Here is a 57,671-nt window from a genome sequence, read left to right as displayed (position 1 = left end):
TTGGCTATCAGGTTGCCCGTGAGCTGGGGACGAGATATCAGGCTCGTTTGGTGCTCAGTGGTCGTTCTGCCCTGAATGCACAAGGTGAACAGCGCCTGGTGGCGTTACGGCAACAAGGGATTGAGGTGACTTACCTGCAAGGGGATGTGACCGATCCGGTACAAACCCGGCAGATGGTACGGCAGATCCTGCAAAAAGAAGGTCAACTGAACGGCGTTATTCATAGCGCGGGCATCATTCGTGACGCGTTGATTGTGAATAAAACGGAGACGGAATTCCTTGATGTTTTAGCCCCGAAAGTGGCGGGAACGCTGGCTCTTGACGAGGCAACCCAGGACTGCAATCTGGATTTTATGGTGCTGTTCTCTTCACTGAGCAGCGCTTTTGGTAATGCGGGTCAGGCGGATTATGCCGGCGCCAATGGGTTTATGGATGGGTTCGCCGTCCGGCGTAATCAGCAGGTCGCCGCCGGTCTGCGTCGGGGGAAAACCCTGGCGATAAACTGGCCGTTGTGGCGCGACGGCGGTATGGGGATTTCAGCCCCGGATGAAGTACTGCTCAGGCAGCAGACCGGGTTGATGCCGATGCCCACCGATGCGGGGATCCGGGCATTGATTCGGGGGCTGCACAGTCAGGAGTCCCAGCTTGGCGTGATATATGGCGACGCAGAAAAAATCCAGGCCAGGCTCTATGGCGGGCACGCGCAGTCGCATTCATCACCGGTGCATTCAGCGGCTATCGATAAGCCGACCACAGCCGGTAGCGCGGTTAAGGTTGGGCAGGTTTGCGCTGTGTTGGTCAGTATGGTCGCACAACTGCAAAAGCTTGATGAGAAAAAGATAGAGCTGGATATGGAGTTATCCAAATACGGTTTCAACTCTATCGATTTCACCGAATTCGCCGGCCGTCTCAATAAAACCTATGGGCTGGCACTGATGCCGACGGTTTTCTTTGAGCATTCAACCCTGAGGGCGATGGGAAACTATCTGGCGGGCACTTACCCTGACGCTTTTGCGGATAAAACCGCCGCATTCCCCATCACCGCCGGAGCCGTATCCGGTATGGCGGCGGTACGCCCGCCTCAGCTTACCGTCACCGGCACAACGAAAGTGGGTGAGGGCAGAAAAGCCGTTGGCCGATGGACGTCATCGCAAAGCCAGCCGTCGGCAGCAGCGATGATCGCGCCCTTTGACGACGCCGCGTCCGACCAGGCTGCATCAGGCGTTCCGTCTTCCCGCGGGATAACCGCCGGGGCGAGCGCGTTACCCACATCCGACGCGATAGCGATTATCGGGATGAGCGGCCGGTTTCCTCAATCCCGCAATCTGGACGAATTCTGGCAACAGTTAGAGGCGAATCGCGACTTGATCAGCCCGGTGCCGGCAGATCGCTGGAACTGGCGGGAATATTATGGCGATCCGCATGAAACCCCCGGCAAAACCAAAGTGAATTGCGGCGGCTTCATGCAGGATGTCGATTGTTTCGACCCGCTGTTTTTCGGGATTTCTCCGCGTGAGGCGCAATCACTGGACCCGCAATTCAGGGTTTTTCTGGAAACGGTATGGGCTACGATCGAGGATGCCGGTTATTGCGCCAGTGATTTATCGGGCAGCAATACCGGGGTTTTTGTCGGCGTATCAACGTCTGAGTATAAAGACGCCTGGCTGAAGTACTCTCACGATAAATTCGGGATCGGTGACCCGCCCTGGCTGTCTCACTTCGCGCTGGCAAACCGTGTTTCTTATGTATTGAACCTGCGCGGCCCCAGCGAGCCTATCGATACGGCGTGCTCCAGTTCACTGGTCGCCATTCACCGTGCGATAGAGGCGATTCGCTCCGGTAGCTGTGATCGGGCGATTGTGGGGGGCGTCAACATTATCGCCAACCCAGGGATCACGATTACCGCCGGGGAGGCCGGTATTCTGAGTGAGGACGGTCGCTGCAAAACATTTGATATCAGCGCCGATGGCTATGGTCGTGGTGAAGGGGTCGGAGCCATTATGCTCAAACCCCTCAGTCAGGCGAAAGCCGATGGCGATCGTATTCACGGCCTGATTCGCGGCAGTGCCGAGAATCATGGCGGTAAAGCCACCTCGCCGACGGCGCCGAATCCGCTGGCACAGCAAGAACTGCTGGTTCAGGCTTATCGTCGTAGCGGCATTGATCCCGAGACGGTCGGCTATATCGAAGCCCACGGTACGGGAACGAAACTGGGCGACCCGATTGAAATCAATGGGTTGAAAAAAGCGTTTGAAACCCTCTACCGGGAACAGAATAAGCCGATGCCCCAACAGGCATATTGTGGTCTGGGATCGGTGAAAACCAATATCGGGCATCTGGAAGCGGCCGCCGGCATTTCCGGTGTGCTGAAGATTCTGCTGATGTTCCGCCACCGGAAAATTCCCGGCAATGTGCACCTTAAGACGGCAAACCCCTATCTGGAGCTGGCCGGTAGCCCGTTCTATCTGGTCAGGGAGACACAAGCCTGGCCTGCCGGGGAAGATGCGGCCGGTCGGCCGGTGCCGAGACGCGCCGGTGTCAGTAGCTTTGGTATCGGTGGGGCGAATGCACATATTGTTCTCGAAGAGTATGCGCCGGAGTCTGACGTCGGCCATGCGTCGTCTGCGCTTCCGGCGGCTATTTCTGTCGCTCCGGCCGCACCGGTAGCAATTGTGCTGTCGGCCAAAAAGGCGGTGCGGCTGGATGACGTGGTGCAAGGCCTGGCCGCATTTCTGGATTCCGCCGCGTATGCAGACCAGCAGCCTAGCCTGACGGAGATCGCTTACACCCTGCAAGTGGGGCGCGAAGCGATGGAGGAACGCCTGGCCTTTGTCGTTCGTTCAGTGCAGGAGTTGAAACACACCCTGGCCGCCTACCTTGCCGGCGCAGACATGCCGCCAGGGGTCTATCGCGGCAGTGTTAAAGCCGGTAAAGAATCGTTGTCGATGCTGGCTGATGAAGAGACCTGGCAAGCGATGGTCGGAACATGGTTACAACAAGGCCGCTACGACAAACTACTCGATTTTTGGGTGAAAGGCGGACAGGTTGACTGGAAGCAATGGTATCCGGCCGCGGCAAAACCTCGCCGCCTCGGTTTGCCGACGTATCCGTTCGCACGCGATCGCTTCTGGCTGAAGATCAAGACGCCGGAGCGTGATCGACAAGACACGATGGTGCCCGCTGTCAAAACCAGTCCGCATCGTCTGCATCCGTTGGTGCATCGCAACACGTCGGATATTCATGGGCTCAGCTTTACCTCCTGGTTTGACGGTCATGAGTTTTTTCTGGCCGACCATCGGGTTAACGGGAAAAAGCTGTTGCCCGGCGTGGCTTATCTCGAAATGGCGCGTGCCGCCGTTGAGCAAGTTGTCGGTGCCGGGCTGCATCTGCAATTGACGCAGATTGTGTGGGTGCGTCCGTTCATTGCCGAACCTCCGCAGCCATCTGCGGTTGCCGATGGGATTTACCCGTTAACGGTTAAATTGTCGCCGCAGTCAACGAAGGTGATGCGGTTTGAAATCTGTTCTCTGACGGCGGATGGTCAAACCCAGACGCATTGTCAGGGAAATGTGCGTGTCATGGACCCGCTGTCGGATGACCGGGAAACACTCGACTTGTCTGTCGCGATGGCCGGGCATCAGGACGGCAGCATGGATAATTATGAGTGTTACCAGGCTTTTCGTCGGTTGGGGATCATCTACGGGCCAGGACATCAGGGCATTGAAAGGCTGTATCTGGCGAAAGGACGCGTTCTGGCGCGGCTGGTATTGCCTGAGGCGTACCATGACACACTGGACGAGTATGTCCTGCACCCTGGCCTGATGGATTCGGCATTACAGGCGACGCTGGGGTTGTCCCGCGAGCATCGGCTGGGATTGCCTTTTGATATGGAGTCGATAGATATATTGCATCGCTGCACACCCGCCATGTGGGCCAGTATTTCCTATGACGGTGGCGTGCAGCCGGATCCCCAGGCAAAAGTGCAAAGACTGACCATCACGTTGTACGACGATGCCGGCGTGTTGTGTGTTTCCCTGCGCGGCTTTAGCGCTCGCACGCCTGAGCCGACGCCGACGCCGGAGAAGGGGACGCTCCTGCTGGTACCGCAGTGGCGTCGTAAACCGGCTCCGGTCAATACCGTTGTTCCGCATTCATACGCGAGCCGCCAAATCTTATTGTGTGGTGACCCCGCTAGCGCCACCGAGCGTGGCCTGACGGGCGACGTCGTGTTACCGGGAATGAACCGGGACGATATCGCCCTGAGCTTTCATCAGAATGCGTTGGCGCTGTTTGCGCATGTAAAAACGATGTTAGCCGACCAGCCCAAACAGGCGATATTCCTGCAACTGGTGGTGGTGGGTGATTTCCCGGCTCGGTTACTGGCCGCACTCGGCGGGGTGTTAAAAACGGCATGTTTAGAGAATCCCCATGTTATCGGTCAATTGATTGAGCTGGATGAGTCGGTCAGCGCCGATATGGTGGGCGAGATGCTGCGTGAAAGTCGCCTTGTGCCGGACGAACGTCATATTCGCTATGGCCGTGAAGGGCGGCAAGTGCTGTTCTGGCAGGAAGTCGGCGTGATGACCAGTACGCTGGCGCACCCTACTGCCGACGCCTCGTCTGCGCTGCCCACGCTCCCCCGTATGCCGTGGAAAGAGCAGGGGGTTTATTTGATTACCGGCGGCGCCGGAGGGCTGGGGCTTGTTTTCGCCACGGAGATTGCGCGTCAGACCCGACATGCCCGGTTGATTTTAACCGGACGCTCCGCCATGAACGCCCGCATTCAGACATCGCTCAGCCGGTTGGCTGCGTTGGGCGCACAGGTCGATTACCACAGCCTTGATGTGTGTGATCGGCAAGGGGTTGACGCACTGATAGCGACCCTGACGGCGCAGTATGGGACGCTCAACGGCGTGCTGCATTGCGCCGGCGTGCTGCGTGACGGCTACATGCTGAAAAAGTCCGAGGCGGATTTTCAGGCGGTGTTGGCCCCCAAAGTGCAGGGAACCGTGAATCTGGATCAGGCTCTGGCACAGCATCCGCTGGATTTCTTTATTCTGTTTTCCTCAACGGCAGCAGGATTGGGTAATCCGGGGCAGGCCGACTATGTTACAGCCAATAGTTTCATGGATGCCTACGCCCACTATCGTCAACAACAGGTGGCTGCGCAGTTGCGGATGGGAAGAACCCTTGCGATCAATTGGCCACTCTGGCAAGAGGGCGGGATGCAGGTTGATGACGCGGTCGAAACCATGATGTACCAAAGTACCGGCATGGTGGCGATATCTACGGATGCCGGCCTGCAGGCTTTTTATCAGGCTCTTGAGCGGGAAGACAATCAGGTGTTGGTCATTGCCGGCGACGTTGAAAAATTACGCCGAACGCTCCGAGGGCGGCAGCAGGTACAAGATGAAAAGCGCAGTGACGAGGCGGTAGCAGCAGAACAGGCAAAAGGATTTGGCCCTATGACGGCAACCGGGATTGATAAGCAAGAGTTGGCAGGTGTAGTACAGCAACGTTTGATGCGAGAAGTATCGGCATTACTTGATGTCGACGCTACAGACATTGATGCGGATCTTGAGTTGACGGAATTGGGCTTTGACTCAATTCTGACCACTGGGTTTGCCAACAAGTTGAACCGTCAGTACGGGCTTGATGTGTTGCCGACGGTCTTTTTTGAATACCCGACCCTTTCAGCATTAAGTGGTTACCTGGCCGACACGTATCAGGCGGTGTTGGCGGCGAAATTCGCCGATGTCTTGCATCAGGCCGGCGCGCGTGACGCGTTTGTTCATCATGAGCGCGTTGACCCGTCTCAGGCGTATCATGCCGAACCCGTTATGACCCGTTTTCGGCCAGACGAGGCCACCGAGGCGCGCCATACCGAGACGGACAGGCAGGCGTTGCATGAGGTGATTGCGTCGTTGCTGGTGCAGGAAGTCTCCACGTTGTTGCATGTGGAGACGGCCGACATTGATATCGATAGCGAGCTGAATGAACTGGGCTTCGACTCGATTCTGACGACCGGGTTTGCCAATAAGCTAAACCGGCAATACACGCTGGAGCTGCTCCCGACCGTGTTTTTTGAATACCCGACCATTGCCGGGTTGACCCACTACCTGACCGAGCACTATCAGGACCACTTCAGTCGCTTGTTTGCCGCAAAAGTGATGCGGCAATCACCGCTATCCAGCCATCCGTCGGCAGATGACGCCGCACCACGGCATGACGTTCACACCTCGCAGGAAGATGCACGCCGCGGCGTGCAGGCCGCCGGTAACCTGCCCCGGCGTGATGAACACGACGCGATTGCGATTGTAGGAATGAGCGGTAGTTTCCCTATGGCTGCGGATCTTGAAACGTACTGGGAAAACCTGCTTCAGGGGAAAGACTGTATCAGCGAAGTGCCGCCGGCGCGTTGGAATTGGCGGGACTACCTGCAAGCGGTGCATGGCGCTGAAAATCGCGACAGTATTCGTTGGGGGGGATTTATCCAGGATATGGCGGAATTCGATCCGCTGTTTTTCGGCATTTCTCCTCGTGAAGCTGAACTAATGGATCCACAACAACGTTTGTTGATGACCCATGCCTGGAAAGTGATTGAAGACGCCGGTTATTCCGCGGCTTCTCTGTCCGGCAGCACGCTGGGTATTTACGTTGGAACGGGGAACACCGGTTATTCCGGTCTGATTGTTGATGCGAAGCTGCCGGCGGAAGGTTTCACCGCCACGGGAGTCGTGCCGTCTGTCGGGCCGAACCGCATGAGCTATTTTCTCAATGTCCACGGTCCAAGCGAGCCGATTGAAACAGCATGTTCATCCTCGTTGATCGCTATCCACCGTGGGGTATCGGCCCTGCGTCATGAAGGTTGCGACATGGTGATTGTCGGTGGGGTTAATACGCTGGTCACGCCGGATACGTTTGTCAGCTTCTGCAAAGCCGGCATGCTTGCTGCCGATGGCCGCTGTAAAACCTTCTCCAGCCAGGCGGACGGTTATGTCAGAGGCGAAGGGGTCGGGATGTTGTTGCTAAAACGCTTAGCGGCGGCAGAAGCGGACGGTGATCACATCTATGGTGTGATCCGCGGCAGTGCGCAGAATCACGGCGGTCGAGCCAGCTCGTTGACGGCGCCGAATCCGAAGGCTCAGGTGGCCTTGCTGGAAAGCGCCTACCGGAATGCCGGCATTGACCCCGGCAGCGTCAGTTATATCGAAGCCCACGGTACGGGAACGAAACTCGGTGATCCGATAGAAATCAATAGTCTGAAAGCCGCATTTAACGCCGGAAAAGCCACCTCGCCGCAGCAGGGAGACCACCACGTCGGCTGTGGTATCGGTTCGGTAAAAACCAATATCGGACATCTGGAAATGGCGGCGGGTATTGCCGGCGTGATTAAAGTGCTGCTGCAAATGAAGCACCAAACCCTGGTAAAGAGCCTGCACTGTGAGGCGCTGAACCCCTACATCGATTTCACCGGCACGCCGTTCTATATCGTTAGCGAAAATCGCCCCTGGCAAGCGCTGAAAAATGCGCAGGGCGAGCCGCTGCCGCGCCGGGCCGGCGTCAGTTCTTTTGGTTTCGGGGGCACCAACGCGCACGTGGTCATTGAAGAATATCGTGATACCCGCCCGGTATCGCAGGCGGTAGCGGATCGGTATGTGATTGTGTTGTCTGCCAAAGACGAGGTGCGTTTACGGTCGGTTGCCCGGAATCTCAGGCAGTATCTGGAGCGACATCAAGGCGATGCCGAACTGACGTTGACCAACCTGGCTTATACGCTGCAAGTCGGGCGCGATGCCATGGATGAACGTTTGGGATGGATCGTCACGTCATTCCACGACCTGATGGCGAAGATCGACGATTTTCTACAAGGTACCGCCAACCCTGACGACACATACCGGGGCCAACGCGGCGCGCATAAAAGCCTGATGGCCCAGTTCTCGGCGGACGAAGAGTTGCGCGAAGCCGTTGCCAAATGGGCCGAGCGCGGCAAGTACGCCAGGTTGTTGAATCTGTGGTGCCAGGGGCTGGCGTTCGACTGGTCGGTTCTGTATCGGGGGCTGCGCCCGCGCCGCCTCAGCCTGCCGACGTATCCCTTCGATCGTCAGACCTTCTGGCTGCCGGCGAGTCAGGAGAAAAACGGCGTTGTCAGGCACGTAGCTGAGAGCCGTGCCGCCCACCCGGTGCCGGACGTGTCGGCTGAGATGCCGCCGTCGTTATCGCAAGACGCAGGGGCTGAGAGCGACAGCGCTGGGGTTAATCTTGAAACCTATCTGAAACAGCTCATCAGTCGGCAGCTCAAAGTCGCCGAAGAGATGATTAGCCCGGATCGCGCGCTCGATGAACTGGGGATGGATTCCGTCGTCTCCGTCGCGTTGTTGAACACCATCCGGGAAACATTCCCTGATGTGTCTCGCTCGCTGTTTATGGAATACCACACCCTGGGGGACATTCAGCAGCATCTGCGTAGCCATCTCGGCGGGCGACGGATGATGCCGGGCCGCCCAACCGCGGCGGCAGAACGCGTGGTTCACGCCAACCCGGCGAGCGCCGATAGCGCGCCGGCCCAAGACGAACCGGGGCGGAATGTCAGTATTATCGGCATGGCCGGTATTTTCCCTCAGGCAGAGCAGATCGCCGAATTTTGGGAAAACCTGAATGCCGGCCGTACGACGCTTTCTGTGTTGAGCGACAAGCGCAAATATCTGATGGCGTTGCAGGCGCGAGACAGCGGCTACAGCCGTATTGGCGGTTATCTCGACGGGGTGGAGTATTTCGATCATAAGCTGTTCAAAATTCCGCACAAAGAGGCGCAAAAGCTGGATCCTCAGCTACGCAAATTGCTCGAAGTTATCTGGCAGGCGGTAGCGGATGCCGGGTATACCCTCAGTCAGTTCCGTGAAAAACGCACCGGACTGTTTGTCGCGACACGGGGACATTCCGGTTATCAGGATATTCCCGCCAGACTGGACCCGGCCCAGACGGCACAGTGGCGCTTTCAGGCAGAGCAGATATCCGCTTATGCCAACCGTATCTCCAATATCCTGAACCTGGCAGGGTTAAGCGAAATCGTTGAAACCGGCTGTGCCAGCTTTCTGGTGGCAATCCGGCACGCCATGTGCGCCATCAAGGAAGGCCGCTGCCAGCAGGCGATTGTCGCCACGGCGGAGTTGGGGCTCTCTCCTTTTGTGCAGAATCGTACGGATGATCAGGCTTTATATAGCTCTCATCCCGTCACGAAAAGTTTTGCCAATGACTCAGACGGTTATGTGAAAAGCGAAGTGATCGGCGCCATTATCCTGAAAGCAGAGGAGATGGCACTGGCGCAAGGCGATGCCATTTATGCCAATGTGAAGGCCGTCGGGGTCAGCCACGGCGGCAAAGCACCGCTGAAGTGGTACAGCCCGAATATCGAAGGGCAGAAATCAGCCATTGAGGCCGCGCTCAGCGAGGCCGGCATTGATCCGGCCACCGTGTCTTATATCGAACCGGAAGCCAACGGTTCCCAGTTGGGGGACGCGTCTGAATTGGTTGCTATTCAGGCGGTGTATGGTCCGTATTTGCAGGAGAAGCCGTCGTCGATTGCCATCGGGTCGCTGAAGCCGCTGACCGGGCACGCGGAAACGGCATCGACCTTTCCGGTACTGGTGAAAATGGTGTTGTCGATGTACTACCGCCGTCTGGCAAAAATCGACGGATTGGGAGAACTGAACGAAGGCATCACGCTGGCTGATGGGTTTGAGCTGATCAGAGAGGACCGCACCTGGGAGAAACAGGGCGATGTACCCCGGCGAGGCGCGATTCATTCCATGAGTATCGGCGGGGTGAATGCGCACCTGTTGCTGGAAGAGTTTGAGGTTAAGCCGCAGGCCATTCACGGCGAGGGGGGCTTTCAGCCGTCCGCCGGGCAGGCGAACCCACCTTTTGTTTCCTGTTTTCCGAAACCGATGACGCCGGGTTACATACCCTGGTGGGCGACTACCTGGATTTCTTGCCCCGCATCCAGGCCGATATTGCTGCGGGTCGGTGGCGGGCGCCCGCGCCGGCGGCGGAAACGCAACCTGCGCGTGAGGCGGCCTATCTGGCGCAACTCGAATACACCCTGCAACAGGGGCGGGAACACCGGGCGGTGCGGCTGGCGGTTTGCGCCGCAAACATGGCGCAGTTGCAAGCGCGTTTACAGCGCTGGCACGCCCATGCGGGCCATCCCCCCGAGATTGATGATAACCGACAGCCATCACCGGATATTGCCGGCGAATTGTCCGATTGCGGCAATGCCATACGGCAAGCGGTGATGGATTGGCTGGCGGGGCAGTCGGTGGATTGGATGACGTTGCGTCAGGCTGAAGGCCGGGGGAGAACGCGACAAAAACTCCATCTGCCGGCTAATCCATTGCGAAAGGTTTTTTGCTGGCATGAGGGTTTCGACGATATCAATACATTTGATGAAAGTAATGATGAAAGTAATGATGAAAGTCATTCAGTATCGACAGACGTGAAGCCGCGCTCTGTTGTGGCGTAAACATGGAGTGAGTACATATCCAAAATAATTCGAGTTGCGGGACAACCGGCTGGCGTGTTGAACAACGCAACGCGTTGGCCCTTTAGGGCGAGGCCCATTGATGGGCCGAGTCACGCAGCCAACACGCCGGCAACGTGAAGTATGACGGGTATAGTTATTTCTGGATGAAATAGAGGTGAATAATGAATGAGTTAGATGAAGCGTTGTCAGGCTATCTGGTTGCATTGGCCGCCAGGATACTGAAATGTGAACAAGCGAATATCGAGTGGGAAAGCGATATTGATGAATATGGTTTTGAGTCGATGGAAGTGAATCAATATTGTGCTGAGTTGAACACGTTTTTTTCTATCAAGTTAACGCCGGTGGTTTTTCTGGAAGTTAATTCGCTTCAGGGGTTGAGTGACTATTTGAAAAAGCATCATTTCAATAACCTTGAAACCGCTCTTCTCTGAGTCTGAATCCAAAAGGAAGATATTTATGGAAAAATATGACATCCAAAGCGAAACGCAACGGAAAGTGTTTGAAATGATGCCGTCCTTCTTTCTCTCTCAGGAAGAACAGGCAAATTTTCACTTTATGATGCATATGCGTCTGCTATTGAAATCCCCCGATTTTATGGATACGTTCGAACGTGATTTATTCGAGAAAAAATTGGCGGATTTACAGGCGGCGTATCCTGATTTGGCCGATACGGACTGTGCCGATACGTTTATTAAAATGAAGTCTTACGATTTTTCAGATATGGATCGCACGACTTTTCAGAAAATGATCAATGATGCCAGTACGCCGCCGATTATTGCCAAAGGCTTTCTCAATGATACGAAAGCCGTTCAGGAGTGGAGCCATGATTATTTGATTGAGCACTATAAAGATACGGAGATTATTGCCGTCGGCTATGATGAGAAGGGAAACAGTTTGAAAAAACTCAAACTGGAGAAAATACTCCGTTCTCAATTGGACAAAGATTCCAGAGTCAGTTATTACATTAACAACTCGGCGGAAATTTTTAATGACTACCCTGACCTGATTGATGAAGTGGGCGCGGGAAAAATTCTTGATCTGTTTCATGGTCACTCAGCGAATAGTTTTAGTCAGTTATTTGTGGGTAATTTGCGAACCTGGGGAACTAACTGGCATCAGGGGAATGATATTTCCTGTGCGTTGATGATAAGCGGGGTAAAACGTTGGTACTTTGTCGATCCCCGGTTGGGGTATATCTTGCGCCCATTCCTTGATGGGGCTAATGGAATGTCAGCGAAAATGGATGCGCGTCTGGATATCAACTTTCATAAAATTCACAACCCACTTTATGCTTATGCGCCCAAGTTTTATGTCGATTTGGAACCGGGCGATGTGCTCTTTTTCACCAAATACTGGCCTCATGCCGTCATCAATACGACGCCGCTGCAGATCATGGCGAATATGCGGATGACGGAAGTGAATCTGGAAACCATGACAAAAGGCAAAGATGTCCCCACGCTGATGCCGGTGTATGACAATATCCTGAATTCTGATCCATCCTTTATCAAATTCAAATTCGATATTTTCAATAGTCTGGGTAAAAAATCCAAAACTATCGGAGATGAGAACTATTTTTCTGCCTACAACACCACCAGTGATGTTCTGAGTAAGGAAGATTAATGATGAGCGAGTATCTGATAAATTCCGGAAACTTTAATATGATTATTTGTCCGGCGGATAAAGCCTACTATATTCTGAATGATGATCAGGTATCGGCAGAGACGATAAAGGAGTTTCTGGCAGGAGGCAAAGTCCAGTATAGTCGGCTTAAGCCTCTCTGGTTTCGCTATCGGGCGGATGAATCGTGGCAGGATTTTGATAAAAAAGAATACCGTTTAGGGCAGGAGCTTTCTGAAGCAGAACTGATCGACCGTTTTGTATTGAAGAAATTTAACTTTGGCAGTCTGGTCGCGGTCAGGGATTCTCAGGCCGGGACCGTCAAAGTATTTAAGCGGGACAAATTGCAATTGTCGGCGAATTAGCGAACTGTTCGTCTGAAGAGAAAAGGAATGTACGCCATCGTTTGATTCCCGGTCGCTGCACTCAGTACGAAACACCGTGTGCAGCGACCGGGTAACGGCGTCAGATAAGGCAATTGGAGGCTTGAACGTGACGAAGCAGAATAACGACAATAAAGAGGCTGCGGTATTAACGGTGATACAGGATGAGGTGGCTAATAACGCATCCTGGGCTAATGATCTTTTTTCGGTTTACGAAAAAGAAGCCGTGGCGATTATCGGCGTAGGCGGCTTTTTTCCCGGCTCTGATTCTATCGAAGATTTTTGCCGGAAGCTGGATCAACAAGAGTCGCTGTTTTCTCTCGTGCCGAAGAATCATTTTCCGGGGCCGGAGATGCAAACCCGGTATGGGGCATTTCTGAATGATATCGCCGGATTCGATCCTGAGCTGTTCAATATGGGGCCGATGGAAGCCGAATATATGGACCCCCGGACCCGCTTATTGTTGATGTCCGCCTGGCACACGCTGGAGGATGCCTGTTATTTGCCTCAGCAGTTACGGGAGGCGAAAGTCGATGTGTATATTGCTTCCGAAGGTGCTGCTTATACGCCTTTTCTCGCCAAAGCCGACCTGACCAGTTATTCCATCCTGGGCATGATGTCCTGGTCTTTGCCGAATTACCTCTCCCATGCTTTTCGTTTCAACGGTAAAAGCCTTTATATCGATACCGCCTGCTCCGGTGCGAGTGTTGCTTTGCATCAGGCGAAAGAGGCATTACTGCGCGGTGAAGCCGATTACGCGCTGGTGGGGGCGGCCAACCTTTTATTCGGCGATGCGCTGGCCGGTTCGTATTTAGGGCAAGAGTCTTTAGGGATTCTCGGCGGCGCGACGGCCTGTTTCCCTTTTCAGGCCAATGCGCAGGGCTTTTTGCCCGCCGAAGCCGCAGCGACCGTTTTGCTTAAACGCTTATCGCAGGCCATTGCCGATCAAGACAATATTCATGGGGTGATTTTAGGTTCGGATGTCAACCACACCGGAGGCTATGGCAGCCTGACGATGCCTTCAGCGGAATCGCAGGCGAAGGTGATGGTGAACGCATACCGCCAGGCCGGCATTGATGCGGATACCGTTACGTATGTCGAGGCTCACGGCGCGTCGTCGCTGCTGGCTGATGCCGAAGAAATTAAAGGGTTGAAACATGCCGATGCGCAACTCACGACGCAGGCGGAACCGTCAAAGAGAACCCCATGTAAAATCAGTACGCTCAAGCCTAATATGGGGCACGCTAACTCGGCTTCCGGGATGGTCGCGCTGGTTCGCGTACTGCATGCATTTAAAACGCGAAAGAAACCGGGGATTAAAGATTTTTCAGTCTGTAGCGACAAAATCAGGCTGGATGGCTCACGCTTTTATATCAATGACAGCACAGAAGAGTGGTCGCCCCTGCAGGATGAGCACGGCAGAGACATTCCCCGCCGGGCCGCGATGAATAACTTTGGCGCCGGAGGCGTCAATGCTCATTTGCTGCTGGAGGAATATCCCCGCGCCGCTGATGTTCCGGCACACGAGAATGCCGTTGACGAGGCAATGAAGCCGCAGGAGGGCGTCTATTTTCTGGCGCTGTCGGTCATGCATGAATGGCAGTGGATTCATTACGCTAAATCCATGCTGGCCTTTTTGCAGCAATCTCATGATATTCACCCCGCTGCGCTGGAATATTTCTATCTGACGGCAAGAAACAAGTTTGAGCGGCGGGTGGTGTTCCGTTACACCAGCATCGACAATTTACAGGAAAAACTGACTCAGTTTATTGCTGCAAATGGACAGAAATCGTACTACCTGAGAACCGGGCAACACGATGAAAATAAAGCCCTCGACATCTTTACCCGCCATAACCGATTGTCTGATTTGCTAAAAACGCTTAGCTGGGAAAATGACAAAAGTGTGCTGATGGAACTTTGGATCAGGGGTGTCGATGTCCCGCTGACCGAGTTCGCCGGGACAGCGGGTTTTAATAAGATCTCGTTGCCTCGCTATCCTTTCCACCTCGAGCCCTACTGGAGTCCCGCCGGGACCGCGGCATTATCGATGCCGGAGCCTCGTGAACAGCGGATGTGGCGAGAGATTCACCCGCTTGTGCAGCAAAACACGTCGGATTTCAGCATTCAGCGTTACCGCAGTTTTTTCAGCGGGCTCGAGTTCTTTCTGGCCGACCATATCGTTAAAGGGCAGAAGGTGTTGCCCGGGGTGGCCTATCTGGAATTGGCCAGAGCGGCGATAGCGGATGCGGCCGGCCATTCTCAGTCGGTGATGCTGAAAAATGTGAGTTGGTTGAGGCCGATGATCGTTCAGGAGGCAGGATTGCATGTGTCCGTCGACCTGCATCCTGAAGACAACGGTGATATCAGTTTTGAGATATACAGCGAGGAAACGCCTGCTGGCGGCACCGACCGCGTCACGCATTGCCGGGGCATGGCTCAGATGGCGGCGTCGCCTGATGGCGATGCGTCGCTTGCGACTCCGGCTACATCATCCATCGTCGATATCGCCGCGTTGCAGGCCCAGTGCACCGCCAGACATCTCGACAGCGCCGCGTGTTATCGCGCTTATAGCGCGATGGACATCCTGCATGGGCCGGCTTATCAAGGTGTGATATCGATTGATGAAGGCGCTAGTCAGGCTATTGCCAGAATTGTATTACCCGACTGTGTGGCGGATACCCGACATCAGTTTTTTTTGCATCCCAGTGTGATGGATTCAGCATTACAGATAGCGGCCGGCTTACTGGTGGATGCTGAACACCCTCAGTTTGCCTTGCCGTTTGCGTTGGAAAGTCTGGCGATGTCCCCTTGGGATACGGCGACGGCGTTGCCTGAGACTCTTTGGGTGTGGGCGCGTTTTACCCCCGGTTCATCGAAAACCGACCGAGTCAGAAAAATGGACTATGACTTATGCGATGAGCGCGGTTATGTCTGGGTCAGGCTCCGTGGTTTTTCATCCAGAGTGGTTGACGAGGCGACGAAAGGAACCGCGGCATCGACGATATCCGCCGATGCCGATACGCATTCAGTGATGCGGGCGGAGCCTGAAACCAATGAAACGACCGCCGCAGGGAAGGCGTTGGCGGACGCAGCCCCGACGACGAGTACAACGACAGGGGCGCTGCGAGACACGTTGATCCCGCTGATGCAAAAATCACTGGCAAGGCTACGTAAGCTGGAGCCGGGTAAGATCAGTCTTAATACTGAGCTGTCGCAGTTTGGTCTGGACTCGATTTTGCTGACGGAGTTTAGCAACCAGTTGAATCGCCAATATCATCTGTCGCTGACGCCAACGGTATTTTTTGAATACCCGACTTTGGGCGAGTTTGTTGATTATCTGGCGGCGACGCACCCGGCGGCATTCACAACGCTGCATCCGGAGCATCCATCACGTTTGCCGTCGGCGTTAACCACGGTATCAACGCCGACCAGGGCCGCAGAGCCGGCGGCGATAGATGAACGCACCTTAAACGCTGTCCCTGCTCAGCGTGACGTTCCCCAACGCGCAACATTCCGCTCCCCGGGGCGTGTAAATCCGGTTTTACCATCGCTACCGTCTGATAAAAACACATCCGCTATAAAAACAACCGCTCCTGCCAGTGAGCCGATAGCGATTGTCGGCATGAGCGGTCGTTTCCCGATGGCCCGGGATTTAGACGCCTTTTGGGACAATCTGGTCAGCGGAAAAGATTGTATTCAGGAGATCCCGAAACAGCGGTGGGACTGGCAGGCGTTGTATGGCGATCCGGTTCGCGAAGTCAATAAATCCAATGTGAAATGGGGAGGATTCATTGAGGGTGTTGATGAATTCGATCCGCTGTTTTTTGGGATTTCGCCGAAAGAAGCCGAGTTGATGGACCCTCAGCAACGGTTGCTGATGACTTACATATGGAGTGCCATTGAAGACGCCGGTTACAGTGCCGGTGAAATTTCCGGCACCGAGACGGCGATTTTCGTGGGAACCGGCATGAGCGGTTACGGCGCGCTGCTCAGTGAAGCCCGGCTGCCGATTGAAGGTTATTCCCTGACCGGGATCGTTCCGTCGGTCGGACCGAACCGAATGAGCTTTTTCCTGAATATCCACGGCCCCAGCGAGCCGATAGAAACGGCATGTTCGTCATCCCTGATTGCGATTCACCGGGCTGTTCAGTCCATCGCCGCCGGCGAATGTGAGCAAGCTATTGTCGGTGGCGTGAACACGCTGGTGACTCCCGATGGTTATATCAGCTTTAGCAAAGCCGGCATGTTGTGCCAGGACGGTCGTTGCAAAACCTTCTCCAGTGCGGCCAACGGGTATGTTCGCGGGGAAGGGGTCGGGATGCTCTTTCTTCGCAAGCTCAGTGTTGCAGAAGCCGCAGGCGATCACATTTATGGTGTGATCCGGGCCAGTGCTGAAAACCACGGCGGCCGAGCCAACTCATTAACCGCGCCGAATCCGAGAGCGCAAACGGCCTTGTTGAAGCGAGCCTACACCGACGCCGGGATCGATCCGCGCAGCGTCGGATACATTGAGGCCCACGGTACCGGGACGCCGCTTGGCGACCCGATAGAAATTGATGGGCTGAAAAGCGCGTTTCAGGATCTCTATCGTCACACGCCAGCCACGACGACGCTGGAAAACTCGCCGCAACATTGCGGTCTGGGATCGGTTAAGACGAATGTCGGCCACCTGGAGATGGCCGCCGGTATTGCCGGGGTCATTAAAGTCTTACTGCAGTTTCAGCATAAAACGCTGGTGAAAAGCCTGCATTCTGAACAACTTAATCCTTACATCCGGCTGGACGATTCCCCGTTTTATGTGGTGCAGGAGAACCGGCCCTGGGCCGCGCCTGTGGACAGCCAGGGGCAGGCGCTGCCTCGCCGGGCCGGCGTCAGTTCTTTCGGTTTTGGCGGTGCCAATGCGCACGTCGTGCTCGAGGAGTATACCGGAGGACAGAACGCGCCGGATGTCGGCCGGCAGGCAGGGAAACCGGAAGCCGTCATGGTCATACTGTCGGCAAAAAATGCGGATCGTCTGATGGCGGCAGCGGGAAATCTTTTGGCCCGGATTACGGCGGAAAATAAACCACAACCGGCACTGAGCGAACTGGCTTATACCCTGCAAGTCGGGCGGGACGCGATGGAACAGCGTCTGGGGATCCTTACCTCGTCTATTGATTTTCTGGCTGAAAAGCTGAGGGAATTTCTGGCGGGAGAAGACATCATTGATGATTTATTTCTCGGTAATATCAGGCAAAACAAAGAAATACTGGACATATTCGCAACCGATGAAGACATGATATCCACGCTTGATCAGTGGTTCCATAAACGTAAATACGCCAGAATTCTGGCGTTATGGGTCAAGGGAATGCCGGTTGACTGGTATCGGTTATACCCGCAATCGCGCCCAAAAAGAATCAGCCTGCCGACTTACCCGTTCGCCACCGACCGATACTGGATCGGCAATCCCCACCATGCCGCGATGACCGCGCCGCCTGATGCCACGATAGACGCTCCAGCCACGCCGCGAGCTCTCGCTGAGGTACCGGCCATCAACCGGGCTGATGAGTACTTCAGCTATGTTGCGCGGTGGGAATCGGATGAAAGCCCTCACGTCAGAACCGCGGCGACGGGCAGGGCGGATAACGTGCTGGTGGTCGGGAGCCGACAGGAAAACGAACTGGAAGATGCGTTAGTCGCTAAACTGGCCGGTCAGTCCGGGCGCCTGCTGCGTCTCTCGCTGAGCAGCCAGACCGGTCAAAGCCAGGCCGGTCAAAAAGTGTATCGGGTCGGGCCGGATCACTGGGGATGTGATATTGAGGATGCAAACGCGATCCACGATTGTCTGGATGAGATAGGCGCGGTACAGCAGGTCTTTTTTATTGCCGCCGCCGTCGGGCCGTCGCTGGCCGACGCGCAAGCGATCACGGATAGCCTGAAACAGAACGAGCTGCAACTGCTGCGTCTGGTGAAGTCGCTACAACAGCGGTCGGCAAAAGAGACCACGATAGACTTTACCGTGGTAACGCAGGATAACCATCCCTCTTCTTCCCGGGAAATTCGTTATCACGGTGCCGGAGTCAGCGGGCTGGCTTACTCGGTTGCGCAGGGGGACCACCGTTTCAGAGTCAGAAATCTGGATGTGTCCAGCCGCGATTTACAGACGCCGGAGCGGCGAGAAAAACTGATGCAGCAGATCGTCGGCGAGCGGATGAGCGAGCGGGGCGAACAGATTCGGTTGCTCAGTGGACGCCGCTACCGGCAGACCTTCTTTCGCCTGGACTCGCAGAGTTTCAGTAATGAGAATGGCGTCAAGCATGGCGGCGTCTACCTGATTCTGGGAGGCAGCGGCACTGTTGGCCGTGTGGTGAGCCGGCAGTTGCTGGAGCATTATCAGGCAACGGTTATCTGGCTGGGGCGCCAGCCGGCGTCCAGTCCCGCCGTTCAGAACGCGTTGGCGGCGGTGGCAACCGCCGGTATCCGGCCGGATTATGTTCAGGCAGATGCAACGGACCCCGCCTCTTTGCAGGCGGCGATGGCTCAGATCAAGCAGCAATATTCCCGCATTAACGGCGCAATATTCGCCGGTCTGGTCTTTGATGCCGAAAATGCCGTCAGCCAGACAACAGAAGAGACATTCTGGCGGATACTTCAGGTCAAGGCGTCGGGGAGTTTTAATTTCTACCAGGCGCTTCGGCACGAAGCACTGGATTTTCTGGTCTATTTCTCCTCCTGCCAGGCTTTCTCTTTCTCGGGTGCCGCGACGCTATCGGCTTATGCCGCAGGGATTACTTTCTCTGATACGTTGGTGCGGGCTTTACAGCATTACGCCGATTTTCCCGTAGGGATTATCAATTGGGGATTCTGGCAAGCTTCTCTTGCCGGGTTACCCGCCAGTCAAAGCATTTCTGCTCTGAGCGATGCAGAGGGTTTTGCCTGTTTTGAACGTTTTGTCACGTTGTTACAGCAAGGACGCCTGCAACAACTGGTGTGCCTGAATGCTTCTGCACCGGTACAGCAACTGATGAACCTGCATCCGCAGGAGTCCATTCTGTTGAGCCATCAACGCCAATCATCATCCACGCCATCTTCATCGGATAAACGCAGCAGGAGGCTGACCAATGCATAATATCTCTGACAATCAATGGGATGAAGAGGCCGACGCACTGCTGCAATCCCATCATCCTGATGCCATTAATCAGTGGTTGGTGAAACTGCTTTATGTACAGCTTGACGGGCTTGGCGTTTTTTCGGCGTCGCTGGATGCCGCGGATTTTTCTTCGCTTGCCGGCCGTATTGGGCTGGAACATCAGTTCCGCGCCTGGTGGGCGGAGTCAATGGCGCAGTTAGGCGAGGCGGGATATCTAACCCGGCAGGGCGAGGCGTTGATTCGCCGACAGCCGTCGGCGGAGTCGCCGGAGGCGGTATGGCAGGCGTGGGAGGCCTATCGTGACCGTTATCGTCATGATCTCGCCCGTATGACGCAGATGAACCTTGTCGAGAGCTGCCTGCGCCATTTGCCCCAGATTCTGACGGGGCAGGTGCAGGCAACGGAAGTGCTGTTCCCCAATGCCTCGATGGAGAAAGTCGAAGGGATTTATAAAAATAATCCGGTCTCTGATTTTTTTAATCGGGTGTTGACGGCTACGGTGAGCGACTACGTGCATGAAGTCTTGCAGTTTGATCATGATGCGTCGTTGCGCCTGGTTGAAATCGGTGCCGGTACCGGTGGAACCACGGCCATGGTTTTGCCCGAGCTGATGAAATATCGGCACAATATTCAGGAATATCTGTATACGGATCTCTCTCAGGCGTTTTTGATGCACGCCCGCCGTCACTATGGTCCGACGTGCCCGTTTCTTGGCTATGCATTGTGGGACATTGAACAACCGCTGGCGACACAGCCGATTGCGCAGGGATCGTTTGACGTGGCGATTGCGACGAATGTACTGCACGCCACCCAAGATATTCGGACCACGCTGCGGCATTGCAAAGCGGCCCTGCGCCGCGGGGGAATGGTGGTCATTAATGAGCTGAGCGATAAGTCTGTTTTTACTCATTTAACGTTCGGGTTACTCAAAGGATGGTGGTTACATCAGGACACGGCGTTACGCATCGTCGGTAGCCCGGCCATCGCGCCTGAAACCTGGCGGGAGATACTGGAAGAAGAAGGGTTCTTGGCGGTTGAGTTCCCGGCGCAACGTGCACATGCACTGGGGCAAACCGTTATTGTCGCCAGAAGCGACGGAATGATTCGCCAGCCAAGGCAACCCGCCGTGCAGCCGCAGCCGGCAGAGGCGTCGCCAGCGGTTGCGTTGGTTACGCGTTCATCGGCGGCGGCCACGCTCACGGCACCGATAACCGACGATCACGTCACCGACGAGCACATTGCAGAACATGTCCATAATGCCATCGTGTCTGCTTTGGCGCAGGAGGTTAATCTGTCGGCTGCGCAAATCGATGCGGACATCGCTTTTTCCGAATACGGAATCGATTCTATTTTAAGTGTCAACTTTGTAAATAAAATCAATGAAATACTCGGCATTCACCTGAATCCCGCCATCCTGTATGACTACAGCTCGGCCACCGCGTTGAGCCGCCATATCGTCCTTACTGCGCCGCGTGACGTGCTTTCTGTCGGTGCGCGCGAGACGCTGTCTGCCGCCCCGGCCCGCCAGGCGTATGACGCCGGGCGAGCCAATACGCATGATGAAACTGTACATGATGAAACTGCACATAATGAAACGACACATAATGAAACTGCACATAATGAAACTACGCGGGAATCTATCACGCGCCGTGTCATCAAGGCGTTAGCCCGTTCAGTTAATTTACCGCCTGAGCAGATTGATGAGCAGCGGGCGTTTTCCGATTTTGGTATTGATTCGATTCTTAGCGTTAACTTTATCAATCAGGTCAACCAATCGCTGGGGGTCACGCTAAATCCGGCGTTGCTCTATGATTATTCGACGGTCGAAACATTAAGTGCGCATATCGCGCTGACCTGTGCCGAGCAGAGCGTTATCCCGCAGGCGTCGTCTCCATCACGGCAACCCACGTCGCCACAGTGGCAAGCGCCACCCCAGCAGGAACCCACGCCGTCGCCGTCGGCGACCTCCCCGTCTGCGAACTCCCCGTCTGCCGCACAGCCGATGCCCCACCAGGATTCAGGGCTAACGCCAGAGAGACAACCGGCCGAGCCGGTGGCGATTGCCGTGATTGGACTGTCGGGGCAATTTCCCGGCGCCGAGAATACCCAGCGTTTCTGGGAGAACCTGATTGCCAACCGCTCAGGAATAGAAGAGTTACCTGAGGATTATCTGGATCAAGCCAGATATTTTGTCGAGACGAACAGCAGCGATACAGGCGCAAAAGACGCAACGCAGAGCGGAAAAACCTATTGCAAATGGGGCGGGATCGTCAAAGACCGATACTGTTTTGACGCGACCTTCTTCCGGATTACCGAGCAGGATGCGTTGTCGATGAGCCCGCATCAGCGCCTGATATTGCAGGAAAGCTGGAAAGCACTGGAAGACGCGGGCTATAACCCCAAAGCGCTGGCCGGTAGTCATACGGGCGTTTTTATCGGCGCTGAACCATCGAATTATCATCATGGCTCTTTTGTCGGGTCGTCTGAGGCGATTATTGCATCACGTGTGTCTTACTTTCTGGATATGAAAGGCCCGGCATTGGTGGTGAATACCGGTTGTTCCTCTTCTGCGGTGGCGATACATCTGGCGTGTGAAAGCCTGCGTCGTGGTGAAACCGATCTGGCGCTGGCCGGCGGTGTCTTCGCCGCATTGGATGCCGGCGCGTTGGCCAGTTTGTCCGGTATCGGCATGTTGTCTCACCGCGCAGAGTGCCCGGTTTTTGAGCAGATGGCCGACGGTATGCTGCTCTCGGAAGGGGTCGGGATCGTTGCATTGAAACGTCTGGATCAGGCCATCGCGCAGGGGGATCCTATCCACGGAGTGATTCGTGCTTCCGGTATCAATCAGGATGGGGCGAGTAACGGTATTACCGCGCCGAGCGGTACGGCTCAGCAACAATTACTGGAGCAGGTCTACCGGCAATATCACATCAATCCTGAAGAGATCAGTTACGTTGAAGCCCATGCCACCGGCGGTAAATTGGGCGATACCATTGAGGTCAATGCCCTGGCGCGAACATTTAAGGCGTTAACCGACAAACGACATTACTGTGCTTTGGGCAGCGTGAAATCGCATATCGGCCATACTTCGGCGGCATCCGGGGTGATCGGCCTCATCAAGATATTGTTGTCGATGCGTCATGGTCAGCTACCGGGTTTAAGGCATTATCAGCAGGCAAATCCGCTATTTGAGCTGCAGGATTCCGCTTTTTACATTCAAAACGCGACGTCGGCCTGGAAAAGCCATGCCGGCAGACCACGGCTGGCGGCCCTGAACTCTTTCGGTCACAGCGGCACCAATGCCCATTTGGTTATCGAAGAGTATTTACCGCAGCAGGTTGCGGTTGCTGAGCCCGCTACCGCCGGGTGGATCATTCCGTTATCGGCGAAAACGACGCAAAGTCTGCACGCTCAGATTCAGGCGCTGAGCCGCTATCTTGCAGACGCTGAGCGACCTGATGATGGCTTGTCCTTCATCCAGTCAATGGCCTATACGTTGCAGGTTGGACGGGAAGCGATGCCGGAACGCTTTTTCCTGATTGCGACGGACAAGCACGACTGCTGGCAGCAGTTACAGGCATTCTGCCGTCAGCCTGTCGCGCCGAGTCACGCTTTCGGTCAGGCTCCGGCGGCGGGGAAAAAACAACCGCCTCTGACTGCCGCTGCTTATCAACACCGTGGTCTGCATCAACTCTCCCGACCGGAACTGGAGGCGATTGGGCTCGCCTGGCTACAGGGTAAACCGGTTGACTGGCAAAGTTTCTATCCGCAGCCGCCAACGCGAATTCATCTGCCCGGTTATGTCTTTGCGAAAGACGTTTTTCGGGCGCAATTACCGGCATCAGCAACCCGCACGGCTGAAAACATCGCTGCTGACGGCAACCGCATTGGCGAAGGGCGTTATCCTATCGGTCGTGCCGGGTTTTTCGCGGAAAATCATCCGTGGAGTCAACCGTTTAACCACCATCATCGCATTTTGCGTAACCATCAGGCCTTCGGCCAATCGCTGTTGCCCGGACTGGCGTATATCGATCTGCTCTTTCAGTTTTTCCATCGGCAGGGGATGGATTACCGGCAACTGGAAATGCGGAACCTCACCATTCATTACCCTTTTACCATCGGTGATGACTATGGCGTGGAGGCACAAATCAGCTGCCAAAAGCAGGCGCAAGGATACTGGCAGTTGAAAGTGGAAGGCAGTGAAGTGTCGGATGAACACTCGCCGTCCGGAGTGAAGTTGTATATGAGTGCGGAAATGCACCCGGTTGCGGCGTCGGTATTTCATGAAACACTCGATCTTGACGCGCTGAAAAAGGCGGCGGTCAGTCAGCTCCGGTTACAGGATGCGTATGCGGAATTTGGTGGCGATGACATCCGCCACCGCGGGCCGATGGTCGGTGACGGCGTTATCTATCACCTGCCTTCGGCGAATCTGATTGATATTGCCGTTCCTGACGATGCGCTGTTTGGTGCGGAACAGTATCTGTTTCACCCGGTTTTGATTGACGGGAGCGCTATCGGGTCAGGGGATCTGTTTCTGGAACAAAACCACCAGCAAGATATCTTTTTACCGCTTTATTATGAGTCCTTCCGCGCATCAGAACCGTTGTCAGGGCGTTGTATTACCCGCGTCAGCCGTGACTCGCTCAAGCAAACCAGCCAACTCTCTTACCTGACCATGGAGTTTTTTAAGCCAGGCGGTGAAAAGATCGGCGAATTGAAAAATTTCACCTGTAAGCGCGTGCGCGATCCCGCGGCGATCAACGCATCGCGAACCCCGGCGGCGCCAACCCAGGCTGGTGAACCCATCGCGGCGTCCGTCAAACCGGTTGCGCCGATGAAACATGACGCCGGACCTGTGGCGTCAGCGGCTTCGGCTATCGCGGCGAGTGAGAATGCCTCGGCATTGGAACAGGCTGAGAATACGGTGAAAAAGATACTGGCCGAGACGCTGGCGAAAAGTACGACGGAAATCGAGAGCGATATCGGTTATTACGAGTTGGGGTTGGATTCGGCGGGGCTGTTGCAAATGGTGCAGTCACTGGAACAGTCGCTCAAGGTTAAGTTGAATCCGACGTTGCTGTTTGAATATGCCACGGTCGGCGCACTGGCGGAGTATTTGCTGGAGCGCTACCCGGACTCATTCGGTGCGCCTGCCGACGTCGCGACCGATATCGCCGTCGCCGCCGGGCAGGATGAGGCGCATCGGGTGGCATCGGAAACGTTATCGGATGCGGGTGGCGTGTCCGCCGGCGTTACTCAGGCCGGTACGGCGCAGATCAACGCCAGTCAGTCGGCTTCTCATGCCGCTTCGAGCAGCCAGACGGCATCGGAAAGCGAAGATATTGCCGTGATCGGCATGTCGGGCCGTTATCCCGGTGCGAAACAGATGGCGGAGTTTTGGGATAATCTCAAAGCCGGTAAAGATTGCGTCACCGAAATTCCGCATTCGAGATGGCAGAAAAGCGTACTGGATGGCATTACGTCGCCGTCAGGTCGGCCGATTCCTCAATGGGGCGGATTTATTGAGGATGTGGACTGTTTTGATGCCCAGTTTTTCCGGGTCTCCCCCAGAGAAGCACAGTGGCTTGATCCTCAGGAACGGTTATTTCTGGAAACCTGCTGGGCGGCAATCGAAGATGCGGGCTACACCCCGGAAACGCTGGTCGCAGAACAGGGACCGAGCAAGCGTCGCGATGTCGGGGTTTTTGTTGGGGTCATGCACAATGATTACGCCTTGATCGCATCTGAAATCGTCAATCGTGGTCAGATAGTGCCGCTGTCAATGAATTATGCCCCGATTGCTAACCGGGTATCGTACTTCTGCGGCTTTCATGGCCCTTCTTTTGCCGTAGATACGGTGTGTTCTTCCTCTCTGACCGCGTTGCATCTGGCTCTGGAAAGCGTGCACCGAGGAGAAAGTAAAGTTGCCTTAGCCGGCGGGGTAAACCTGTCGTTACATCCCTATAAGTATATGACTTATGGGCTGGCGGACATGTATTCCACGGATGGTCGTTGCCGAACGTTCGGCGACGGCGGCAATGGCTTTGTCTCCGGCGAAGGGGTCGGAGCGGTGTTGCTCAAACCGTTGTCGCAGGCGATCAAAGATCAGGACAATATTTATGCGGTGATCAAGGGCAGCGCCATCAACCACGTCGGGCAGGTGAGCGGAATTACGGTGCCAAGCCCGGTTGCGCAGGCCGATTTGATGTTGCGCTGTTACGAAAAAACCGGGATTGATCCACGCACCATCAGTTATATCGAAGCGCACGGCACCGGCACGGCATTGGGTGATCCGATCGAAGTTCAGGGTCTGGTGAAGGCCTTCAGGCAATACACGAAAGACAACCAGTTTTGCGCGATCGGGTCGGTCAAATCGAACATCGGCCATGCCGAGTCGGCGGCCGGCATCAGCGGGTTAAGTAAAGTTATTCTCCAGTTGCATCATAAGACGCTGGTTCCGTCGCTGTTGCATGCCGAGCAGGTTAACCCTTATCTGGAACTGGAGCATTCACCTTTCTATATCCAGCGTGAAACCCAGCACTGGGAGCAACCTACGGTCAATCACGACGGTGAACAGATCACCGTTCCGCGGCGGGCGGGGATCAGCTCGTTTGGCGCTACCGGATCGAATGCCCATGTGATCGTCGAAGAATTTCTGCCGCCGAACGTCAGGCAGGCGGGTAACCGCCAGCAACAGAATACGCCGCTGATTGTTCCGTTATCAGCGAAAACGGAAGAGCGGCTTCAGGAGATGGCCAGAAATCTGGCGCAGTTTCTGGCGATGCATCCGGATATTGACGGCATTCACCCTGCTGATCTGGCTTTCACGCTGCAAGTTGGACGGCGGACGCTGGAGGAACGGGTGGTTTTTGTCGTGCAGGATCTCAGCGAGTTGCAGAACAAACTGACTGCGTTTGCCGACGATGACGCCTTACCGGAGCGCTGCTGGCGAGGCGCCGGTAGCGGTGCTAAGGAAACCGGCCGGGATACCGGGTTTATGTCGGCTGAGGATAGCCGCACACTGCTTCAGCGCTGGGTGGAACAACGCGCTTTTCACAAAATAGCCCGATTCTGGGTGGAAGGCTTCCACGTGGACTGGTATTCGCTCTATTCGATAGAAACGCCGCGCCGCATCAGCCTGCCGGGTTATCCGTTCGCCCGGGAGCGGCATTGGCTTGAGGCGCCGGATGATCTGGGGCGGATCGGCCGGAATGCATCATCTGGCGAGACATCGCCCCAGGCGGTATCGACGCAGGAATCAGCACCGCAGGAAGAACGCGAAGCACTGATGCTGTTTACCGAATCCTGGCAGAAGATGCCCCATCCGGCCGCATCCTCGCAGGACCCTCGATTTAACACCGTGATCTGCTTTTTGTCGGAACCGGAAAACCAGCGTTTGCTGCAATCGCAGATGGCGGTGCTGGCGCCACAGACGGAGATTGTGTTTGTCTCCCGGCATCCGCTGGCGGATGGGGTGAACGGCGTTCAACTGTCGCCCGGCGAAACGGAGCAGGAAAATACCGAAAGTTATCAACGCTGTTTTGCACAACTGAAATCCGCCCGGATAGAACCTCGGCACAGTGCAATTTTATACTTATGGCCACTGGAGGATCGTCGTCATCTACAAGATGCCGCTGCGCTGCACGCGTTGTTGTCGTCGATGGTGGCGGCGAATATGGCACCGGCGCGCTTATTGCTGGCCGGTGTGAGCAATCACTCACTGGAGCGCGCTTACCTGGAATCATGGATCGGCATCGAACGTTCCCTGACGCCGGCCTTACCCGGCACGCAATGCGCGGTTGCCATCAGCGTTGCGCCAGCGGTGGGTACGGCGGGAGCGACAACGGCTGTTACCGTGCAACCGGCCTTCAGCGAGCACTATATCGCAATGCTTTATCAGGAGTTGACGGGGCAACATTTCGACAGTGTCTGCTATGAAGGCGCGGAGCGATATGTCCTGAAGGTGCAGCCCAGCCCGGTCTCGTTGACGCATGAAACGACGTCGCAAGCGGCGATTAAACAGGGAGGAACCTACCTGATCACCGGTGGATTCGGTGGCCTGGGGCTGATTTTCGCCCGGTATCTGGCACAGCACTATTGCGCCAGACTGATTCTGACCGGGCGTTCTGCGATGGATGCTGAGCGCCAGGCGCTGGCCGAGGAACTGACTCGCCTGGGCGGGCAGGTACATTATATTCAGGCCGATGTCTGCGATGTCGGCACGATGCGTTTTAATCTGGTGCAGGCCAGACACGTGATGGGCCCGATCCTCGGTGTTATCCACGCGGCAGGTTTGGAAGCCAGCGAGCCGGTATTCGAGAAATCCCGCCGGGCGTTTGATGCCATCCTCCGCCCGAAAGTCGACGGAACGCAATTATTAGACGAACTGCTGATGCAGGATCCGTTGGATTTTGTCTGTTATTTCTCCTCCAGTGCTGCGTTATTAGGGGACTTTGGTTCTTGTGACTACGCCATGGGGAACCGTTTCCAGATGGGGTATGGCAAGCACCGCATGGCGCAGGTTCGGCAGGGTACGCTGCGTGGTAAGACGCTGGTGATTAACTGGCCCTTCTGGAAAGAGGGAAAAATGGGCGTTCGTGACAGGGATAGCACCGAGTTTTATCTCAGGTCCAGCGGTCAGCGAGCGCTGGAAAGCGACGAAGGGGTGCGAGTCTTTGAGCAATTGCTGCGGCAAAGTGAAGGTCAGCATCTGGTGATAGCGGGAAAACCCAGCCGTGTCGCCCGCTTTCTGAAGTTGGCCGCGCCTTTGGCTGACGAACGCAACGAACATCATCCGGTAAGCGGCAAGGCGGATATCGCCAATCAAGCGGCTATTCGTGCCACGGGGCAAAAACACCCTCAGGAGATGGCGTCGCGCTCCGGAGCGCTCAGTGTATCGCTGCCCGCCGATGTCACAGACCGGCGGACTGCAGTGAGCCACATTCTGAAAACGCAGATTAGCCGGTTACTGGGCACGCCGGTTGAACGTATCGGGTTGAATAGCAGTTTTGCTGATTTTGGCTTTGATTCGATTACGCTGGCGTCATTTTCCCGCGAGTTGAGTCACTATTTTGACGTTGAAATCACACCGGCGGTGCTGTTCGGTCACGCCTCGGTTAAGCGGCTGACGGAATATTTTTGTCGTGAACACGCACAGGCGTTGGATGCGCTGTTTTCGCGTCAGGCGTTGGCGGAGGCGAAAGCGAAAGCGGAGGTGAAAGCAAGCCACGTATCCTCGGTGGCAGACCATGAGCCATTGACCGCCGGGCAGGAAGAGGCTAATCCGGCCTTGGGCCACGACAGCGGGAAGACAAACACAACGACCGTGTTTCACCCGCCGGCTGTGGCGACGGCGAGTACGGTTGCCGGCGACGTCATGGATGAGCCCATCGCCGTGATCGGGATGAGCGGGCGTTTTCCGCAGGCGGATAGTATTGATGACTTCTGGGATACGTTGATTCAGGGAGAAAGCTGTATCGGCGAGATGTCCGGCGCGCGCTGGGATTGGCCGTCTGTCAGCGATAACCCGTCGTCGGGATCGCCAGACGGTCAGGGCAAGCATAACACGCTGCCGCAGTGGGGCGCGTTCATGACGGATATTATGCAGTTCGACGCCGCATTCTTTGATATTGCGCCGAAAGAAGCGATGGAGATGGATCCCAGACAGCGTCTCTTCCTGCAGGAGGCCTGGCACACATTTGAAGATGCCGGCTATATGGGGCAACGCATTCAGGGAATGTCCTGTGGGGTGTATGTCGGGGCGGAAGAGAGTGATTACGGCGCCATTGTTGGCGATCAGGGGTCGATAAATGGCAATCAGAATGCGACCCTGGCCGCGCGTATTTCTTATGCGCTCGATCTGAAAGGCCCGAATATGGCCCTTACAGCCGCGTGTGCATCGGGGCTGGTGGCTGTTCATCAGGCTTGTCAGGCGCTGCGTCAGGGGGATTGCGAGATGGCACTGGCCGGGGGAATCAACCTGTTGATGACGCCGTGGGTGTATCAGAGTATGCATCGGACGGGAATGCTGTCTCCCGACGGCAAAGCCAGCGTGTTTGATCAACGCGCCAACGGGTTGGTGCCGGGGGAAGCCGTGGCCGTGGTGTTACTCAAACCCTTGTCAAAAGCCAAAGCCGATGGCGATCGAATCTATGGGTGTATCAAAGCCAGCGGGGTGAACTACGATGGAAAAACCAATGGCATTACGGCACCGAACCCGGTTCGCCAGGCTGAACTCCTGAAAAATATTTATGACCGATACCGAATCGACCCGGGGAATATTCAATATGTGATTTCCCACAGTACCGGTTCTCAATTGGGCGACCCGATCGAGGTTCAGGCGCTCGCCGATGCCTTTGCCGGACGATGCAGCGATTCGCATCGCTGCGTTTTAGGCTCGATTAAGCCCGTCATCGGCCATACCTTCGCTGCGTCCGGCGTTGTGAGTCTGATAGCGATGCTCAAGGCTATGGCGCATCAGACGATTCCGGCAACCCAGGGATTTGAGACGTGTAACCGCTACATTAAATTAGAGCGGACTCCCTTTACGATTCAGCAGCAGAATCAACCCTGGTTGCGTCAGGGCCGGCAACCGAGGGTCGGCGCCATCAGCGCGACGGGGATCAGCGGTACTAATGCGCACGCGGTGATTGAGGAATACATTGCCGATGACCCCGAATCGTTCACCGGAACGGAAAGCTATTCGCCGGGAGAGGGTGCCCGGCGTCCGTTGGGCACCGCCGCCCGTCCGGCGATTGTTCCGCTATCGGCGAAAACCACTACCGCCCTGCAAGCCTATGCCCAGGCCCTGGGGCAATTTTTGCAGCGTTATCCGGCAACGCGACTTGATCAACTGGCCTATAGCCTGCAAACCGGGCGAGAGGCGATGACCCAACGCGTGGCTTTTGTGGTCTCCGATATCACGGAGTTGCGCGAAAAATTAGCGCTGTTTATTACCGCAACGGCGTCTCCCGGCGTGTATTACCTTGGCGAATCACCAGGCGATGATGCCGAATGGGCAAGAGAGCATACATGGGATGATGGATACGCGGCGGCACAGCGTGTGCAGCGTCAGGAGTGGATCGCATCGGAACAATGGCAGGAATTGGCGCGAGCCTGGGTTAATAACGACGTCGAGGTGGATTGGTTTGATTTATATCGTGGGGCCCCATTGCCGCAACGGATCAGTCTGCCGGGTTACCCGTTTCAGGGCCGGCGTTACTGGGCCACGCCGGCCCTGACCCCGACTTCGCTAACCGCGCAGGCTCGGGCGGACGGCGCATCTGTGGTTAGTGGCGAGAAAAAGGGCGTGACGCCGGAGGATGGCGCGAGGCGTCAAGGCGATACCGTGCCGCGTGAGGGCATCGTCCGTCAGCTTCGCGCCTTACTGATGCAAACCCTCTATTTTGAAGAGAGCGAAATTGAGAACCATCAACCGTTTACCGAATTGGGACTCAACTCAATCAACGCGGTTGGCTTTATTGACGCGGTGAATCGGGCGTTTGCGTCCAGGCTGACGATCAAGGCCATTTTTGACCACCCCACGATTGAGGCACTGTCGTTGTATCTTGATGACCCGATGCCGTCTTCGGTGCCCGGCTCAAAGGATAATACCGTTGCATCGGTGCCGGTGAGCGCGGGTGACGCACTTGTCCAGAAAGCGGCGAATGATTCGCTCAGGGCATCGGGTGAAACCGTCGCGGCATCGCAGGGCCGGCCTGCGGTTAATGCGTGGTTGAAACACTATCCGGAGTGTATTCCGCTGAGCGCGCGATTGCGTCAGGTCGGGATTACCGATCAACCGAAGCCCGAAAGTGCCCAGTTCTGGATTCATCCGCTCACCGGCTCGACCGGGCTATATCTGAAGATCGCCGACAATCTGGGCGATGAATATGCCATCTGGGGTATTCAGTCGCGCGGATTCCTTACCCGGTTCCAGCCGCTGGAAAGCATCGAAAGCATGGCGCGTTACTATATTGAAATCATTCAGGCTGCCGATGCGACCGGGCCGTACGCGCTGGCCGGTTATTCGATGGGCGGCATTATCGCCTATGAAATGGCCAGACAACTGCAACTGGCCGGCTATCGGGTATCGAGCCTGATTCTGTTAGAGCCGCCGTTTCCACAGCCGGACAATCATCCTGTCTCGTCACCATTCTGTTACCGCGACGCGCTGCTGATGAGTGCAAACTTCTTCTTGCATTACAGCCTGAGCGACGTGCTGGCATCCGGTCGAGTCAGGTTTGAAAGCATCGCCTACACCGAACAAGAATTACTGTGTGTGGATGCCGATGAACAACTGGCGTGGCTGGCTGAAGGGTGCCTAAAAAAAGGGGTAACGCAGCCGCTAGCGGTAGTGAAGGACAAAATTGAAAACATGGCGCAGATCCTGACGCGTAACCGCGAAGCCATGGCGGCTTATTCAGTAAACGCGTTACCGAATGCCCATGAGATTGACCTGCACTATATCACCATCACGTCATCACTCGATGACGGGTCACACCGCCGGGACAGGTTATCGGCACTGGCTGAGAATAATCGTCACGTGTTGGGTGACGCGTTGACCCATGATGAAAGCCATTGCCAGCGCTGGCTGCGTTATTTGCCGGGCGCTCAGGTATTTCGCACCCACGCCAGAGATCATTTTCATCTGTTGTCTGAACGCGAGAGCGTTGACATGATTTCTGAGCATTGTCGGGAGATTTATCAGCGCGGAGCGGCAGGGAACACCACGGCGCATGAACCGCGTCGCCGGGCCGAACCGCAGCAGAGCGAGGGCCGGAATTCCATCGCGATTATCGGCATGTCCGGGCAATTTCCCGGGGCGAAAACCCCCGACGACTTTTGGCACCGGCTTGAACAAGGTCAATCCGCGTTTACCACGCCGCCGGATAGCCGCGGGTGGTCGATAGCCCCGGCGAGTGAGGGCGAGTATGCCGGTTATGGCGGTTTTCTCTCAGATATTGAACACTTCGACCCGCTGTTTTTTCAGATATCGCCACACGAAGCATCCATGCTGGATCCCTGTGAGCGTCTGTTTTTACAGGAGAGCTGGAAAGCCATTGAAGATGCGGGGATTGTTCCTGAATCGTTGTCTGGCAAGCGTTGGGGCGTGTTTTGCGGCAGTGCCGGCGACTATTCGCTGCGTTTTGCCGAGGGCGAGCATTTTGCGCCGAATATTACCTTGTCTCAGGTTCCGGGGCGCGTCTCTTACACGCTGAATCTGACGGGGCCTTGCCAGACGGTCGAAGCGGGGTGCGCATCATCTCTGTTGGCTGTCGCACAGGCTTGCGATCAACTGGTGCTGGGGCAGTGTGAGGTGGCGATTGCCGGCGGAGCGATGATTTATTCCACGCCGAATATGTTGCGCAGTGCCTCTCGCCTTGGGTTGTTGTCTTCGTCCGATCGTGGCGGTGCATTTTCGGCACAGGCCGACGGCATGATGCCCGGCGAGTCCGTAGGGGTGGTGGTGCTAAAGCCATTGCAGCTGGCGCTGGCGGATGGCGACAGAATTCATGGTGTGATCGAAGCCTGGGGCAGTAATCACAACGGTAAAACCAATGGGATCATGGCGCCGAGCGCCGGTGCACAGGAAGCGCTGCTCTCTGATGTCTACCAACGGTTTGATATCCAGCCGGAGAGTATTACGTTGGTCGAAGCACATGCTACCGGGATGCCGGCGGCGGATGCCGCAGAAGTCGAGGCTCTGACAAACGTCTTTCGGCCGCATCGCCGGGAAGCGCGTTCAGGTCAGCCTGCACGCTGTGCGTTAGGGAGTGTTGAGAATAACGTCGGCCATGCTTTCCACAGTGCGGGGATGAACCATCTATTCAAGGTGTTGTTAGCGCTCAGGCATCGGAAAATTCCCGGAACGCCAAATACGCAAGACCGGGCCTCTTTGTTGGCGCACGATCAGAGTGCCTTTTATATCAACCCGGAAACCGTTCCCTGGCATGTGGAGCCCGGTGAGAAACGCCGGGCGGCGATCAGCTCGTTAGGGGCGACGGGGATCAATGTGCATATGGTTGTCGCGCAGCCTCATGAACACGAGGGGCAGCGTCAGGGGGCGCCGGAAACAATAGCCGGGCCTGGATCGCCACAAACAGGCGCATCGTCGGAGCATGGCGGTCAACAGCCGGTATGTATTGTGTTGTCTGGAAAAAGCCTCGGCGCGTTGCAGCAACGCTGTCGGGATCTGCAACAGAGTGTGCAGACCGGACAAACGTTGAATTTGAAACAACTGGCGGCAAACTTGTTGTTGCGCCGGAGTCATTTCTCCTATCGGTGCGCCTGTGTCGTTTCTGACGTCAACGCGTTGCACACGTTTCTGGCGCGGGTGATCGCCGGTGCGGCATTGATACCGCAGGACAACGGCTATCAGGGGAAAGTCGGCACTGGCCGTCAGGCACCGGCTGAGGGGGATTTGTCCGCCGCTGAACGGGTCCGCCAGGCCGTTCTGGCGCCGGCAGATAGCGATAATTTGCTGGCGCTGGCGCGGCTGTACGTCAGCGGCGTTGATTTTTTCTCGCCGGACTTCAACGCTGATACCCGAATCGAGGTCGCATTTTCTCCGGCGGAAAAATTCCCGTTATCGTTGCCGGGGTATCCTTTCGACAAACGTTGGTGTTGGTCCGGCACCGTGCAGAGTAACCCGGTCGGCGACGCTCCAGATTATACGGCGAAGCAACCCGCGCAAGTACAACAGGTCGCGCAACGACTGACGGGGATTTTGGCGGAGCTCGCGGGTTTGTCCGTCACGGAAATTGATCTGGATGAACCGGCAGCCAGCTACGGTATCGATTCACTGTTGGGGCTGCGTTTGTTAAACAGGATCAATGCCGCTTTCGCGACTGAGTTTGATGCTTACCTGCTAACGAAAGAATCGCTTCGGTCTGTTGCGGTGGAGATTGCCGCGCATGTTGCGGATAGCCCGCGCCATGTCGCGCACGCGGCATCGTCTTCAGCCGATGCCGAGGTATCAGCGCTTGTCTCTGGCAACTCAATAGCAGGGAGACGCCCGGCGTTTATTCAGTCGGTTTCGCTGGCGTTACCGTTGGCGGCGACCCCAACTGACGATCCGACGCTGGGGCGCGCCGAGTTAAGCCGGTTATTACAACAAGGCATCGGCGTCTGGAAAGATGCAACCGGCCTGCATTTTGAGTTTTACCAGCAGGTTCACCGTGCCGAAGAGGTGCTCGATCGCGTGCAGCGGCCTGCGTGCTTGTGGTCGTGTTTAGCCGAAGGCGTTCGCTACTATCCGGTCAGCCATATTCAGGCATTTATTCTGCATGAGACCGAGGTGAAAAAGCGGTCGACCTTTAATATCGGTCAGGGATTCTGGATTGAAATGCCGGTCGATCTGCCGTTGTTGAATCAGGCGTTGAACGAGATGGTGCGCCACCATGCCATTCTGAGAACCGGCGCTGAATGGGTCGGGCAACACTGGGTGCAGGTCGTTCACGACGAGGTAATACGGCAATGCCGGGAAATCTGTTGGCCCCATCTCTCTGACAAAGCGGCGTTTGAGCAAACCGTCGCCGGTTTTCAGAAAACGACCAATATGAAGCTGTTTCAGGCAGACCGGATGCCGATGTTTGAACTGTATCTTGTTCATAACGGCGCAGACCTGGGCGTGGTTTACTTTGTTACGCACCATTTCCATGCCGATGGGTTTACGTTATTCCTGTTTTTGCAGGAGCTGTATCACCGCTATCACGCTTTGTGCAACGGTACGCATTTTTCGTGCTCCGCACCGACAGCCGAATATGCACATTTTGCCTTGAGCCAGTTCGGCGAACATCAGGAGACGGCGACCCGATATTGGTTGAGCCAATTACATGATAAGCGGACGTCTTTTACGCTGCGGGATCAGCAGATTCACCGCCCGGAGGCAGACAACGCGCAGCCGGAAAAAGCAGGGGCCTATGATCTGAATATCTCTGATGAGAGGCTTGAGCGGTTGCAATTATCGAATCGTCGCCAAAATACCACGCTCACACAGCTGGTTACCTGTGCTCTTGCCGCGTTGGTGTATCGCATCACCGGGAAAAATATGCCGATCCAAATGGCATATAACCTCAGAGACCGCTATGAATTTGAATCCGTTTACGGTGACTTCTCTTCATCGCTTCCGCTGGTGCTAACGCTTCAGCCGCATTTTAGCTTACGGCAAGTCTGGCGCATCTATGACGACGCCGTATTACGGCTACAGAAATATAAACACGTTGATTTTGTTGCGCTGCACCAACAGCTTGCTCCTGAAGGGCAAGATGCGCACGACCATACGTTGTTAGGTAGCCTGGCGGTTGACAGTAATGACCGCGATACCTTCGTTGAGGTGACGGCGTTCGCCCACAAATTGCTGCCGATGGTGCTGGAAGACCGGGAAGCTGTCGCGCCACTGTGGGTGGGGTTATTGAAAACGCACGGCAAATTAAGTCTGCCGTTTATATATGACCGCCGTTATTTTTCACCGGAGGTGATCTCAATACTTGCCGATCACGTATTGGTCTTATTGGACCTGATGGTGGAACAGCCGGATCTGACCATTGACGACATTCCCGTTCCGGAAATACTGCTGGAACGTTTGTCGCCGGAAGATATATCGACCTTGACGGTGTTGGATGTTTAACATCCGGAAGTCTTAGGGAACGACAAAGCCATTGATAACCGGTTTGCCGGTTATCAGTGAAAAACAACAAGGAGCTTCTATGCAGTTACGTACATTTAAACGAAAAGCCGCCGCCATCGCCGTTTTCTCTATGGCCTTGATGACATTTAATACGCACGCCGGCGAGCGGTTACCTAAACCTATGGGATTTAAGCAGGTACTGGTTTTTATGGGAACCGGCTCGCTCAATATTACGAATACTGAACCCTTCCCCGGCATATCCGGATGTCAGGGAACGTTATGCAGCAGTGATTATTTCTACACCCAGATTATGGGGCTGAATCAGAGTGAATTAGCACAAAAAAGAGAAGAGGCGATTGCTTATTTTAATCGGGAATTCGGTATTGATGTTGAGGCGCTGGTGGCGCAAAAACGTATTGAGCTGAAAACATATACCGGCAACCCGGATGGTCATTATCGGCTGTATTCGATGGCCGGGACTATCTTACCTTCCGAAGGTTGGATTGCCCGTGACGGCGGTTTCTATATTTCGGTACTGGATAGTAATGGCATTCCTCTGGCCGGCAATCATAGCGGTGAAACGGCAACACCGCTGAATCAGATGTATTACGGGAGCTATAACATTCTGGTGACCAGTGATTTCAATAAATCGCGAGAGATCATTATTAATTATGAGTCGAATGAGATGGCGGTAATATCTCCGGACCGTCTGCGAACGACGTTTAATACCAGAACGTACAGCAAACTCTGGGGCGAAGGGCAAAGTTACGTCAGTTATGAGTTTGAATTGCGTGGCGGTAATACCGTGTTGACCAATGGCCGTGAGGTGATGACTTTCAGTAAGTACCCGTCGACGACCGATTTTCCTGCTTATCCCCCCTTTGATATGAAAGGCGACGCTTTCTGAACAGGTTAAACGGGGAGAGCGCGATGATGACACATATTGGGCAAACGAGGCCGGCTGAACGCCGGGAAGGTCTTCCCCCTCAGGGGGGAGACCGCCGACAAGAACCGCGTGTTCAGGCCGAACAATTGGGCAGTGCGGCATTTCGTCAGGATTATGGGATTAAGTATGCCTATGTCAGTGGTGCCATGTATCAGGGGATTGCTTCCCGCGAACTGGTTGTCGCGATGGCCCGAGCCGGCATGATGAGCTTTTTCGGTTCAGGAGGGGTGAGTCTTCATGCGCTGGAAGAGGCGATTTTAGGGATTCAATCTGATTTGAGCGGGGAATCTTTCGGCATGAATATGCTGGCGGATTACGATTTCCCGGAAAAGGAAATGCAGCGGATTGAACTGTTTCTGACCCATGGCATTCGTTTTATCGAAGCGGCCGCTTATATCACGATGACGCCGGCATTAGTCCGTTATCGGTTGAGTGGGATTCATCGGGGAGAGGATCAGCGGTTAGTGATCCCCAATACGCTGATGGCGAAAGTGTCACGCCCCGAAGTTGCCGATATTTTTGCTCACCCGGCGCCGCCTGAGCTGGTCGCTCATTTATATCAGCAAGGGTTGATTAGTGCTCAGGAGGCTGAACTGGCGCCACGGGTGCCGATGGCGCAGGATATCTGCGTCGAATCGGATTCGGCAGGCCACACCGATCAGGGGAATGCGTATGTGCTGTTCCCGGCCATCGCCCGGCTTTGCCGGGAGATTTCGGCCCGACAGCACTATCCCCGGTCTATCAGAGTCGGCGCTGCGGGCGGTATCGGTACGCCGGAAGCCGTAATGGCGGCTTTTATGCTAGGTGCTGATTTTGTTGTCACCGGTTCGGTCAATCAATGTTCGGTTGAAGCGGCCACCAGCGATGAAGTGAAAGATCTCCTGCAACGTATCAATATTCAGGATACCGACTATGCGCCTGCCGGCGATATGTTTGAACAGGGCGCTAAAGTTCAGGTGCTAAAGCGCGGTGTATTTTTCCCTTTGCGAGCGAATCGGCTTTATCAGCTCTATCAACAATATGCTTCGTTAGAGGCCATTCCGCCGGAGGTTAAACGGCAGCTTGAAGACAAGTACTTTAAGCGCCCGTTATCCGATGTCTGGAACGATGTCAGGCAATATTATCAGGCTAATCGTTCTCAGATGCTGGCGCAAATCGAAGCGAATCCCAAGCGTAAAATGGCAGCCATCTTTCGCTGGTATTTTGCCTATAGCTCGCGGCTGGCGCTGGCCGGCGATCCGCAGAACAAAGTGGATTATCAGGTGCATTGCGGGCCGGCTTTAGGCGCGTTTAATCAGTGGGTGAAAGGCACGGTTTATGAAAGCTGGCGCGCTCGTCACGTCGATGAAATCGGGAAAATGTTGATGCAGGAAGCGGCTTCCCTGTTATCACGACAAATCGGCTCACTGGAAAACCACATGTAAAACCACACGTTATCTGCGTAGCAACGCGCGGCTAACGGCTCGACGGTCTGACGGCGATGGCCTGACAGAATAGTACAGCGGGGAAACTTATGAAGACAGTCTATACCTTTCCAGGGCAGGGATCGCAATATCGTACGATGGGCTATGACCTATTTGAGCACTATCCGGATCTGGTCGAACAGGCAAATCAGGTGCTGGGCTATGACATCGCCAACCTGTGTGTGAAAGATCCTAAGCGGGTGTTAAATCAGACGCAGTATACCCAACCGGCATTGTACACCGTGAATGCGCTGAGCTATTTAGAGCGTAAGGCACGTGGAATGACGCCGCCTGATTTTCTCGCCGGACACAGTCTGGGGGAATACAACGCGTTGTTTGCTGCCGGCGCTTTTGACTTTGTCACCGGGCTTCGGCTGGTGCAAAAACGTGGTCAGTTGATGAGCCAGGCCCCCAAGGGGGCTATGGTCGCATTGCTGGAGATTAATCTGGATGATATTGAGCGTATTCTGGCCGATAGCGGCTTTCAACATGTGGATATCGCCAATATTAACTCCCGGCGGCAGTGCATTATCTCGGGGAACTATGACGAAGTCTTGTCGCCAACGCTTGAGCAGCGTTTTCTGGATGCCGGAGCCCGTTTTGTCCAATTGAACGTCAGTGCGGCGTTCCATTCTCGCTGTATGGTGGATATTGAGCGGGAGTTCGCCGATTTCCTGTCTACATTCACTTTTCATCCTTTGGCTGTTCCTGTGATGTCGAATGTAACAGCCAGGGCTTATCCCGCGACGGGATATCAGACACTGTTGACCCGGCAAATTTCCAGCCCGGTTCGCTGGTATGAGTCTATCTCCTGGTTGCTGGCGCAAGGCTATGATGATTTCACGGAAGTGGGTCCTGGTGATGTATTGACGAAACTCCATCAGCGTATTGTCGAAGACCCGATGCCGATCGGTGAAACGCGTTCAGCCCCTGTCGTCTCGTCGGCCTCGATGCCGATTCAGAAGCCAGGCGGGCCGATAGCGGCAACACCGCACCCGTGCGTTTTCATGTATGCAGGCCAGGGCAGCCAGTATTACCAGATGGGGCGTGTTTTTTACCATAACGATGAGCACTTCCGGCAGACGATGGACAGCCTTTGTGACAAAGTCTATCAGCTGAGCGGTATCAATCTGCTGGAAAAACTCTACGGAGAAGGTCATTCCGGCGAGGCGTTTGATGATATTCGTTACACGCATCCGGCACTGTTTTGTCTGGGCTATAGCCTGACTCAGATGTTGATTGCCCGTGGTATCCAGCCCTCGGCGGTGGTCGGCCATAGCTTGGGTGAGTACATCGCCGCCGTTGTGGCCGGTATGCTGCGGCTGGATGATGCGCTTAAGCTGGTTGTTGAACAGGCCCGGTTGCTGGTTCAGTATGCGCCGGAGGGGGGACTGGTCGTGGTACTGGCTCCGACGCAGACGTTCTATAGCAACGCAGACATTTTTTCACGGTGTACGCTGGCTGGCGTGAATTTTGATAATAACTTCTTCATTTCCGGAGATAAAACAGCCATCACAGAAGCGAAACGGAAACTGTCTGATAAAGGCATCCTGTCTGTTGCGCTGCCGGTACGCTATGGCTTTCATTCGAATGAGATTGAAGCGATCAAACCGGAATATCAGCCACTACTGCGTCAGACACCGGTTTTTACTCCGACTCTTCCCCTTTATTCATCCGTGCTGGGGCGGGCTGTCGGTGAGTTATCACACGCTGATGCTCAGGCTTACTTATGGCAAATAATCAGAAGTAAAGTCGATTTTTCTGCTCTCGTCAGTTCAACCTTCACCGTAATGAAGGACCCCTTTTTTATTGATGTATCGGCTACGGGGAGCTTGTCCAATTTTCTGAAGTATTCGAAAGATATCGAATGTCGGCATGGCTATGTATTGAACCAGTTCGGTGACGGAATGAAATCGCTTGATTATCTGTTATCGCAATTGAATGCGTAACGGGGAGCTTGTTAAACAGGCAATTACGCAAAGATAGCTAATAAAATCTATTCAAAGGAGTGAACCATCATGTCAATTCAGGTTTATATGTTCCCTGGACAAGGATCTCAACGGCGAGGAATGGGGGAGGGGTTATTTAGACGATTTGCCGATTTAACCCGTATCGCCGACGATATTCTGGGTTATTCCATTGAAACACTCTGCCTTGATGATCCCGACGGCAATCTAAATCGGACGCAATATACCCAACCCGCAATCTATGTCGTTAATGCGCTGTCTTATTTTATGACGCTGGAGGAAACCGGTACACGTCCGGATTTCGTTTTAGGTCATAGTTTAGGGGAGTTTAATGCATTACTGGCCGCCGAGTGTTTTGATTTTGCCACCGGGTTGAAGCTGGTGAAAAGACGCGGCGAACTGATGGGGCAGGCCGACGGCGGCGGTATGGCTGCGGTACTGGGAGCAAGCGAAGCACAGATACGCGAGTTATTGCAAATCAAAAGATTGGAAAGTATTGATTTGGCTAATTTTAATACGCCATCGCAAATTGTGATCTCGGGGCCTCGTAGCGATATTATGAACGCCGTAGAGGCATTTGAAGAGAGTAATATCAGATGTGTTCCTTTAAATACCAGTGGGGCTTTTCACTCCCGATTGATGCAGGAGGCAATGGAGCAATTTGAAAAATACTTGCAGAGCTTTCAATTCTCGGCGTTGAAAATCCCGGTTATCGCCAATAAAACGGCGCGACCCTATCAAGACGAGACGCTATTAACTTGCCTTGCCCAACAAATTGCCAGCCCGGTACGTTGGACCGAAAGTATTCAATATCTGATGAGTCTGGGAACGGTGACGTTTACGGAACTGGGGCAGGGTAACGTTGTCGGTGGGCTGGTCGAAAAAATAAAGGCAGAGACGACAGAAGCCGAACTACAGGCCATTCGGTCACACCCTGAGGCCAATGATGTGAAGGGGGGGGCGGAATCGACAAACCGGTCGATGCATAGCAGAGCATTAGCGGCAGCCCGGAAGGTGGAACAATGGAATAGTCGATTCCGGATCGGGCAAAAGGTTTACTCCAGTATTTTGAACACCGAGGTGGAAACCCGCACAGACGCCGTTCTGCTGTTTCAGCATCGTGCGGCGATCTATCTGAAAGGTTACAACGGTTATTTCGAACTGGATGAACTGAAGCCGGTATAAAGTGGATAGGCCGGGCATGACGGCAACAAGGATTGAACGATGTTTTTTCAGGAAAATCAGTCTGGTGATTGGTTTGATACCGACGTTGAACTTTATCATTGTATGTTTGCCAGGGAGCACTATCACGATAGCTTGTTCCAACTGTATCAGATAGAGAACGCCGGGTATGTGAGTCGTGCGGTAGTCAAAAGGCGCGCCGAGTATTTGGCTGGCCGCTTCTGTGCCGTACAGGCGTTAAAAAAATGGGGAATTCATGTGCGGCATATCGGCCGGGGCGAGCATGGCGAGCCGCTCTGGCCGCAAGGCATGACAGGCTCGATTAGTCATTGCCATAACCGAGCGGTGGCGCTGGTTGGCCATGCTGCGGGGAGAATCGGTGTCGGCATTGATGTTGAAGATGAAATCAGCCATGAGGTGATTGGCAATGTACTGACTCAAACTCTTGATGAGCATGAAATTGACGTAATTTCTGTCAATCCGGCGTTGTATCAGGCGTGCTTTACCTTATTCTTTTCCCTCAAAGAAAGTTTTTTTAAGGCGGCTTACAGCCATGTCGGCCGCTATTTTGGTTTTGAGGCAATGTCAATATTCAAGATTGATTTTACCCATCAGAGCATGGATTTTGTCTTAAAAAAGACACTGAGCCCGCAGCTTGTCAAAGGTAAAATCTTACGCGGTTATTTTAGGGTATTGCCTGAGCAGCAATATGTAACCATTGTTGATTTAACCGACGGCCGCCCCGCAATATTCACCGAATGATGCACAATGCTTAGTCAAACACCGAAAAGAGAGTAAGCCGCTCAAGCGTATGCAGCGGCAACGTCTATTGTGATACGGGAGGCCTTCCCAATGCTTGCGGCATAGCGGCTTGTCTTCCCGTTGTGGGCGACCGTATACGAGAGGTGGGGGGCGAAAAGGTGAGAAAGCGGTTAGTCATGCAGTCTCGGGGCTTATAAGAAAAAATTGCATAAAGGGTCTTGCCATAGACCCAGAGTTAGTCCATAATGCCGTCCATCCTGTAAGGCAGGGTGCTAAAACGATTTGAAAACAAAGAGTTATGAGTCAAATTATCGTCTCTTAGCTTGCTGGAAATGAGTTTAGTGGTAGTTTTGAAGTAAGGCGCGTTGGCAGAGTGGCCATGCAGCGGATTGCAAATCCGTCCACCTCGGTTCGACTCCGGGACGCGCCTCCAAATTCTGAGCCCAGATGGTGGAATCGGTAGACACAAGGGATTTAAAATCCCTCGGCGTTCGCGCTGTGCGGGTTCAAGTCCCGCTCTGGGCACCATGTGTTAACGCCTTGTAATATAAGAAAATAATTAAAAGAACATGACCGCCACGAGGCGGTTTTTTTGTGCCTGAGAATCCCTTTTCCTAATCTGTTTTTATGCGCTAATAAGCAACATCCTCAGTGCTTAATATTTCTCCAAATCATGCGTATCATAAAATTCTATGCAAAGAACCGGCAGTATTATGGGCGCTTTAGATTACTGTGTAATGGTTGCCATTTTTATCTGTGGCATTGTTATGCTGGTAGAGTCTATCGCTTATGTTCGTCGCGGTGTTTATACAAAGACATTCAAGGGTACCAGCCGTTGTGAATATATACACAGAAGTGAAAGGCCTGGTGTTTACTGGTTTAATGTGGCGATGCATTTCAGCACCGGCATCGCGATGCTCTATTTGGTATTATGGATTTTACAGTCGTTTGCTCTATAGCGGTATTAACTGTTGGTGATTATATCGCGATTCGCAGGAGATAGGATCTTTGCTACCGGTGAAAGCAAAATGTACCCAAGACTTGAAAAGTCTGAAGAAAGTAGTATTAATAACGCCACTATCTCTTTGAAGAAGATCAGGATTGTCGGCGGAAAATTAACCGATGCTGGCAAGTGGTGCGTTGATAGCACACTTCTTGATGATTCTGTCGCTAAACCTGCCTTCATTGAGAAAGGGAATAATGCCTGGATTGCTGATATGGCCGTAACACAAGTGAGTAATGGTCGCGGGTTATTAGATATTGACGGTGATGTTGATGTGTATGACGTTGCCTGTATCCCCGGCAATCGGATCCAGGTCTCTGGGAGTGCCACCAAATTTGAATGCTCGCTAGATGATGTAAAAGGCGTTGAACGGGTGGTTATTACTTTTTAACGAGATGTTTAATATCCCGCCCTAAAATTCGGATATAAATAGAGGATGAAATGAGTACAGGAGCTTTTTTTTTACTAACTATTTTAGTTTTATCACCGATTTTTCTGTTTTTATGGATAAAAGAGATTAAGAAGAGAAAAATTTACAAGAAAGAAGTTGATGACTTAAAGATACAATCCCAAGAAGATAGTCGCCGAGCCTTAGCTCTAGTTCAAGCTTTAGAAGAAAAATCCCAAGAGTTGTCAGATATAACTAAAAGAGCTGAACCTCTTTGGCAATATCAAGATCTTCATGATGCTGTTATTAATTATGAGGATAAAATAAGAGCAGCCGATAGTTCGGCAAAGGATATAATTAACAATGCTATGTCAACAGCTGAAAAGATAATGTCTGATGCTAATCATCAAGCAGAGTTGACTATTAGCAATGCATCTGCTGAAGCCATTTCAATTACTAGAGATGCAAGAGATGCTCGTTTAAAAGCAAAAGAAAAATTAGATTTAGCCAACGAAAAGGCCAATGAAATAATTAACAATGCACATGATAATGCAACATCATTAATTCAATCTGCAGAAAATAAAGCAAAGGAAATAGCTGGTGCTGCGTATGAGGCCAGAGAGTTTGCTGAGAAGTTTAAAGATGTTGCACAATCAATGAAAAATAAAATACATGGCTATGGTGATGAATGGATTATTCCAAATCAAAGTGTTTTGGATGAACTTGCCGAAGCGTATGAATTTTCAGATTCAGGGCGAGAGTTAATTAAAGCAAGACAATTAACTAAATCGTTAATTCAATCAATTAAAGCTGCTGACTGTGACTATGTTGAACCATTAAGAAAAAATACTGCAATTAAATTTGTACTTGATGCATTTAACGGAAAAGTAGATACAGTATTATCTAAGGTTAAAAATAATAACTATGGTAAACTAGCTCAAGAAATCAAAGATGCCTTTAACCTTGTAAATTATAATGGTGCTGCTTTCCGATCTGCCAGAATAACGGATACATTCCTTCAGGCAAGACTTAATGAGTTAAAATGGGCTGTAGCTGTACACGAAATCATGCTTCAAGAAAAAGAAGAGCAAAGAAGGATAAAAGAACAACTTAGAGAAGAAGAGAAAGCCAGGCGAGAATATGAGAAAGCCATAAAGGAGGCGGAGAAAGAAGAAAAAGCAATAAAGCAAGCCATTGAAAAAGCAACAAAAGAAATGCTTGATGCGAGTGAGGAACAACGTTTGACTCTTGAGAAAAAACTTCAGGAATTACAACGTAAATACGATGAGGCTGAAGCGAAAAATCAACGGGCTATTTCAATGGCTCAGCAGACAAGATCAGGGCATGTTTATGTCATTAGTAATATTGGTTCTTTTGGTGAGGATGTATTTAAAATCGGTATGACTCGTAGACTTGAACCATTAGAGCGTATTTATGAACTCAGTGATGCGAGTGTTCCATTTGCTTTCGATGTTCATGCTATGATTTATAGTGAAGATGCTCCTTCACTAGAGAATAGTTTACATAAAGTATTTAAAGGAAATCAGTTAAATAAAATGAATAATAGAAAGGAATTTTTTAATGTAACGTTAAAGGAAATAAAATCTGCGATTGATAGAATGAATATTAATGCACACTGGACTATTTTTGCAGAAGCGAAGGAATATAGAGAGTCTCTCGCGCTTGAGAGAGAAAAGGCTAGCTCTAGTGAAAATGAACAAGATAAGCTAGTAGTTGCATAACCAGAATGGCCTGATGAAGACGTTTATTTTTGCCCGCCGAATAAGTCAGCGTTTATTAACGGCCATCAAGCTGGGTGCTGCCGTATCTTCCGCGACCAGATTCTCAGCATGGGCTTTTCCTGGAATGGGGAGTTTATGGCGGTCGCAACATCCAGCAATGTCACTGTTTGGCAACGATATTCAACCTGATGTGGGGAGCGGACTGGGTACATTGCCAATCTGGTTTTTTTTCTCTTTTCTTCAACAGCCGGCCCTTGTGGCCGGTGGCGGTTGACCAAACACTCCTTGTTGTGCTGCTCCCTTACTCCCAGGCAGTGCGCCCGCGGCTTGGCTTAAGTCGCGGACTCCATCACTCTTCTTTTGATGGCCTGGCTAGTCGGCTAGCCGGCACAGCAACTGTGGAATCAGTGGCGCTGCTTTTTGTCTGACAATCGATAACCATGTCCACCTGGTCGGCACACATTGCTAGTGCCGCTTCGGTTTCGTCCAACAGGACGTTGAGTTCACCGTTGGTTTGCGGGTTAGCGGTTGGAAACCGGCAAGGAGTCAGTCTGGGACAGCCATTCACGGTAAGCACGGCCACCGGAGAGGGCGGGGCGCTGACGCAGCCGGATAATGTCAGCAGGCAGATCAGTATCAGCCCAGCGTTTAAGCGTTTCATTTTCATGTTGTAATCTCGCTACTATTTTTTGCCGTTCGGAGAGTGCTGCCTGGGTATCGGCGGCCATGTCGCGTAGACGTGCTTGCTCAACGTTGTTGCGTTCAGCTTGTTCAGTCAGCGTTTTTAGTTGAGTTGATTTTTCATTCAACGCCGTTTGCTGTAGCGACAGGGTTTGCGCTTGCTGCTCTGCCAGTTGATGGGTGGCGTGCAGCCGCCAGGACTGCACACCGACGCCGACGATAAGTAGCATTATGATGGCAGCGATGATCATGCCGCTTTTCATGCCAGCTCCCCGCCTGCTTGTTGATATATATCGAGCAGACGCGCTGTATTGTGCTCGCGTTGGCCGTAACCTGCGCCCGGTAATGAGGCCCAGATGTTGTTGCATCGGTTAATAGCGTTGGCAATGCGGCCTTGCCTAATGTCTTCCAGTGCATTTCGTTCTCTGATCAACTGAATAGCCAGTGTGTCTTGAGAATCGGGGCCGAAATCCTGCAGTTTTAACTGTGTTTTGTATGCCGGCCAATAACGATAGAGCTGTTGATAGCGCCCGGCTGCGGTGGAGCGTTGCCCTTGTTTGTTGAAGATTTTACCTGGGCGACCATTAGCGAACGGATGATCATGATAGTCAGTGAAAATCTCCGGTTTACCATCAATACCCGTCACAATGACGTCGTAACCGCGGTTACGGGTTAAAGGGTGCGTTGCGGTGCCTTCGGAAAAAGCCAGCATGTCCAGAAACGCAATCAGGTTGGGGGAATTATTGAGCATCGTCGCTTTTCTCCGATTTGGCTTGTTTATCCAGTTGCCGCACACGACGTTGGATGAGCAGTTCAATAGTCTGATAACCTGCGATGCCGAGTGCGGCGCCGATACCGTTGATAGCGACGGGCGATAGGTCAGGAAATTGAACCAGTGCGATACCGGCCATCATTGAGACAAACCCACCCAGCATCACACGACCGACGAACAGTCGAAGTGTGATGGGTTCGCTACCCGCCAGTACTTTGCCGGCGGCAATCAGTGTGCCGATGATAAATAGTGAGACGATGCTTTTATCAGTTTCATTCATGTGGTGTGTCCAGTCTTTGGTTTTGAAGCGGGGAAATAAAAAGATGGAGATGACAGCGTGTTTTTTTACGTGTCGTCTCGTGGTATATGCCCGTCATTAAACCAACTGGCGCGTGGTGATGGCAGCGATAGGTGATGGCTCAGTTATCAGCAAACAGAAGATTGCGGGTTGGTGTGATTTCTCATTTTTGAATTCATATTCTAATAATGTAATTTTTATTTAAGAGAGTTGTAAATATCTTGTATTGATATTCTGCTGATTATTTATGTCATTATTTTATTTTTTCATGGTATAAATTTCTTTTTTTTCATAATACAAATGGTAGTTCATCCGTATTCATGTTGCCTAAACATAGTATACTGACCTCACCTCAATATGCAGGATGCAATGTATTTAAAACAGCCTCTGTTCAAGGACTGTCGAAGGAGTGCGACTTTCTTCCAATGTAATTTTACCTCGACAGCTTGGTTGATTAAATCTGCCAGATTGACTCACGCTCATCATCAATGTTGCTATTGCTGTGAGGTCGGTTGAGTCGCCGCTTATTTTTCTGGCGACATTTCCCGGCGTGCGCATCTTGGGGCCGATGGATAGATAAATTTTACAATATCATGAGGTAAGAGATGAAATATTTAAATTGTTTTATCAGTACCGGGTTGGCAGCGTTTTTCTTAGTCAATAGTACATCTGTTCTGGCTGCGGATTGCAGTTCGGATCTTACCAGCGGCATCAGCACTAAACGTATTTATTACGTTGCGCCGAATGGCAGCAGCAGCAATAATGGGAATAGTTTTAATTCTCCAATGAGTTTCACTGCGGCTATGGCAGCAGCTAACCCTGGAGAACTGATTCTGCTTAAGCCAGGAACATATACTATTCCTTATACGCAGGGTAAAGGGAATACCATAACCTTTAATAAATCGGGGAAAGAGGGCTCGCCGATTTATGTGGCGGCAGCGAATTGCGGTCGTGCAGTATTTGATTTTTCATTCCCGGACAGTCAATGGGTTCAGGCGTCATACGGTTTCTATGTGACGGGGGATTATTGGTATTTTAAAGGCATTGAAGTCACTCGTGCCGGCTATCAGGGAGCCTATGTGACGGGTAGCCATAATACCTTTGAGAATACGGCGTTTCACCATAACCGTAACACTGGTCTTGAAATCAATAACGGTGGTTCATATAACACGGTAATTAACTCCGATGCTTATCGTAATTATGATCCTAAAAAGAATGGCAGTATGGCTGATGGCTTTGGGCCGAAACAAAAACAAGGCCCAGGTAACCGCTTTGCCGGATGCCGGGCATGGGAAAACTCTGATGACGGTTTTGACTTATTTGACAGTCCACAGAAAGTCGTAATTGAGAATAGTTGGGCTTTTCGCAATGGTATCAACTATTGGAGTGATAGTTCGTTCGCAGGTAACGGCAATGGGTTTAAATTAGGGGGGAATCAAGCAGTTGGTAACCACCAGATTACACGGTCCGTTGCATTTGGCAATGTGAGTAAGGGCTTTGATCAGAATAATAATGCCGGTGGTGTGACAGTAATAAATAACACGTCATACAAGAATGGTATTAACTATGGCTTCGGCAGTAATGTGAAATCAGGTCAGAAGCACTACTTCCGTAATAACGTTTCTCTGTCCGGCTCGGCGACTGTTAATAATGCAGATGCGAAGTCTAACTCATGGGACACCGGCCCTGTGGCTTCCGCATCTGATTTTGTCAGCCTGGATACCTCACTGGCTACGATATCACGTGATAATGACGGGACATTGCCTGAAACTGCGCTGTTTCGCTTGTCGACTAATTCAAAGTTGATTAATGCCGGTACGAAGGAGAGCAATATCAGTTATTCAGGTAGTGCGCCGGATTTAGGTGCGTTTGAGCGTAATTAAGTCATCAGATATTATGCATCAGGGCTGCAATATGCAGCCCTGTTTTATGTGACTCAAACTAATCGACAATCAATTGCAGCTACCGACCAACGACCATGAGGAGTCGCTGCCAGGGGTAGAAGTCGTGTACCAGTTTGCAGTGTAGAGATTGCCTTTGTAGACGATCGATTGGCCAGCTTCATTATGATTTGGTTGCCCACCGGCCCAGTCCTTACTGACCCAATTCGGATACACATTGGTATTCGAACAGTTGGTTGTTGCCGGCTCATCCGTCGTCACCGGCTCGTCTGTGGTAGGCGTTGGTGTGGGTTCGGTTGATGGCTCAGTTGTGGTACTGGATGTACTGTTGATTTTATAAGGCCAATTTTGAATGATCGATTTTACTTTCTTGCCCGACTCGGTAAGGTTTTTGGAGTCAGGATAATAAGTTGATGCCCCTTCATTTTTATCATTCAACGCCCAGTTAGCGTTGCTGATGTTGTTATCCTTCATAAATGTTACCCAGGCATCCGTTTCTGCCTGATTTACCCCACCATTACCATCGGCATTGACCGCCCCCCACTCGGTAACAAAAAGAGCGATACCGTTATTTAGCGCCTGACGGGCTTTATTGCGTAACGACTCGCCATGTGTTCCTGCATAGAAGTGTAATGTGTAGGCAATATTCTTGGCGTTGATTGGATCTCGTGAGGCTTCGTCTACGTTTTGTGACCAACTGGGTGTGCCGACAATAATGAGATTATCCGGATCAATCGCTCTGATAGTGGAAATAACCGCTTCTGCATAAGGTTTGATTGTGTTACTCCATGAAACCTGAAGTGGCTCATTATAGATTTCATAAATAACATTAGGATTTTTGCCATACTTCCTGGCCATTTCCTGGAAGAAGCTAATCGCTTCGTTACGGTTATTTTCTGCTGAGTGTGAATGCCAGTCAATAATCACATACATGTCGTTGGCGATAGCCGCATCCACAACCTTTTCAACTTTAGCTTTGTTGCCGGCCGGATCCTGGAGATAACCACCAGCTTCTTGTACCCCCATCGCCGCACGAACAATACTGGAGCCCCAGTCTTTTTTCAGTGAGGCAACCGTATCGGCAGTATAGAATTTTTCACCACCCCAGCCATTATTACTCCAGAATAGGCTATTGCCGGCGAAGCTCTGAGCTTTTTCGCCGGCATAGATTTTATTACCGCTGACGGAAAGTGGTTCAACGCTGGCCCAGGCACTAGCGGAGAGACAGGTAATACTTAATCCTAAGCAAATACCGGAAAAATACAGGCTTTTACGTGAAGCGTATTGCTTTTTATTGGAGGTGTTTTTCTTGTCCAGATCAAAAATAGGCATAAATGAATCTCCATTTCATATCGTTATAGGGTGAGCTTAACAATAAACAGAATGTATATTTAATATCATCCTGCTATCTGACACTCTCACTAATATCACAATGCATGTGTGTTATGAGAGACATTCTATTTTATAGTGTATTTCTTTCATGATATCCAGATTATTTTCTCATTCTCGGATTTTTCAATGTGTTGTTTTCTTTTATAGGATGTATCTTAATGCGTGAAATCACATTCTTGTTATAAAAATAATGTGGCCATTTCCAATGGATTACAAAAAAAGGAAATTAAATCATGTTGGAATGAAGAGATGGATATGTATAAATTTGATATTCCATCATTTTTATGATTCCGGATGGATGCCGAATGCATTTCCCGTGAGAGTTCTATTTGAAAGAAATCAGCAGATAAAAGATATGTCGTGTGGCTTTATACCCAAAATAATTCGAGTTGCAAGCAGCGCCGAAGGGTGAGACCCATTTGTGGGCCGAGTATACAGTCAACACACCTGCAACTTGAGGTATGACGGAATATATTCATAAGCAAAAGAAAAAGCAGCAGTGCTCGTTCCACACTGCTGCAATGGTTATCGCGAGTTACACACCGAGTTTTTTGTGATACTCAGCACGAGTCTTTTTCAACTCATCTGTGGCGGCTTTGGCTTCCGGCAGTTTTCCAGCATCAACCAGTGCGATGGCGGCATCAATTTGTTTAAGCAGCTTATCCAGCCCCTCATTAAAGACTTTACTGTTTGGGCTATTAGCGAATTCCGGGTCGGCTTTAGCCTTAGTAGCATGGTCTTTCAGGTTCAGCAGATCCGCTTTTAGCGTGGCGGCATCGGTAGCACCTGAGGCACTCTTGTAGCTTTTTGCCATTGCGCCCATTTCGTCTTTGACTGCAGCCTGACTGGTGAACGGCAGCGTTACAGCTGATACCGCGATTGCCAGACTGATAGCCATAATTGCTTTTTTCATTGCTCACTCCTGTTAGTTAGCCGGATGGCGGGTTTTATACCCTTATTAGTTTTCGGCAGTATTCACGACCCAATATGGATGGTCAAATGGATTTTATTCCGAGTGGGAATGATAATTATTAAAATAACATGATAAGGGGATTATTTTCAGCTAACTCATTAGATATGATAAATGATCTCTATTTGTATGAAATTAATGGGAGGACCAAAGACGGTGTTATGAATGCACCGCCTGTACTTTCATTTTTATGGATTCGATTTGGCATTTTTATGGATTCGATTTGGTTTTCGGTTGATAACGCCATAACCATTTGCCGCTAATCATACGACGATAAAATAGTATGCCCCGAACTATCCAATCAAAAAACATTCCCATCCAGACACCCAGTACGCCGAAACCCAGCATGATGCCCAAAATATAACCGACGATCACCCGACATCCCCACATACCGGCCAGCGCTACCCACATGGTATAGCTGGCATCTTTGGCTCCCTTCAAGCCGGCAGGCAACACCCAGGATGCGGCCCATATCGGCATGAACAACGCATTTAGCCAGAGCAACTGTTTAACAACAGTAATCACATCCGGTTCATTGGTATACATTGATGCCAGCAGCCCGGCCGTGGGTATGGAAAGTAGCGCCAAAGCACATAAGCCAATATTGGAAAGCCAGAAAATATATTTTAGTTGTCGTTCCGGCTGCATGCGTTGCCCTTTGCCCAGACGGGAACCCACAATAATCGTCGACGTCGAGCCCAGGGCATTACCCGGAAGGTTAATCAGCGCAACAATCGAAAAAGCGATGAAATTACCGGCGATCACCTCGGTTCCCATTCCGGCGACAAAGCGCTGAGTGATTAGTTTTCCAACATTAAACATAACCGATTCGATGCTGGCCGGGATGCCGATACTGAGCACCTCATAGAGAATTGCCGTAGTAAAAGGGGCGAAATAACTCAGGAATGGGATACGTAATGCGCCATTAAAGCCTTTTGTCAGAGCGAGCACGACGCAAAGTGCCCCGAGATAACGGGAAAGGGTGATTCCCAGGCCTGCGCCAATAAAACCGAATCCGGGCCATGAACCAACGCCGTAAATCAAGGCACCGCTGAACAGAATATTCAGGATATTCATGCCAATATTGATAATCATCGGCAAGCGAGTATTGCCGGCGCCGCGTAATGCGCCGCACCCTACCAGCGTGATAGCCAAAGCGGGATAGCCCCACACGGTCAAACGCAGGAAGGTCAGCGCCAGTGACTTCACGGCTGGCTCTGCGCTACCGGCAATCAGATCAATGATAGCCTGACCTGCGATTTCAACCAGAACGACTAATAACAAGGAAATCAGGACTAATAATGAGATGGATTGGCGCGCGGCCTGCCGGGCTTGCTTACGATTGCGTTGGCCCAGACTGAAAGCCACTACGACAGCTGTCCCCAATGCAACGGCGGTAAAAAACGCGATGATCAGCATGTTGAAGCTATCCGCCAGCCCAACAGCCGCCATAGCTTCTTTACCCAACCAACTGACCAGAAAGGTGCTGAATATCCCCATCAACACCACACACAATCCCTCAATAAAGATAGGAAACGCCAACGGTGTGATTTCTCGCCACAGTAAGACCCGATTGGAATGTCGTTTTCTGTACCAGGCAGAGCCTTTTAGTGTGCTTAACAGCTGTTTGGCTGTATTTAGAATCATATGACTTGTCTTCTTATTTACTGGCAGGCTGTTGGGCGATATCCCGAGCCTCTTTCATCCAGAGCGCATGGCAGGATGATGGGTTAAAAAGGTGTAATAGTCAGGACAGGCATACCATGGATAACGTGGGGTTGCGTTACATCACACAGATTGCGGCCGGATTACATGTCCATATAACTATTCACGCCTGTGATTATAAAAGTATGGCGGCTAGATGGGATTGGCTGATATCAGAAAAAAGGCAATTTAGATGAAACGGTGTTTTAAATGCGTATGGCGATATATTCATCTATCCACAGCAGTAATTCAGCGTTGATGTGCCAGGGCTATCTGCAGATAAAAATGAGGGTAATGCTATCACTGGGGGATGCTGCTATGTGCATGGCTTATTGCTTTTACCCGGATACATTTTGGGTCTGGAGAGTACTCGAAATCCTCACGTACCTCGCTGAGAGGTTATGATGACGGAGAGCCAGAGCTTCGGTCGCACTATGCTACTGATTATTAAGGTGCTGATTGTCCTTATCCGGAGGGGAATAAATTGTGTTTTGTCTATACTCCGGAGTTTGATAAATACCATCGGTGGGTTGGATTAAATTTCTTTGACGGTAGCGCTGATACGAAAAGGTGATCGAGTGAACGTGAATGACGTGGTAACGGTAAAAACGGATGGCGAAGTACGCAGAGAAGGGGTCATTCTGGCGGTAGAGCCTTTTCAGGAGGGAACTATGTATCTCATTGCTTTGGATAACTATCCTGAAGGGATCTGGTTCTTTAATGAACTTAACAGCCGTGAGGGCGTTTTTGTCGAGCCGCGTCGGATTGCTGATAAATAAAAGACGCCGATACGGTTACCCGTATCGGCTACCTTGATTAGAAAGTTTCCCAATTATCACTGCCTGGTTTCGCGCCGGAAGGCGCTTTTAAGCGAGCAGTGCCAGATGTGGTCAACAACGGCTTCGACATGATGGAAGCGGTGGTGGGGGCTGTATCCTGAAGATGATTAGCGAGTTTAAACGCAGATACTGCACGGGTTAGCACCATAGCCTGCTCTTCGAGCGATGCGGCGGCGGCAGAAGCCTGTTGTACCAGTGCTGCGTTCTGCTGGGTTACGCTATCCATCTCGGAAATTGCCTGTCCGACCTGAGTGATGCCGCGGCTCTGCTCATCCGAAGCGGAAGCAATTTCATTCATAATATCCGTCACATTGCTCACAGCCTGAACAATTTCGTGCATCGTCTGGCCTGCCTTATCGACCAATTCCGAGCCGCTGTGAACCAGTGAAACGGATTCCGAGATCAAACCTTCAATCTCTTTTGCCGCCTGTGCGCTGCGCTGCGCCAGACTCCGCACCTCACCTGCAACGACTGCAAATCCTCGGCCTTGTTCACCAGCACGAGCGGCTTCTACCGCAGCATTCAGCGCCAGGATGTTAGTCTGGAAAGCAATGCTGTTGATCACGTTTGTAATTTCAGAAATTTTTCGCGAACTACCGGAAATACTATTCATGGTATGAACAACATTCTCGACAATCTCGCCTCCTTGTTTTGCCTTGCCTGAGGCGTTCGACGCCAATTGGCTTGCATGGTGAGCATTGTCGGAGTTCTGTTTGACGGTTGCGGTCAACTGTTCCATGCTGGCTGCCGTCTGTTCGATGGCTGCCGCCTGCTGCTCGGTTCGGGAGGACAAATCGCTGTTACCGGCGGTGATTTCGGTTGTGCCCTGATAAATGGAATCGGCGCTGTCACGCACGGTAGAAACGGTGTGCACCAGCGATGCCTGCATCTGTTGGATGTTTTGGCCCAGTATACCGATTTCGTTTTTGCCATAGGCTTCGTTGGGTTGGGTCAAATCGCCTTGTGCAATACGCTGAATGCGTTGTACCAGGCGGTGCATCGGTTTAATCAGCGTACCGCGCAAGAATAAGAAAGTCAGTAATGTCATCACGATAGCAATAGCGAAGCTCACTGCCATCAGGATGTAACCCAGCATTGCCTGATGTTGGGCATTGTTGTTAAGCGCTTTGGCACGCTCAGTACGAAAAGCGATAGCTTTCAGCAGCGGTTTATTATAAGCCTCATCCAGTACACGCACTTCTTCCGATTCATGCGTCAGTATTTCTTCGAAATAGCCATCTTTTGCCGCTTTAAGCATCGGCATGATGCCTTTTTCGACGTACTCGTTATAGGCTTTGTTCAGTTCTGGTTCGAGCGCTAAATCCGTATCGGTCTTAACGCTTCGGTTTTCATAGACTTGAAAGGCGTCTTTCGATGAGGCAATACGTTGTTCCGCCTGCTTCAGGTTGTTATTGAAAACATCCGTATCTCCAACACGCACTGCAGCACCCGCCTGGATAATCAACAAACGGGCTGTTCTGAGATGGTTAGAGCTGTTTGACAGACCGAGGCGGACATCAATTTCCTGAGTAACATAGTCCAGACTTTGATTAGCGCGCACCAGAAATAAGCTGGCAGTACCGATAGCCAGGGCGAACAACAGCATGATGCCGCCCAGAATGATGACAAATAACGGCACCAGTCCAAGATTGCCCAGTATGCCGGTTTTACCCTGTTGTTCAGACTTTGACATCATTTTCATATCCATTCGCTCATTTTCAGGAAAAATATATGTACATCAACCGTACTACTCGCAGGTGTAGTTTGGGTGCTTTTGTTTCTGGAAACAGCTGTGTGGTGATCCGTTTTCAAAATACCAACATAATTCAACGTCGTCATATAATGTGAAACATTCATGGATTTCAATGCGATGTCGATCACGAATCTGTTGGTATTGTGACATTAGGTTCTGTCTGTTTTTTATGCAACATTCTGGAATGTACTTGACTATCTCAGATAGCTTACCTGGGCCAAACCAGATTTTGGTCGGGGTCAAATACTCAGCATCCGGCATAAAAATAGTGCCTGTGTTTCTGAATGTGGATATAAAACATACTAAAAAAATAATAACATATGTTATAAAATTAGAAATTTTAATGTAAAGCAAAGTGGTTACGATTTTTGAATTCGTTCCGGAAGATAGGTGGTATATTTTTTTCTTTTAAAATCAATATATTGATTTTATCTTTTAAAGAAAGAAGGCGTGTAGAGAGTTTTTTTCTTCTGTTGTGAGTATATTGTGTTCAGGAAAATTTCACTTCAGAGCAAAAATCAGTGAAATATTATGTTTTGCCTCTTTCATTTTTGTGATAGAGATCACATAATTATCAAAATGCTGATGTGCTTGCGTTGTATGAGTCAGGCCGAAGGCGGTACAGTGATATGGGATTAGGATTAATCCTACGTTCTATGTTGGACGCAATACTAGAGAAGGGATATGAAGAGATGGATCCTCAGATGCATCAACATTGATGCTGTATTTTTCGTCATATTAGAAGATTCTAAAGTAGTAGAATTATCTGGCACCGATAGTTTTCATGCCACCTATGGAGAGTGATTGTTTAGCGGGTGAGCAGTCTATCACCTAACTTATGTTTTGAAACATAGTCTGTCGGGATGGGAATATGGGTACCTCTGAATTGCTTAAACACATTTATGACATCAATTTGTCTTATTTGTTACTGGCTCAGCGATTAATCAACGACGAAAAAGCATCAGCGATGTTCCGGTTAGGTATCAATGAAGAAATGGCTGATGCCTTGATGCAACTGACTTTACCTCAGATGGTAAAGCTGGCCGAAACCAATCAGTTAATATGCCATTTCCGCTTCAATGATCACAATACGATTAAATTATTAACACAAGAATCCCGGGTTGATGATTTGCAACAAATTCACACCGGTATATTGTTGTCGAGTCATTTATTACAAGAGTTGTCTTCAAAAGAAGATAGCTTGCCTAAGAAAAGGGCATAATGATGGCGGAGAAAAGTATTGTTCAGGAAGCTAAGGATATACAGCTGGCGATGGAACTCATTTCATTGGGTGCACGCCTTCAGATGCTTGAAAGCGAGACCCAGTTAAGTCGCGGCCGTTTGATCAAACTCTACAAAGAGTTGAGAGGTAGCCCTCCGCCTAAGGGCATGCTACCGTTTTCTACTGACTGGTTCATGACATGGGAGCAGAATATCCACTCTTCCATGTTCTATAACGCCTATCTATTTTTGCTCAAGAATAGTCAATGCAGTGGTGTTGAAGCGGTTATCAAAGCGTATCGCCTTTACCTTGAACAATGTGCTCCTCAAAGCGATGTTCCTTTGCTGGCGTTGACCCGCGCCTGGACATTGGTCCGCTTTG

The 57,671-nt window shown here is 52.2% G+C and carries 26 protein-coding genes, 2 tRNA genes and 2 pseudogenes (2 of these 30 cut by a window edge); 22 read left to right on the top strand and 8 right to left on the bottom strand.

All coding sequences use genetic code 11. The features are described from left to right. The 18 genes and pseudogenes from DCH402_RS13265 to DCH402_RS22405 all read left to right on the top strand — a co-directional run. Positions 1-9,626, top strand: a pseudogene (locus DCH402_RS13265) (SDR family NAD(P)-dependent oxidoreductase) (its annotated part extends 9,934 nt beyond the left edge of the window); the annotation flags it as partial. A 344-nt stretch (positions 9,627-9,970) separates the two neighbouring features. Beyond that, positions 9,971-10,138: pseudogene (locus DCH402_RS23395) on the top strand (hypothetical protein); the annotation flags it as partial. Between the two features lie 156 nt (positions 10,139-10,294). Continuing rightward, complete coding sequence (locus tag DCH402_RS13260) at positions 10,295-10,522, top strand: hypothetical protein (RefSeq protein WP_040001546.1); 228 nt, start codon at positions 10,295-10,297, stop codon at positions 10,520-10,522. Positions 10,523-10,704: 182 nt separating this feature from the next. Next, entirely contained in the window at positions 10,705-10,974 is a 270-nt protein-coding gene (locus DCH402_RS13255) for an acyl carrier protein (RefSeq protein WP_040001544.1), read from the top strand. A gap of 25 nt (positions 10,975-10,999) precedes the next feature. Next, a complete protein-coding gene (locus DCH402_RS13250; RefSeq protein ID WP_040001542.1) occupies positions 11,000-12,163 on the top strand; it encodes a cupin-like domain-containing protein in 1,164 nt (387 codons plus the stop codon). Continuing rightward, positions 12,163-12,525, top strand: coding sequence for a hypothetical protein (locus DCH402_RS13245; RefSeq protein ID WP_226052029.1), 363 nt, complete (start codon positions 12,163-12,165; stop codon positions 12,523-12,525). The genes DCH402_RS13250 and DCH402_RS13245 overlap by 1 nt, the downstream gene beginning before the upstream one ends. Positions 12,526-12,652: 127 nt before the next feature. Continuing rightward, the gene (locus DCH402_RS13240; protein WP_233276282.1) at positions 12,653-19,651 is read left to right on the top strand and encodes a type I polyketide synthase; all 6,999 of its coding nucleotides are present in this window, start codon (positions 12,653-12,655) and stop codon (positions 19,649-19,651) included. Further along, positions 19,644-36,305, top strand: coding sequence for an SDR family NAD(P)-dependent oxidoreductase (locus DCH402_RS13235; RefSeq protein ID WP_040001538.1), 16,662 nt, complete (start codon positions 19,644-19,646; stop codon positions 36,303-36,305). The genes DCH402_RS13240 and DCH402_RS13235 overlap by 8 nt, the downstream gene beginning before the upstream one ends. Positions 36,306-36,384: 79 nt before the next feature. Then, positions 36,385-37,212 carry a hypothetical protein gene (locus tag DCH402_RS13230; RefSeq protein ID WP_040001536.1) on the top strand — a complete coding sequence of 276 codons (828 nt, stop codon included), beginning with the start codon at positions 36,385-36,387 and terminating at the stop codon, positions 37,210-37,212. 23 nt (positions 37,213-37,235) lie between these two features. Further along, positions 37,236-38,675 carry a PfaD family polyunsaturated fatty acid/polyketide biosynthesis protein gene (locus tag DCH402_RS13225; protein ID WP_226052032.1) on the top strand — a complete coding sequence of 480 codons (1,440 nt, stop codon included), beginning with the start codon at positions 37,236-37,238 and terminating at the stop codon, positions 38,673-38,675. A gap of 89 nt (positions 38,676-38,764) precedes the next feature. Beyond that, positions 38,765-40,663, top strand: coding sequence for an ACP S-malonyltransferase (fabD, locus tag DCH402_RS13220; RefSeq protein ID WP_071604713.1), 1,899 nt, complete (start codon positions 38,765-38,767; stop codon positions 40,661-40,663). Between the two features lie 69 nt (positions 40,664-40,732). Then, the gene (gene fabD, locus DCH402_RS13215; RefSeq protein WP_040001532.1) at positions 40,733-41,866 is read left to right on the top strand and encodes an ACP S-malonyltransferase; all 1,134 of its coding nucleotides are present in this window, start codon (positions 40,733-40,735) and stop codon (positions 41,864-41,866) included. A gap of 39 nt (positions 41,867-41,905) precedes the next feature. Beyond that, a complete protein-coding gene (locus DCH402_RS13210) occupies positions 41,906-42,625 on the top strand; it encodes a 4'-phosphopantetheinyl transferase family protein (protein ID WP_050583309.1) in 720 nt (239 codons plus the stop codon). 359 nt (positions 42,626-42,984) lie between these two features. Continuing rightward, positions 42,985-43,058, top strand: a tRNA-Cys gene (locus DCH402_RS13205). Between the two features lie 8 nt (positions 43,059-43,066). Further along, positions 43,067-43,153: transfer RNA gene (locus tag DCH402_RS13200), tRNA-Leu, on the top strand. A gap of 500 nt (positions 43,154-43,653) precedes the next feature. Then, positions 43,654-44,019 (top strand): S24/S26 family peptidase, encoded by a 366-nt coding sequence (locus DCH402_RS13195; protein WP_226052036.1) that lies wholly within the window; start codon positions 43,654-43,656, stop codon positions 44,017-44,019. Positions 44,020-44,069: 50 nt separating this feature from the next. Beyond that, a complete protein-coding gene (locus DCH402_RS13190; protein ID WP_040001530.1) occupies positions 44,070-45,758 on the top strand; it encodes a DUF4041 domain-containing protein in 1,689 nt (562 codons plus the stop codon). Between the two features lie 13 nt (positions 45,759-45,771). After that, positions 45,772-46,032 carry a hypothetical protein gene (locus tag DCH402_RS22405; RefSeq protein ID WP_161624076.1) on the top strand — a complete coding sequence of 87 codons (261 nt, stop codon included), beginning with the start codon at positions 45,772-45,774 and terminating at the stop codon, positions 46,030-46,032. 75 nt (positions 46,033-46,107) lie between these two features. On the opposite strand, the gene lysC is transcribed toward DCH402_RS22405, so the two are convergent. Genes lysC through DCH402_RS13175 form a run of 4 tightly spaced genes read right to left on the bottom strand, consistent with a single transcriptional unit; the run spans position 46,108 to position 47,491 of the window. Further along, the gene (lysC, locus tag DCH402_RS23125) at positions 46,108-46,380 is read right to left on the bottom strand and encodes an Rz1-like lysis system protein LysC (protein WP_233276370.1); all 273 of its coding nucleotides are present in this window, start codon (positions 46,378-46,380) and stop codon (positions 46,108-46,110) included. Further along, positions 46,280-46,702, bottom strand: coding sequence for an Rz-like lysis system protein LysB (gene lysB, locus DCH402_RS13185; RefSeq protein ID WP_040001528.1), 423 nt, complete (start codon positions 46,700-46,702; stop codon positions 46,280-46,282). The genes lysC and lysB overlap by 101 nt, the downstream gene beginning before the upstream one ends. Further along, positions 46,699-47,190: a glycoside hydrolase family 24 protein gene (locus DCH402_RS13180; protein ID WP_040001526.1), complete on the bottom strand. Its 492-nt coding sequence runs from the start codon at positions 47,188-47,190 to the stop codon at positions 46,699-46,701. The genes lysB and DCH402_RS13180 overlap by 4 nt, the downstream gene beginning before the upstream one ends. Beyond that, a complete protein-coding gene (locus DCH402_RS13175; protein ID WP_012769254.1) occupies positions 47,180-47,491 on the bottom strand; it encodes a phage holin family protein in 312 nt (103 codons plus the stop codon). The genes DCH402_RS13180 and DCH402_RS13175 overlap by 11 nt, the downstream gene beginning before the upstream one ends. A 623-nt stretch (positions 47,492-48,114) precedes the next feature. Here DCH402_RS13175 and pelL point away from each other — a divergent pair. Further along, the gene (pelL, locus tag DCH402_RS13170; protein WP_040001524.1) at positions 48,115-49,392 is read left to right on the top strand and encodes a pectate lyase PelL; all 1,278 of its coding nucleotides are present in this window, start codon (positions 48,115-48,117) and stop codon (positions 49,390-49,392) included. A gap of 69 nt (positions 49,393-49,461) precedes the next feature. Here pelL and DCH402_RS13165 read toward each other — a convergent pair whose 3' ends face one another. The 3 genes from DCH402_RS13165 to DCH402_RS13155 form a co-directional block, all read right to left on the bottom strand. Next, positions 49,462-50,742 (bottom strand): cellulase family glycosylhydrolase, encoded by a 1,281-nt coding sequence (locus tag DCH402_RS13165; RefSeq protein WP_040001522.1) that lies wholly within the window; start codon positions 50,740-50,742, stop codon positions 49,462-49,464. Between the two features lie 595 nt (positions 50,743-51,337). Continuing rightward, a complete protein-coding gene (locus tag DCH402_RS13160; RefSeq protein WP_040001520.1) occupies positions 51,338-51,715 on the bottom strand; it encodes a cytochrome b562 in 378 nt (125 codons plus the stop codon). A 267-nt stretch (positions 51,716-51,982) separates the two neighbouring features. After that, entirely contained in the window at positions 51,983-53,419 is a 1,437-nt protein-coding gene (locus DCH402_RS13155; RefSeq protein ID WP_040001518.1) for an EmmdR/YeeO family multidrug/toxin efflux MATE transporter, read from the bottom strand. A gap of 635 nt (positions 53,420-54,054) precedes the next feature. Between DCH402_RS13155 and dsrB the strand changes: the two genes are divergently transcribed. Beyond that, positions 54,055-54,255, top strand: a complete 201-nt coding sequence (dsrB, locus tag DCH402_RS13150) for a protein DsrB (protein WP_012769260.1) — start codon at positions 54,055-54,057, stop codon at positions 54,253-54,255. A gap of 37 nt (positions 54,256-54,292) precedes the next feature. Here the strand turns inward: dsrB and DCH402_RS13145 are convergent, their stop codons facing one another. Beyond that, positions 54,293-56,023: a methyl-accepting chemotaxis protein gene (locus DCH402_RS13145; RefSeq protein ID WP_040001516.1), complete on the bottom strand. Its 1,731-nt coding sequence runs from the start codon at positions 56,021-56,023 to the stop codon at positions 54,293-54,295. Positions 56,024-56,939: 916 nt separating this feature from the next. Here DCH402_RS13145 and flhD point away from each other — a divergent pair. Together flhD and flhC are read left to right on the top strand one after the other, a co-directional pair. Further along, a complete protein-coding gene (gene flhD, locus DCH402_RS13140) occupies positions 56,940-57,290 on the top strand; it encodes a flagellar transcriptional regulator FlhD (protein WP_012769262.1) in 351 nt (116 codons plus the stop codon). A gap of 2 nt (positions 57,291-57,292) precedes the next feature. Continuing rightward, positions 57,293-57,671, top strand: the 5' portion of a protein-coding gene (gene flhC / locus DCH402_RS13135) for a flagellar transcriptional regulator FlhC (protein WP_023640182.1). It continues 200 nt past the right edge of the window; the window shows 379 of its 579 coding nt (coding positions 1-379); it begins with the start codon at positions 57,293-57,295; the stop codon falls past the right edge of the window.

Origin of the sequence: Dickeya chrysanthemi NCPPB 402 (assembly GCF_000406105.1) — a bacterium.
In the GTDB taxonomy this organism is placed as follows: Bacteria; Pseudomonadota; Gammaproteobacteria; order Enterobacterales; family Enterobacteriaceae; genus Dickeya; species Dickeya chrysanthemi.
Note: the sequence above shows the minus strand (reverse complement) of the source record. Positions and strands in the feature narration are given on the sequence as shown.

Excerpts from the sequence above, each read along its gene's own strand:
- DCH402_RS13260 (WP_040001546.1), top strand. The coding sequence starts at position 10,295 with ATGGATTGGCTGGCGGGGCAGTCGGTGGATTGGATGACGTTGCGTCAG.
- DCH402_RS13255 (WP_040001544.1), top strand. The coding sequence starts at position 10,705 with ATGAATGAGTTAGATGAAGCGTTGTCAGGCTATCTGGTTGCATTGGCC.
- DCH402_RS13250 (WP_040001542.1), top strand. The coding sequence starts at position 11,000 with ATGGAAAAATATGACATCCAAAGCGAAACGCAACGGAAAGTGTTTGAA.
- DCH402_RS13245 (WP_226052029.1), top strand. The coding sequence starts at position 12,163 with ATGATGAGCGAGTATCTGATAAATTCCGGAAACTTTAATATGATTATT.
- DCH402_RS13235 (WP_040001538.1), top strand. The coding sequence starts at position 19,644 with ATGCATAATATCTCTGACAATCAATGGGATGAAGAGGCCGACGCACTG.
- DCH402_RS13230 (WP_040001536.1), top strand. The coding sequence starts at position 36,385 with ATGCAGTTACGTACATTTAAACGAAAAGCCGCCGCCATCGCCGTTTTC.
- DCH402_RS13225 (WP_226052032.1), top strand. The coding sequence starts at position 37,236 with ATGATGACACATATTGGGCAAACGAGGCCGGCTGAACGCCGGGAAGGT.
- fabD (WP_071604713.1), top strand. The coding sequence starts at position 38,765 with ATGAAGACAGTCTATACCTTTCCAGGGCAGGGATCGCAATATCGTACG.
- fabD (WP_040001532.1), top strand. The coding sequence starts at position 40,733 with ATGTCAATTCAGGTTTATATGTTCCCTGGACAAGGATCTCAACGGCGA.
- DCH402_RS13210 (WP_050583309.1), top strand. The coding sequence starts at position 41,906 with ATGTTTTTTCAGGAAAATCAGTCTGGTGATTGGTTTGATACCGACGTT.
- DCH402_RS13195 (WP_226052036.1), top strand. The coding sequence starts at position 43,654 with ATGTACCCAAGACTTGAAAAGTCTGAAGAAAGTAGTATTAATAACGCC.
- DCH402_RS13190 (WP_040001530.1), top strand. The coding sequence starts at position 44,070 with ATGAGTACAGGAGCTTTTTTTTTACTAACTATTTTAGTTTTATCACCG.
- DCH402_RS22405 (WP_161624076.1), top strand. The coding sequence starts at position 45,772 with ATGAAGACGTTTATTTTTGCCCGCCGAATAAGTCAGCGTTTATTAACG.
- lysB (WP_040001528.1), bottom strand. The coding sequence starts at position 46,702 with ATGAAAAGCGGCATGATCATCGCTGCCATCATAATGCTACTTATCGTC.
- DCH402_RS13180 (WP_040001526.1), bottom strand. The coding sequence starts at position 47,190 with ATGCTCAATAATTCCCCCAACCTGATTGCGTTTCTGGACATGCTGGCT.
- DCH402_RS13175 (WP_012769254.1), bottom strand. The coding sequence starts at position 47,491 with ATGAATGAAACTGATAAAAGCATCGTCTCACTATTTATCATCGGCACA.
- pelL (WP_040001524.1), top strand. The coding sequence starts at position 48,115 with ATGAAATATTTAAATTGTTTTATCAGTACCGGGTTGGCAGCGTTTTTC.
- DCH402_RS13165 (WP_040001522.1), bottom strand. The coding sequence starts at position 50,742 with ATGCCTATTTTTGATCTGGACAAGAAAAACACCTCCAATAAAAAGCAA.
- DCH402_RS13160 (WP_040001520.1), bottom strand. The coding sequence starts at position 51,715 with ATGAAAAAAGCAATTATGGCTATCAGTCTGGCAATCGCGGTATCAGCT.
- DCH402_RS13155 (WP_040001518.1), bottom strand. The coding sequence starts at position 53,419 with ATGATTCTAAATACAGCCAAACAGCTGTTAAGCACACTAAAAGGCTCT.
- DCH402_RS13145 (WP_040001516.1), bottom strand. The coding sequence starts at position 56,023 with ATGGATATGAAAATGATGTCAAAGTCTGAACAACAGGGTAAAACCGGC.
- flhD (WP_012769262.1), top strand. The coding sequence starts at position 56,940 with ATGGGTACCTCTGAATTGCTTAAACACATTTATGACATCAATTTGTCT.